This is a genomic window from Phycicoccus sonneratiae (assembly GCF_016887965.1).
GTDB classification, from domain to species: domain Bacteria; phylum Actinomycetota; class Actinomycetes; order Actinomycetales; family Dermatophilaceae; genus Phycicoccus; species Phycicoccus sonneratiae.
In genome coordinates, this window is the sequence record NZ_JAFDVD010000001.1 from 1 (window position 1) to 56,622 (window position 56,622).

The window sequence follows — 56,622 nt, forward strand, 5'->3', positions numbered from 1 at the left end:
GCCGAGGAGCACGACCGGCCCGCCGTACCCCTGCTCCCTCAGCTCGGTGGCCGCCGTGGCGCCCGCGAGACCTGCTCCGACGATGACGATCGACATGGCGCCGACGCTACGCCGGGCAGGGGCCGGCGAGGCGTCCATCAATCGACACATTCGTCGAAAGTTGGACGTCGGCTTGGGTGTGCCGGGCTTCCGGGATGTGGGCGGCGGGTCCGGTCCGTGGACGGCTCGTTACAGTGGAGGCCGACCCAGCACCACCGTCCCGGGAGAGCCACCGTGCCCATCGTCGTCCAGAAGTACGGCGGCTCCTCGCTCGCCGACGCCGAGAGCATCAAGCGCGTCGCCAAGCGCATCTCGGAGACGAAGAAGGCCGGCAACGACGTCGTCGTCGCGGTCTCGGCGATGGGCGACACCACCGACGAGCTGCTCGACCTCGCCCAGGACGTCAGCCCGATGCCGCCGCCACGCGAGCTCGACATGCTCATGACGGCCGGCGAGCGCATCTCGATGGCCCTCGTCGCGATGGCCATCACCGACCTCGGGCACAGCGCGCGCAGCTTCACCGGCAGCCAGGCCGGCGTCATCACCGACAGCGTGCACGGCAAGGCCAAGATCATCGACGTCACGCCGGGCCGCATCACCGAGGCCCTCGGCAAGGGCCACGTCGTCATCGTCGCGGGGTTCCAGGGCGTCAGCCAGGACACCAAGGAGATCACCACGCTCGGCCGCGGCGGCACCGACACCACGGCCGTCGCGCTGGCGGCCGCGCTCGGCGCCGACGTCTGCGAGATCTACACCGACGTCGACGGCGTGTTCACCGCCGACCCGCGCATCGTCCCCACCGCCCGCAAGATCGACCGGATCTCGGCCGAGGAGATGCTCGAGCTCGCGGCCTGCGGCTCCAAGGTCCTCCACCTGCGCAGCGTCGAGTACGCCCGCCGCTTCGACATCCCGATCCACGTCCGGTCGTCGTTCTCGCAGAAGATCGGCACCACCGTCACCGACCAGCCCGCCCCCGAAGGAGACCCCGTGGAAGCCCCGATCATCGCCGGCGTCGCCCACGACCGCAGCGAGGCCAAGGTCACCGTCGTCGGCGTCCCCGACCGCACCGGCATGGCCGCCAAGATCTTCGAGGCCGTCGCGGCCGCCGAGATCAACATCGACATGATCGTCCAGAACGTCAGCGCCATCGAGACCGGCCTCACCGACATCTCCTTCACGCTGCCGAAGAGCGACGGGTCCACGGCGGTGCAGGCCCTCCAGCGGATCCAGCGCGAGGTCGGCTTCAGCCAGGTGCAGTACGACGACCAGATCGGGAAGCTCAGCCTCGTCGGCGCCGGCATGCGCTCCAACCCCGGTGTCTCGGCGACGTTCTTCAGCGCCCTGGCCCAGGCCGGCGTCAACATCGAGATGATCTCCACCTCCGAGATCCGCATCTCGGTCGTCACCCGGGACGAGCTCCTCGACGACGCCGTGCGCGCGGTGCACAGCGCCTTCGGGCTCGACTCCTCCGAGGGCGAGGCCGTCGTCTACGGGGGCACCGGCCGCTGACGTGAGCTCCTCGGCCGCACTCCGCAGCGACCGGCGTCCCACCCTCGGGATCGTCGGCGCCACCGGAGCCGTCGGCAGGGTCGTGCTCCAGATCCTCCCGATGCACCGGCACGCCTGGGGCGAGGTGCGGATCGCCGCGGGTGCCGAGGACGTCGGCAGCGTCCTGCACGTCGGCGACGAGGAGGTCACGGTCGAGGCGGTCACCCCGGAGTTCTTCGACGGCGTCGACGTCGCCGTCTTCGACATCCCGCCCTCGATCGCCCGCGAGTGGGTCGAGCTCGCCGCGGCGCGCGGGGTGGTCGCCATCGACAACAGCACGGTCTTCCGCACCGAACCCGACATCCCGCTCGTCGTGCCCGAGGTCAACCCGCGTCGGGTCGAGGACCGGCCCCGCGGCATCATCGCCAACCCCGGCGCCACGGTGATGACGATGATCGACGTCCTCGCCGTGCTGCACAGCGGCTGGGAGCTCACCGGGCTCGTCGTCACGACGTTCCAGGCCGCCTCGGGCCTCGGCCGGGCGGGGATGGCGCGCCTGCACGACGAGCTCGACGTCGTCCACGGCGACCGCGAGCTCGGCACCCGGCCGGGCGACGTGCGGCGCCTCGTCGAGCACGAGCTCGGGTCGGAGTCGCCGTTCCCGGCGCCGCTGGTCCTCAACGTCGTCCCCTTCGTCGGCCACCACGCGGGGGAGGGCTGGACCTCGGAGGAGACCAAGGTCCGCGACGAGTGCCGCAAGATCCTCGACCTGCCCGACCTCCCGGTCTCGGCGACGTGCGTGCGGGTGCCGGTCGTGTCGTCGCACTCGGTGACGGTGCACGCGACGTTCGCGCGGAGGATCAAGGTGTCGGAGGCGCGCCAGGCGCTCGTCGAGGCGCCGGCGGTCGTCGTGCTCGACGACCCCGACGAGCCGGAGTTTCCGACGCCCAACGACGTCGTCGGGGCCGACCCGCGCTTCGCCGGCCGGATCCGGCAGGCACCGGACGCGCCGACGACCCTCGACCTGTTCATCTGCGGCGACAACCTCCGCAAGGGCGCGGCGCTCAACATGCTCCAGACGGCCGAGCTCGTCGCGTCCACGCTCTGAGGCTCACCCCGGCGCGGGGCACCTCCCCACGAACGCCGGGTCGCCGTGGCGGCCGGTCGCGAGGACGACCGACCAGCCCCGGGCGCGCGCCCAGGGCACGACGACCGACCGGGGGACGACGCCGTCGGTCGGCGAGGTGACGACGCAGACCCCCGGCGCCCTGCCGCTCGTGGCCGGCGGCGAGGTGGGGGCCGGGACGACCGGACGGGTGGGTGCGGCGCCGCAGACGGCCGTGAACTCCTGGAGGAACGACACCGGCCGGTCGCCGGTCGGGGCGGCGGGCCACCCGGTGAGCGCCGGGCAGGTCTCGTCCCAGAGGGCGAGCAGCGCGGGGGAGAGCTCGTCGACGTCGTAGCGCCCGAAGAGCATGTCCGACAGCTGCCCGACGAGCGCGGCGTCGCCCCGGCGGGTGCGGACCTCGTCGAGCACGCCGGGGTCGCCGTACTGCAGCTGCACCCGCGCGGCGGCGAGGTCGGCGGCAGCGAGCTCGAGCGACCGGCTCGCCGGTTGCTCGCCGACGACCGAGGCCGCCGGCTCGGGCATCCCGGCGAGCTGCTGCTCCCGGGCGGCCAGCCAGCCGCCCGCATCGGCACCGGTCGGGAACGGGCTGAGCAGGGCGATGGACGAGGGGGCCACCCCGGCGGCCTGGGCGTAGCCGAGCCGGGTCGACCCGAACGAGAAGCCGACGAAGCGCTCGACCGGGCGGCCCTCGCGGGCCAGGACCGCGTCGAGGACCGCGCCGTAGGAGGCGGGGGTCCATCCCCAGCGGCCCGACCACAGGCCGCAGGCCCGGCCGACGGCCGACGTGCGGGCCGTGGGCACCGGGCGGGTGGGGACGTCGGCCCGCAGCGCGCGGTACCAGTCGGTGACGGCACCGCGACAGGCGTCCGGGTAGGCCGCGATCACCCACGGCTCCTCGAGGAGCAGGACGTCCGAACGCCCGGTCCCGAGCCCGTCGAGGGCGTCGGTCGGCCAGCCGGAGCCGAAGAGCGAGGCACCGGGGCCGCCGGGGTCGAGGAGGGTCAGCCCGCCGTCGTGGCGCCCGGTGCCCGGGACGACGGCGTAGCGGTACGGGCGACCGCCGACCTCGACGGAGCGGCAGAGGTCGCCGTACCGGCCGGCGTCCGCGCAGGGGTCGCCCTCGACGACGACGGCCGAGGCCGCGGTCGCCGCGGAGGAGGTGGAGGAGGCCGAGGCGGCCGCCCGCACGGGCGCGGGTGCGTCGGGCGCACCGCACGCCGTGCAGGCGGCGGTGGCTGCCAGCAGCGCCAGCAGCCACCGCCTCGGTCCCGTCAGCTCCATCCCGGGTCCGCGTAGATGACGCGGATGTCGTCGCCGGAGTCCTGGTCGCAGATGGCCTCCTCGAAGCGGGCGTAGCTGTAGTCGCTGAGCAGCGCCGTCGACGCGCTCGTCCGCACGTCGACCGCCATCCCGAGGTCGGCGTACTCCGAGCGGCTGTCCCGGCAGGCACCGTCGGACCACACGTTCTTCATGAGGATGTCCGACGCGTTGGGGTCGGGCGTGAACCCCTCGCAGTTGCCCAGCGGCAGACCGGCGCTGAAGCCGAGGATGCCGATCGAGACGTTGTAGTCGTCGCAGTTGGTCCCGGACTCCTTCGGCCAGTAGTTGCGCATCTGGAGGAAGTCGCCGCGGTGCCCCACCTTGGGCCGCGAGCGGATGTCGATCGTGCCCGGGTGGTGGTCGTTGCCCCCGGACACGACCTTGCCGACCGCGGTCGCCCAGTGGCCGTAGTAGTAGATGTTCCGGTCGGTCTTGGACTCCTTGACCCGGTAGCGCTCCCACGCCGAGGTCAGCTTGTCACCGGAGACCTGCACCGTCAGCGCGCCACCGGAGTAGCTGCCGTTGACCTGGCCGGCGACGTTCTTCAGGCTGTCGCTGCCGGCCCGGAAGCCCTGGGCCGACGACGTCGAGGCCGCCTTCGGCTCGCCGACCGCCTGGATCTCGGAGCTCTGCTCGCCGTCGGCCTGCTCGACGAGCGCCGTCCGCACCTGGGTGAGGTCGATGTTCGTGCTGTACGCGACGTCGGTGTCGCGCCCGAGCGTCGCCGACGCGACCTCCGTGCCGTCCCAGAGCACCCCGGAACGGGCCTGCGACGCGAGGAAGTCCCGCTTCGCCGCGTCCGCGCGGGCCTGCCCCCGGTCGCGCCCGGCCTCCGCGACGACCTGGGCGCCGCTGAACCGCACCTGGTCGACGACCCTCGTCGTCCGGGTGGCCTCCGCCGCGGCGGGTGCCGCGTGCGCTGCCGCCGGGGCGACGAGCCCCGCGACGGCGGCCGTCACACCGACGGCCAACATGGTCCTTCTCATTGCCTACCTCCGTGATCTCTCGGTACCTCGTGGACCGCGACCCGGCGGGCGGAGGCGGTGCGGGGGCAGGGCTCGGCGGCGGCGCGGACACGGCCGGAGGCAGGACGGATCGCGCGGCCGGGTGCCGCCGGATACCCCCTGCGCCCCTGCCGGCCGAGCCGCCGGGAGCTGACCCCCCGGTCCGTCGGTTCCCCCCGATCGGTGACGCGAGCCGGACTCTATTCCTGCCGGGGGGCCGTGGCAACAGGACGTGGTGCCGGGCCGGGACGTCACGGGTCGGTGGGGGTGTGTCGGGGACTCTCGGTCGAGTCGGCATCCGACTCGACCGAGAGGAGTGCCACCACCCCCGTGGGAGGCGCGCCCCTCGGCGGGGCCGCACCCCTCGGCGGGGCCGCACCCCCCACGGGGGCGCACCCCGGCGCAGCCGACGACCCGGCCGCAGCGGGCGGCAGGTCGTGGACCGACGCCGCTCGTCCACGATGGTGACCCGCACCCCGCCGCGCGCGCCGGTGTCGGCAGAATGGGGCCGACGCCCACCCGCCTCCCCGAGGAGCGAATGCCATGACCGTCCGCACCGTCGCCATGCTCACCGCCGGAGGGCTGGCCCCGTGCCTCTCCTCCGCCGTCGGTGGGCTCATCGAGCGGTACACCGAGGTCGCGCCGGACGTCCGGATCATCGCGTACACGAGCGGGTACGCGGGGCTGCTCAAGGGCGAGTACGTCGAGGTGACGCCGGAGGTGCGCGAGCAGGCCCACCTCCTCCACCGCTTCGGCGGCAGCCCGATCGGCAACAGCCGGGTCAAGCTGACCAACGTCGCCGACTGCGTGAAGCGCGGTCTCGTGCAGGAGGGCCAGGACCCGCTGCACGTCGCGGCCGAGCAGCTGACGGCCGACGGCGTCGACGTCCTGCACACCATCGGCGGCGACGACACGAACACGACGGCCGCCGACCTCGCCGCCTACCTCCACGAGAACGACTACGAGCTGACCGTCGTCGGCCTCCCGAAGACCGTCGACAACGACATCGTCCCGATCCGTCAGTCCCTCGGCGCCTGGACGGCGGCCGAGCAGGGAAGTCGGTTCGCGCAGAACATCATCGCCGAGCACTCGTCGAACCCGCGGATGCTCGTCGTCCACGAGGTGATGGGCCGGCACTGCGGCTGGCTGACCGCCGCGACGGCCGCCGAGTACCACCGCTGGGTCGGCGAGCAGGAGTTCGTCCCGGCCATCGGCAACGACCCGCGCGCCTGGGACGTGCACGCGGTCTTCGTGCCCGAGCGGCACATCGACATCGCCGCCGAGGGCGAGCGGCTGCGCGCCGTGATGGACGAGGTCGGCTGCGTCAACATCTTCCTGTCCGAGGGGGCCGGTGTCGAGGAGGTCGTCGCCGAGCTCGAGGCCTCGGGCCAGGAGGTGCCGAAGGACCCGTTCGGCCACGTCCAGCTCGACAAGGTCAACCCCGGGGCGTGGTTCGCCAAGCAGTTCGCGCAGGTGCTCGGCGCCGAGAAGACGATGGTCCAGAAGTCGGGCTACTTCTCGCGCTCGGCGCCGGCCAACGAGCGCGACCTCGCGCTCATCAAGGAGTGCACCGACCTCGCCGTCGACGCCGCGCTGCGGGGCGAGCCGGGTGTCGTCGGGCACGACGAGGAGCGCGGTGACGAGCTGCGTCCGGTCGAGTTCCCCCGCATCCGCGGCGGCAAGGCCTTCGACCCGAGCGTGGGTTGGTTCACCGAGCTGCTGGGGTCGATCGGCCAGTCGTGACCCGGCCGCGGCGATGAGGGAGACGAGCGGGCTCGTCGACGGATGGTGGGTCGCCGTCGTCGTCTACGCGGTCCTGCTCGTCGGGCAGCGGCTCTGGCGGGCCCGGCGCTGGGTGCCGCCGGAGTGGCCGGACGCCGACTACGGGTGGAAGGTGACGCACCTGTTCTGGGTGCCCTTCCACGTCCTCGACGTCGTCTTCGGGGTGCCGCTCGTCTTCGCGGTGGTCATCGCGCTGCTCGCCATCTGAGGCGGTCCCCACCCGTCGTGCCCGACGGTCGGTGCGCCCGATGCCGCTGCGGGAGAACCCCTTCGCGATGGGTCCCGCAGCCTGACGCCGGGGACCCATCGCGAGACACGGCGCGCTGAGCGCTGTTCCGTGGGGGTGTGTACCGTCCCCTGCGACGGCCACCGACGTCCACCCTGCCGCAACCGGCCCCGGCCGTCACTAGCGCCCACCCCCGACTGCGGGGTGGTGCCTGCACCACCACCATCGAGGGGACATCGAGGTCAGCGCGGGTCGTCGAGGTCCGGCCGGAACCGACCCTCCACCACGGTGCCCTCGCCGGGCGTCGAGTGCACGGCGAGTCGCCCTCCGGCGGACTGGATCCGGTCGCGCATGCCGGTGAGGCCGTGGGCGTCCTCGTGCGCCTCGACGTCGAACCCGCGCCCGTCGTCGGTCACCCGGAACCGGAGCGACTGCTCGCCGTCGCGCGCGTCGTCCGACACCTGCACGGTGATGAGCGTGCCCTCCGAGTGCCGGTCCGCGTTCTGCATCGCCTCGAGGCAGCAGAAGTACACGGCCGCCTCGACGTCCGAGGGGTACCGGTGGTGCAGGCCGTCGACGTCGACGACGCACGCCAGGGTCGTCCGCCGGGCGGCGGCGGGCAGGGCGCCCGCGAGCCCGCGCTCGGCGAGGACGGGAGGGTAGATGCCGTGCGCGAGGTCGCGCAGCTCGCGGATCGCCGCCTCGAGCTGGTCCTGGAGGCCGTGGGCGATGTCGCGGGCCCGGGCCGGGTCGGTGTCGAGCGACCGGGTGAGCCGCCCGATGTCGACGGCGAGGCTGGTCAGCCGCTGCTGCGCGCCGTCGTGCAGGTCGCGCTCGATGGCCCGCCGGGCGTCGAGGCTCGCGACGGCCAGGCGGGTGCGCGACTCCTCGAGGTCGCGGCGGTGCCGCGCCACCCGCAGCGCCGAGTCGCGGATGCCGACGACGAGGACGGCCGCGACGACGAGGGTGAAGACCCCGACGAGGACCGCGGGCACCGGGAGGTCGGGGTGGTCGGACGCCCAGGAGTCGCGGCGTGACTCGCCGACGACGACGAGGGCCCCCGTGAGCACCACCGTCGTCGCGAGCAGGGCGGTGCGGGTGCGCAGCGGGAAGGCGTCGGTGATGATCAGTGCCGGCACGTAGAGGATGAGCAGGCCCACCGGCGTCGTGAACGGCGTGGCCCAGGCGAGCGCGAAGGCGACGAGCCAGGTGCCGCCCACGGCGAGGACGGCCGCCGGCCGCAGCCGGTCGCGGCGGGCGAGGAAGAGCGCTGTGCCGTAGGTGGATCCGGCGCAGACGAGGGCGACGATGTCGAGGACCAGCGAGCGGGAGGGTCCGGTCTGCTCGTTGAGGACGACGAGTGCCACGACGGACACCCAGATCGCGACGAGGTTGACGACGAGGTAGGTGCGCACCCGCTGGTGCATCGACCCGGTGAGCTGCGGCACCCGGAGCAGTGCCGACAGCCCACGTCGGGTCACGTCAGGGCTCCCGGCGCACGGGGATCGGGCCGCTGGCCGTGGACCGGCTGTCGCCGAGGTAGAGCAGGACGGCGGCCACCCGGCGGTGGCGGTTGTCGCCCGAGGGCAGGTCGAGCTTCGTGAAGATCGAGTTGATGTGCTTCTCGACCGCCCGCGACGTGACGTGCAGCCGGTCGGCGATGGCCGAGTTGGACGCGCCGGTGGCGATGAGCCCGAGCACCTCGCGCTCGCGCGCGGTCAGCCGGGCGACCGGCCCCTCCTCGAAGCGGAGCCGGTGGCGCATCAGCGCGTCGACGACGTGGGGGTCGATGACGCTCGCGCCCCGGCGGACGGCCGTGAGTGCGGACACCAGCTGCTCGACGTCGGCCACGCGCTCCTTGAGGAGGTAGGCCCGCCCGGTGCTGCCGCCCGCGACGAGCTCGAGGGCGCCCTCGGCGTCGGCGTGCTGGGAGAGGACGACGACCCCGAGCCCGGGGTGGGTGCGGCGGAAGCGTTCCGCGGCCCGGATGCCCTCGTCGCTGTGCGTGGGGGGCATCCGGATGTCCGCGAGCACGACGTCGGGCTGCTCGCGGTCGACCGTCGCGAGCAGCTCGTCGAGATCGGCCGCCTCCAGCACCTCCGAGACGGCCTCGTGCTCCGCGAGCAGCGCGGCGAGCCCCTGTCGGAGGAGTGCGCTGTCCTCGGCGAGAACCACCCGCATCCCTGCCACACCCGCATGGTAGGGACATCGGGCGCCGCCGCGGGGACGCATCCGGCAATCGGTGTTACACGCCACGTCGCGGACCGGCAGGATGGGTCCGATGCTCTCCGACCTCTTCCTCCTCCCCGAGGAGCGCCACAACCCGCACACCCGCGTCGACGCCGGGCACGACCCGGGCGTCGCGTGGAGCGTGGGCAACACGACGCGCGCGCTCGTCCACGGGTCCACGTACTTCGCCGAGCTCCACGCGGCGCTCGAGGCCACCGGCGCGGGCGACCTCGTGCTCTTCGCCGACTGGCGCGGTGACCCCGACCAGCAGCTCACCGACGACCCGGCGCAGACCGTCGGCGCCACGCTCGCCGCGGCCGCCCGGCGCGGCGTCGTCGTCCGCGGGCTGCTGTGGCGCTCGCACTGGCGGCGCTTCGGGTTCCACTCCGAGAAGTCGTGGGAGCTCGCGACCCTCGTCAACGACGCCGGCGGGCAGTGCCTGCGCGACATGCGGGTCGCGCCGGGCGGGTCGCACCACCAGAAGCTCGTCGTCATCCGGTACGCCGAGGACCCTGCGCGCGACGTCGCCTTCGTCGGCGGGATCGACCTCTGCCACAGCCGCCGCGACACCGAGGAGCACCGGGGCGACCCCCAGCCCATCGCGATGCCGCAGGTGTTCGGGCCGACGCCGGCGTGGCACGACGTGCAGTGCGCCGTGCAGGGCCCCGCGGTGCACGACCTCGAGACGACCTTCCGCGAGCGCTGGGACGACACGACGCCGCTGACGAGCAACCCCGGCCGGTTCGCCTCGAGCCTGCTCCAGGGCGAGGACCTCGACCCGGAGCCGTTGCCCGGGCAGCTGCCCCCGCCGCCGCCGACCGACGAGGGACGCGAGGCGGTGCAGGTGCTGCGCACCTACCCCTCCCTGCTCGCCCAGGGCTTCGACTTCGCGCCGGACGGCGAGCGCAGCGTCGCGCGCGCCAACGACAAGGCGGTCCGGTCCGCCCGCCGGCTGGTCTACCTCGAGGACCAGTACCTGTGGTCCGAGGAGGTCGGCCGGCACTTCGGCGAGGCGCTGCGCAAGAACCCCGACCTGCACCTCATCGCGGTGATCCCGGTGGTCCCGGACGTCGACGGGTCGGTGTCGCTGCCCCCGCAGCTCTACGGGCGCAGGCTCGCGATGGACCTGCTGCTCGAGGCCGGCGGCGACCGGGTCGCGCTCTACGGGCTGACGAGCGAGACCGGCTACCCCGTCTACGTGCACTCCAAGGTCTGCATCATCGACGACGCGTGGGCGAGCATCGGGTCGGACAACTTCAACCGCCGCTCGTGGACCAACGACTCCGAGGTGTCGATCGGGGTGCAGGACACCGCCGCTGCCGAGGCGGGGACGCCGGTGCCGCGTGACGCCTTCGCCCCCCGGCTGCGGCGGCTCCTTGTGGCCGAGCACACCGGCGTGGACCCCGAGGACGTGCCCGACGACCCGATGGGCGTCTGGGACCTCATGGCGCGCACCGCCGAGGTGCTCGACGCCTGGTACGGCGACGCGGGCCCCTCGCGCGGCCGGGTGCACGTCCCGAGGCCCAAGGCGCCGATGCGCGGCACGGCCGTCCGGTGGCGTCGCCGGGGTCGCCCCGCCGAGGGTGCCGCGGGGGGCTACCGGCCGCCCGGTCGGCTGCGCCGGATCGGTCCTCCGGAGCTCACCCGGGGGCAGCTCCTCTGGGCTCCCCGGCTCTACGACGTCTTCGACCCGAACGGGACCCTCGGGGTCGTCAACGGCCTCTCCTCCGACTGACGGTTCGCTGACCTGCAGGTTTTCTCGGCACGAACCCTTCCCATCCGTGCACCCGGGGGTTACGGTGTGCCGACCGTCCGGGTCTGCAGGGGCCCCGGGCACCCGGCCCTCCCCTGCCGTCCCGCCCGGGGGAGGAGGGTCTCGTGGGGTCCGTCGTCGAACGCGTCCGCACCGCACCTCCCCGCGCCGCTCCGCTGCCCCGGCCGGCCCTGGTGGCCGTCGATGAGCGCACCGGGCTCCGCGAGCGGCTGCCCACCGACGCCGCCCGCGACGCGCTCCACCTCGTGCCGCTGCTCGCGCTGACCGCGGTCGTCCACCTCGTCGGGATGTCCGGGGCGCCGCGCCGCGGCGAGGTGGAGGGTGACCTCGTCGGCGCCGCGTGGGCCGCCCTGTACCCCGCGACCGACCCGACCGGCGCCGTGGGCCGCGCGGCCTCCTCGGTCCCGCGCCTCGCGCTGACGGCCTGGTTCGGGGCGACCGGCGCCCTCGACCGCGCACCCCACGCGGTCGCCGCGGGCCGCGAGCTCGTCGTGGTCGCCGCGCTCGCCACCGCGGCCCTCGTGTGGCTGCTCGCCCGCCGGCTGCGGCTGCCGCGCTGGGCGGCGACGGGCGCGGTCCTCCTCGTCACGTTCGCCCCCACGGCCCTCGAGCTCCAGCGCACGCTCTCGGCGGCCGTCCTCGCGACCCCGTGGCTCCTCGCCGCGTTCGTGCTCGTCACCGTGCGTCGTCGGGCTCCGGCCGCCCTCGCCGGTGCCGCGCTCTGCGTCGTGGTCGCCGGGCTCACCGAGCCCGCGACGCTGCTCGCCCTCCCGGGCTTCGCGCTCCACCTCTGGCGGCGCCGGGAGCCCGACGGGCGAGCGGTCGCCGACGCGGTGGGCATCCTCGTCCTCGCGGCAGGAGCCGCGGCGGTCCTCGCCCCCGTCACCGGCGTGCCCGTCGTGCGGTTCGGGGGCGTCGACCCGGTGGCCGACCCCCGGCCGGTCGTCCTCGCCGTCGTCGCCCTCGCGGCGCTCGCGGCACCGGCCCTGAGGCGTCTGCGGCCGCTCGGGCTGAGCGCCCTCGTCCTGCTCGCCGCCGTGCTCGTCGGGCCGGCCGACGTCTCCGGGGCGGCGTCGGTCGTGCTCGTCCCCGTGGCGGCCCTCACCGTCGCCGGCGTGGCCGACGGCTGGCTGCGCTACCGCCCGACCCGCCTCGGCCGGCTGCGGGTCGGCCGCGCCGGAGGGCTCGTGTTCGTCGGGGTCGCCGCGGTCGTCGTCGGGTCCCTCGCACCGGCCACGCTGACCGGCCTGCGAACCCTGGCCTCGGGCGACGCCGACCGGCCGCTCGCCGACGCGACCGGCTGGGTGGCACGGGGCGTCCCCGCCGACGCCACGCTGCTCACCGGTTCGGCCGCCCGGGTCGAGCTGCTGCGCCAGGGGCGCGAGGCCGCCCGCGTGCCGCTCCTGCGGGCGTCGTCGGTGCCCACCGACGGCCGCACGTGGTGGCTGCTCGCGACCCCGGCCGCCCGCGACGGCGCCGCGGCGAGGGGTGTGGTCGACGACGCGCGCCGGCGCGGCACGGTCGTCGCCGCCTTCGGGTCCGGGGCGGAACGGGTCGAGGTGCTGCGGGTCGGCGACGCCGAGCCCGCACCGACGCCGGACGCCGACGACCCCGCGGGAGCGGGCGCGGAGGCCTCGCTGCTCCTGCAGAACCCCGCGGTCACCGTCACCCCGCAGAGCCGCGCCGCCCTCGAGACCGGCGACGTCGACCCGCGCCTGCTCACCCTCCTCGCGGTCGTCGCCTCGCGGCACGCGATCACCGTCGACGCCTTCCCCGAGTCGACCTCGGGACAGGCCGCCGACCAGGTGCGCCGGGCGGTGCGGCTCTCCGTCGTCGACGGTGAGCCGGCGACCGTCGCCTCGGCCGCGGCGGCCGACGTCGTCGCCGTCGTCGACGCGCAGGGTGCGGCCTACCGCGCCTACACCGTCTGGTTCCCGGCGGTCGGTGACGTGCCCGCGTCCCTCGTCGTGTCCGTCCCCGAGGAGGCCTCGTGACCCGCACCCACCACCCCGCCGCCGTGTCGCGCGGCCGGTCCGCCCGCCCCGCCCCGCCCCGGAGGTCCCCGATGACACCGACCCGTCCCCCTGCCCGTCCGGCCGCCCGCCCGACCCTCGTGGCGCTGCTCCTCGCCGCGCTCGCCCTCGCGGCGGGGGTGGCCCAGGCGCTGCCCGCCCAGGCGGCCCGGCACGCCCCGGCCGCCGTCGGGACCGCGTGGGTGCGGGCCGCCCACCTCGTGCCCGGGGTCGGCACGATGACCATCCGCCTCGTCCCGTTCGCCGGGACCTCGGTCGCCGACGCCCCGTCCGGCAACGTGCCCGAGGCGCAGGCCGACGGCGCCACGCGGGTCCTCGAGCCGGCGGTCGGCTACGGCGGCATCGGCGAGTACCGGCAGGTCCCTGCCGGTCTCTACGCCGTCACCGTGCGCCCCGTCGGGTCCGGCACCGACACCCCGCCGGTCCTCGCCGGGACCTTCCTCGCGCAGCCCGACCGCGCCATCACCCTCGCGGCCCTCGCGCACACTCCCACGCCGCGCATCGACGTCCTCGTCGACAACCTCGACCGGCCCGGTGCGGGGCTCGGCCACGTCCGCGTCGTCCCGGCGGTCCCGGACGCGACGACCACGACGGTCGTCGCCTCGGGCGGCGGCCCGACCCTGGCCGATGCCGTGGCCTTCGGCACCCCGACCCGCTACGCCGCCGTGCCGACCGGTCGATGGACGCTGACGGTGAGCACCACCGGCGGAGCGGAGGCCGACCGACCCACCGAGGCACCGGTCGACGTCGCCAGCGGTGGCGTGTACTCGGTCTTCGTCCTCGCCGACGGCAAGGGCGGGGTCACGGTCAAGCCGGTCGTCGACGCGCTCGGCCTCGGGTCGGCGCCGGCGAAGGGCGTGCAGACCGGCGGCGGGGGAGCCGCGGTGACGCCGGCCGACCCGGCGCTCACCGGGGGCCTCGGGCTGGCCGGTGCCGGCGCGCTCGTGCTCGCCGGCCTCGCCCTCCGACGGCGACCCATCCGGATGGCGGGTCGGTGACGAACCCCCGATGACCGGTCGCGTCTCCAACAGCGCAGGGGCGTGACGCCGCCCGGCACCGCAGCCGGACGCTGCCCATCCTCGATCGCAGGGGCCGTCCATGCACCGACGCTCGACCCTTCACGTCCTCCTGACCGTCCTGCTCCTCGGCACGCTCGGCGTCTTCGGCGCCTCCACCGCGACCGCCGAGCCGCCCGAGCCCACACCGTCCCCGGTGCTCCCCACGCAGGGGGGCCTGGTCCTCGACCCGCTCGACGGTGGGTCGCCGGCCGTCACCCGTCCGCCGTCGCAGACCGGTGTGCCGTCACCCGTGCTCGACGTGGCCGGCGGGCCGCAGCCGACGAGCCCGCTCGGCTGGACGGTGCTCGCCCTGCTCGTCCTCGTCTCCGCCGCCCTCACCGCGGTCGCCTTCACGACGCTCAGCTGGATGCTCCACGCCTGGCGCACCCCGGAGCACCTGCTGGCCACCCGGTTCGGGGCCCGCTCCTCCGAGGAGCGAGCGCTGCGCTTCAGCCTGCTCGTCCCCGCCCGGCACGAGGAGGAGGTCCTCGGCGACACCCTCGACGCGCTGAGCGCGCTGCACCACCCGGACGTCGAGGTCGTCGCCATCGTCGGGGACGACGACCCCGGCACCGCGGCCGTGGCCCACGCGGCGGCGGATCGCCACCCGGGCCGGGTCCGCGTCGTCGTCGACGACAGCGTGCCCAAGAACAAGCCCAAGGCGCTCAACACCGCCCTCCGGCAGGTGACCGGCGACGTCGTCGGGGTCTTCGACGCCGAGGACGAGGTGCACCCCGACCTGCTCGCGCACATCGCCGGGCGGTTCCACGACACCGACGCCGACATCGTCCAGGGTGGGGTGCAGCTGATGAACGTGCACACGACCTGGTGGTCGATGCGCAACTGCCTCGAGTACTACTTCTGGTTCCGCAGCCGGCTGCACTTCCACGCCGGGCAGCGGTTCATCCCCCTCGGCGGGAACACGGTCTTCGTCCGCACCGATCTCCTCCGCGAGGCCGGAGGCTGGGACCCCGAGTGCCTCGCCGAGGACTGCGAGATCGGGGTGCGCCTCTCGGTCGAGGAGGCCCGGGTGGCCGTCGCCTACGACCCCGAGCTCGTCACCCGCGAGGAGACGCCCGGCAGCCTGTGCTCGCTCGTCAAGCAGCGCACCCGCTGGAACCAGGGGTTCCTCCAGGTGCTCGGCAAGGGGGTGTGGCGCGACCTGCCCACCCGCCGTCAGCGGCTGCTCGCCCGCTACACGCTGTCGATGCCCTTCCTCCAGGCCTTCACGGGCCTGATGATCCCGGTCTCGCTCGTCGTCGCGCTGAGTGCGAGGGTGCCGACCTGGGTCAGCCTGCTCACCTTCCTCCCGCTCGTGCCGACGCTCGTGACCCTCGCGGTCGAGGCCGCGGGCCTGCACGAGTTCGGCCGGGTCTACGACGTGCGGGTCCGGTGGCGCGACTACGTGGTCCTCGTCCTCGGCACCTTCCCCTACCAGGTGGTGCTCGCCGGGGCCGCGGTCCGCGCGGTCTGGCGCGAGCGGCGCGGCCAGCGCGGCTGGGAGAAGACCGAGCACGCCAACCTCCACCGCGTGACACCCTCGCCCGCCGGCCCCGCGCCGGCCAGCGAGCTGGCCGCGAGGAGCACCTCGTGAGCGCCCCGACCACGACCCGTCCGCCGGCCCCGCCGAGCCTCGACCGTCACGCGGACGCGGACGCCGGAGGAGGCCGCAGCCTGCGAGACCTGCTGCGACACACCCTGTCCCGGCGCCTCGACCGCCGTGGCGGCGCCGTCGTCCTGCTGCCGCTCCTGCTGCTCGTCGCCGTCGTCCACCGCGTCGGGATGTACTCGGCTCCGCAGCGCATCGACGACGAGGGGACCTACGTCGCCCAGGCCTGGGCCGTGTTCCACCTCGGGGAGCTGACCCACTACACGTACTGGTACGACCACCCGCCGCTCGGATGGCTCCAGATCGCCGGGTGGACCGAGCTGACCGGTGGGTTCGACCGGGCGCCGAACGCCGTCGGTGCGGGCCGCGAGCTGATGCTCGTCCTCGCCGTCGTGAGCGCCGCGCTGCTCTGGCTGCTCGCCCGCCGGCTGGGCCTCCCGCGCTGGGGTGCCGGGGTGGCCGTGGCGCTCTTCGGCCTCTCCCCGCTCGCCGTCCAGTTCCACCGCACCGTCTACCTCGACAACGTCGCGACGCCGTGGGTCCTCGGGGCCCTCGTCCTCGCGCTGGACCCGCGTCGCCGGCTCGCCGCGTTCGCCGGGTCGGCGGTCTGCCTCGGCGTGGCGTCCCTCTCCAAGGAGACCTCGCTGCTCGTCCTGCCGTTGCTCGGCTGGCTGCTCTGGACCCGCGCCGGCACCGGCACCCGCCGGTACACGGTGGCGGTGTCGGCGACCCTCTTCGCCCTGCTGGGCGGCTTCTACGCGCTCTTCGCCCTGCTCAAGGGTGAGGTGGTGCCGGGTGCGGACCGCACCAGCCTGCTCGGCGGGATGCTCTACCAGGTGGGCGGCCGCGAGAGCAGCGGCAGCATCTTCGACCCCGAGTCGCTGGGTCACCGCACGGTGTCGATCTGGCTGCAGCTCGACACGGTCGGCCCCGTCCTCGCGGTGCTCGCGACCCTCGTCGCGCTCCTCTCGCGCCGGCTGCGCCCGTTCGCGCTGACGATGCTGCTCCTGCTGCTCGTCCTCGTCCGGCCGGGCTACCTGCCGGTGCCCTTCGTCGTCGTCCTCGTCCCCTTCGGCGCCCTCATGGTCGCCGGCGCGGCGACCCTCCTCTGGCGGCGGCGTCCGTCCCGCCTGGTGGGCCGCCCGGTGCACCGCGCGGGGGGTGTCGCCCTCGTGGCCGCCGCTGCCCTCGCGGTGGGCGTCGCGGCCCCGGGCTGGGCCGGCCAGCTGCGCGGCCTCCTCATCGCCCCCCTGGACCAGCCGATGACCGACGCCACGGCGTGGATCGCGCGCAACGTGCCGGTGGGGGACCGCATCCTCACCGACGACGCGCTGTGGGTCGACCTCGTCGAGCAGGGGCGTGACCGGGGCGACGTCGTCTGGTTCTACAAGCCGGACACCGACCCCGACGTCCCGCGGGGCGCCGACGCCTACCGCTGGGTCGTCTCGACCGACTCGGTCCGCAGCGACCCCCGCTCGTTCCCGACCCTCGCGGCGGCCCTCGAGCGCGGGATCCCCGCGGCGACCTTCGGCACCGGCGAGCGGCGTGTCGACGTGCTGCGGGTCGGGCCGGAGGGCACCGACGGGGCCGGCGCCGAGGAGCGTCGCGCGGCCGCTGCGGCCGCCGGACAGCAGCTCGTCGCCAACCCGGCGGTGCGCACCGAGCCCGCCGCGCGGGACGCGCTGCTCTCCGGACGGGTCGACCCCCGTCTGCTCGCCCTCCTCGCCTCGAGCGCCGCACGGTACTCGGTGACCCTCGACGACCTGCCCCAGCCGCCCGAGGAGGAGGCCGCCGGGGCACCCCGCCGCACGGTGCGCATCACCGCCGTCGACGGCCGGCCCGCCGTCCCGGACGGCCCGGCCGCGGCGCTCGCGGCGGCCACCAAGAAGGAGCGGGCGTCCTTCGCCGCGCAGGTCCGCTTCCTGCCGGCAGCCGGCGGCACGCCGCCGACCCTGACCCTCACGTACCCGATGGAGGACCGATGAAGACGTTGACGACCACGACGACCACGCACGACCGTCCGACGACCCGGAGCACCCGGAGGACCCCGGCCGTGGCCGGGCTGCGAGTCCTCGCCGTCCTCACGGCGGCGCTCGCCCTCGGCCTCGGGGCGCTCGTCCCCGCCACGGCGGCGGCGCCGGGTTCGACCCCACCCGCGGCCGACGGGATGGCGACCGCCTGGGTGCGGGCCGCCCACCTCGTGCCCGGCATGGGCACGGCGCAGATCAGCCTCGTGCCCTTCGCCGGCAGCGCCTCGGGCGACGTCACCAAGCCCGGCGTCCCGGCCGCCCCGCTGAGCGACGGAGCGCGCGTCGTCGCGCCGGCCGCCGGGTACGGCACCGCCGGTGACTACGCCCAGGTGCCGCAGGGCCTCTACACGGTGCAGGTGCGTGCGGCCGGTGCGCCGGCGACGAGCGCCCCGATGATCACGGGCACCCTCGACGCGCAGGCCGACCAGGCGTACACGCTCGCCGCGCTCGGCTCGAAGGACGCCCCGCGCATCCAGACCTACTCCGACGACCTGCGGCCGCCGAAGGCCGGCACCGCCAGCGTGCGGCTCCTGGCGGCCGCCACGCGGGCCTCCGCGGTCACGGTGACCGCACGCTCCGGCCCGGTCGTGGCCCGTGACGCGGAGTTCGGCCGGCCGACCGGCTACGCGGCCGTTCCCGACGGTCCGTGGACCCTCGACGTCGCGACGACGACGACCAGCGGGGGCGAGGCGATGCGGGGCGCGAGCACCACCGGCAAGGTCGAGCTGCGCAGCGGCGGGGTCTACACCCTGCTCGTCCTCGACGGCGCCTCGAGTGGCGTCAAGCTCCTGCCGCTCGTCGACGCGCAGGGGGTGCCGACCGCCCCCCGCGAGGGCGTCCAGACCGGTGGGGGCGGTGCCGCGCGGGCCCCGCGCCAGGGCGTGGACGCAGGGCTGGCGCTCGCCGGGCTCGGCGGGCTCGTCCTCCTCGGTGTGGGCCTGCACCGGCGGGTCGCGCTCCGTCCCCTCACCCGGGGCCGCCGGTGAGGGAGCACCCCCGCCGGGCCGTGGCGCTCGTGTCCGCGCTCGCGGTCGCCTGCGCCGCGGTCCTCGCGTGGGTCGTGACGGGTCCCGACGACGCCGCGCGGGGGCCCCGTGCGGCGTCCTCGCCGGCTCCGTCCGGGACGGGGCTCCCGGCGGGTCCCGACCTCACCGCGCGGTTCGTCGACGCCTACGTGGACCCCGACGGGCGGGTGGTGCGCCGCGACCAGGGCGGTGACACGGTGAGCGAGGGGCAGGCGTACGCGATGCTCCTCGCCGTCGCCGACCGCGACGAGGCCACCTTCGACCGGGTGTGGGACTGGACCGAGCGCGAGCTCGTGCGTCCGGACGGGTTGCTGTCGTGGACTTGGCGGGACGGGGCCGTCGTCGACGCGAACTCCGCGGCCGACGCCGACGTCGACGCGGCCCACGCCCTCGTCGTGGCGGGCGACGCGTTCGAGCGCCCCGACCTGCGCGCCGCGGGCGGCCGGCTGGCCACCGCGATCCTCGACCACGAGACCCGGACCACCCCGCTCGGCCGGGTGCTGGTCGGCGGTCAGTGGGCCGACGCGCCGCCCTACCGCGTCAACCCGAGCTACGCGTCACCCGCGGCCTACGAGGTGATCGGCCGGGCCACCGGCGACCGGCGCTGGACCGAGCTGGCCGACGGCGACCGCGCCGTGCTCGGGGCCCTCCTCGACGAGGCACCGCTGCCCCCGGACTGGGCCCAGGTGACCGAGGACGGACGGGTCGAGGCGATGCCCCCGTCGGGGGGCGGGTCCGTGGGCTACGGGCTGGACGCCCAGCGCGTCGCGCTGCGGTACGCCGCGTCGTGCGAGCCGGCCGACCGTGGTGTCGTCCGGCGCCTCGGGGCGGCCGTGCGCACCGACCGGGACGACGTGCGCGGGGTGTACGACCTCGGGGGGACCCCGACCGTCGCCTGGCAGCACCCGCTCGCGCTGACGTCGGCGGCCGCCGTGTCCGGCGTCGACGGCGACGCGCGCGCCGGCAGCGCCCTGCTCGCCGACGCCGCCACCCTCGACGAGCGCTCGAGCACCTACTACGGTGCGGCGTGGGTCGCCCTCGGGGAGCAGCTGCTCACCGACCCGAGGCGCCTGGGCGTCGACTGCGAGGGGGTGGCCTCATGAGTCCCGGACGAGCCGACGGCTCCTCGGCGACGCGTCGCCGGCCGCCGTGGACGCCCCGCACCGTCCTCGCCGGCCTCGGGGCCGCGGCGGTCCTCGCCGGGCTGTCCGTCGCCGGCTGGGCGGCCGCCCACCCCGAGCCCGCACGGCTGCCCCCTCCGGCGGCGGCCCGGACCCCGTCCGCGACCCCGACGCCGTCGGACTCGCTGGCGCCGCTGCCCTCGGCCCCGGACGTGCCCGACTCCGAGGTCGTGCACGACGCCGGCCCCAACGACGCGTCCATCCCGGTGCCGGTCACCGGCGTCCAGGCGCCGGCGGGCGACCGCCCGGTCGAGCTGCGCATCCCGGCCATCGGCGTGCGGACCCGCCTGGTCGACCTCGGCATCGCGAAGGACGGGACGATGCAGGTGCCGTCCGACTTCGGCGTCGCCGGGTGGCTCACCGCGGCGCCCGCCCCGGGGCAGCGCGGCCCGGCGGTCATCGCCGGGCACGTCGACTCGCACCGCGGGCCGGCCGTCTTCTACCGGCTGCGCGAGCTCGTCGCGGGTGACGAGGTGCAGGTCGTGCAGCGGGACGGGGACGTCGTCACCTTCACCGTGCGCTCGTCCCTCCACTTCGCCAAGGACCGCTTCCCGACCGACCGCGTCTACGGTCCGGCCCCGGGACCGGTGCTGCGGCTCATCACGTGCAGCGGCGAGATCGACCCGGTGAGCGGCCACTACGTCGACAACACCGTCGTCTTCGCCTCCTGAGACGTCGCGGCGATTCGGCCCGCCCGGGGGCGTGGTGGATGATGGGTGGCCGAGCCCACGGCCCCCGACGAAGGAACCCCGCGTGCCCCCTGCCGCCCCCGCCACGGACTTCCGCCCGGTCATCCTCGGCGGAGACATCACGGCCTACACGCTCGTGCGCACCTTCCACGAGGCGTACGGCGTGCGCCCGCTCGTCGTCAACATGACCGACGGCGGCCCCATCGCGCTCTCGACCCTCTGCGACCACGAGTACGTCGCCGGGTTCGAGGACCCCGACACCTTCGTCGCGGCCCTGGAGCGGGTCGGGCGCGAGAACGGCGGCGAGGGCCGGCCGCCGCTGCTGCTCGTCGCGGCCGGCGACTGGTACGTGCGGATGATCATCGAGCACAAGGACCGGCTCGGCGCCTGGTTCACCATCCCGTACATCGACCTCGACCTGCTCGACCGCATCGTCCGCAAGGACGTCTTCTACGGGATCCTCGACGAGGTCGGGGTGCCGCACCCGGCCACCGTCGTCGTCGACTGCTCGGGCGAGCACGGCGAGGAAGCCGGCCTGCCGTGGGACTTCCCGGTCGTCGCCAAGCCCGCCGACAGCGCGCTGTACCACTACGCCTCGTTCGAGGGGAAGAAGAAGGTCTACGTCTGCGACACCGCCGACGAGCTCGCCGACACCCTGCGCCGGGTGCGCGCCAGCAGCTACGACGGCAACTTCCTCCTCCAGGACTTCGTCCCCGGCGACGACACGAACATGCGCGTCCTCACCTGCTACTCCGACCGCGAGGGGAAGGTCCGCTTCGGCTCGGTCGGGCACGTCCTCCTCGAGGAGCACCACCCGCTGGCCATCGGCAACCCGTGCGTCATCATCACGACCGAGATCGACGAGGTCGTCGAGCAGGCGAGGCGCTTCCTCGAGCACATCGGCTACGTCGGCTTCTCGAACTTCGACCTCAAGTACGACCGCCGCGACGGCACGTACAAGTTCTTCGAGATCAACGTCCGGCTCGGCCGGTCGAACTTCTACGTGACGGCCGGCGGGAACAACGTCTCCGAGTGGTACGTCCGCGACTGGGTGCGCCACGAGCCGATGGAGGGACTGCACATCGCGCGCGGCGAGCACCTCTTCGCGTTCGTGCCGAAGTACGTCGTCAAGCACTACGTCCTCGACGAGGCGTTGCGCGACAAGGCGATCGGGCTGATGAAGGCCGGCCGGGCGAGCGACCCCAACGTCTACGCCCCGGACCTCACGCTCAAGCGGCGGGCGTACAACGCGGCGTACCACCTCAACCAGGTCCGCAAGTTCCGCGAGCACTTCACGGACCGCCGATGACGGGGGCCGACGTCGCTCCCGAGGTCCCGGTGCACGGGATGCCCGGCGGCGTGCTCGGGGGGCTGGGGCCGGCGGCGACCGTGCACTTCCTGCGCCGGGTCGTCGAGCTCACCGACGCCTCCCGCGACCAGGACCACGTCGACCTGCTCGTCTGGCAGACCGGCTCGACCCCCGACCGCAGCGGCTTCCTGCGCGGCGACAACGAGAGCCCGGAGCCCGCGCTCGTCGCGGCGGCGCAGGCCCTCGAGCGGGCCGGCGCGACGTTCGTCGCCATCCCGTGCAACACCGCGATCGTCTGGGTCGAGCAGATGCGCGCCGCCGTCGGCATCGAGGTCCTCGACACCGTCGACGAGACGGTCGCGGCGGCCCGCGAGGCGGTGCCCGGGCTGACCCGGCTCGGGCTGCTCGCCACCGACGGCACGCTCTCGACCGGCACCTACGCGGCGGCGGCCGAACGGGCGGGGATCGAGCTCGTCGTGCCCGACCCCGACGTGCAGCGCGAGACGATGTCGGTCATCTACGACGGCGTGAAGGCCGGGAACCCGGTGCCGCGCGACCGGTTCGACGCCCTCGTCGAGCACCTGCGGGGGAGGGGCGCCGAGGCCGTGGCGCTCGGCTGCACCGAGCTGTCGGTGCTGCGCGGCGAGCTGGGGGTCGAGGACCCCACGGTCGTCGACTCGCTCGACGCCGTGGCCGTCGCGACCATCCGCCGCGCCGGCGGCCGCCTCCGCCCGTGACCCGACGGGTCAGCAGTCGGTGTCGAGCATCCCCGTCAGGGCGGTCTTCTCGGCGCTGTCGACCTCGAGGTCGTACTGGTCCTTGACCTCGATCCACGAGCGGGCGTACTCGCAGCGCCAGCCGCTCGCCGGGGGCTGCCACTCGGCGGGGTCCTGGTCGGACTTGCTGCGGTTGCTCGAGGCGGAGACGGCGATGAGCTGGGGGATGGACAGGTCGTTGGCGAAGACCTCGCGCTTCGCATCGGTCCACAGGTTCGCGCCCGACCCCCAGGCCTCGGCGAGCGGGACGACGTGGTCGATGTCGAGGTCGCTGGAGTTCGTGAACGTCGTGTCGTCGTAGACGCTGCGCCAGGTGCCGCCCGTGGCGTGGCACGTCGAGTCGGTGGTGACGCCGGAGCCGTCGCGCTCGAGGACGGTCTCGCGCGTGTCGCAGCTGCCGCTGATGGTGATCCAGTGCTTGAACTCGGTGCGGTCGTAGCCGACGTTGTCCTCGTAGCCGACGTGCAGGCCGGCGAGCATCGTGCGGGAGTCGGCGACCGAGGGCGGGGCCGGCGGGAGGGCCTGCGCGGCGGAGGCGACGGCGGGCGCACCGGCGAGGGCGAGGCCGAGGGCGACGGCGGTACGGCGCAGGGCGGTGCGGGCGCGGCGGGTCGGGCGGGCGGACGGCGGCGGCGTGGAGGTGGTCACGGGCGTCGAGCCTGCCCCCGCTCCGGTCGGGACAGGGCCAAGTGCGGGTGAACAGCCCGTTCGGATCGGGTCAACCCCGACCCAAGAAGGTCAGCGGCGGCTCTCTCTCGGCCCGTTTCCCCGACTTCGTGGGGCAGCAGCTGCCGACACGCCGCCGCGACCGGCGATTCGGCGGACTGTGGCCCACAAGGTCGGGGAGGGAGGCGGTTCAGCGGGCGAGCTCGCGCAGCCGGGCGGCGACGGCCTCGGGCCGTGTGTCGGTGACCCAGCCGCCGACCCCGCTCTCGGACCCTGCGAGGTACTTGAGCTTCCCCGGACCCCGCAGCACCGACATCACCTGGAGCAGCAGACGTGAGACGTCGCGCCCGGTGCGGGTCGGCGCCTGGTGCCACGCGGCGATGTACGGCAGCCGCACGCTCGCCCCGTCGTCACCGACGAAGTACCCGTCGAGGAGTCGGAGCAGCTCGAGGTAGACGTGCGCCAGCTCGTCGCGCTCGGCGTCGTCGAGCGCCACGAGGTCGGGCACGTCGCGGTGCGGCGCGAGGTGCACCTCGACCGGCCAGCGCGCCGCGTACGGCACGTAGGCGGTCCAGTGCTCACCGGTGAGGACGACGCGCGAGCCGTCGGCCTGCTCGGCCGCCAGCAGGTCGGCCCCGAGCAGCCGGCCGGTCCGCGCGTGGTGCTCGGTCGCGCGGGCGAGCATCTCGGCCGTGCGCGCCGGCACGTACGGGTACCCGTAGACCTGCCCGTGCGGGTGGTGCAGGGTCACCCCGATCTCCTGGCCGCGGTTCTCGAAGCAGAAGACGTGCGCGACGTCGGGGTCGGCCCCGAGCTCGGCGGTGCGGTCGGCCCAGACGTCGACGACGGTGCGCACCCGGTGCGGGCTCAGCGCCGCGAAGGTCGACTCGTGGTCGCTCGTGAAGCAGACGACCTCGGTGCGCCCGAGCGCCGGAGCGTGGAGGTAGCCCTCCGGAGCCGACACGTCGTCGACGGCCACCGGTGCGTAGGACGGGAACCGGTTCTCGAAGACGACGACGTCGTAGTCGGCGTCGGGCACCTCGGACGGCACGCTCCCGCGCCCCGTGGGGCACAGCGGGCACTCGTCGCGCGGGGGGAGGAAGGTGCGGTGCATCCGGTGGCCCGCGACCGCCACCCAGTCGCCGGTCAGCGCGTCGTGCCGGATGTGGCCGGCCGCCGCCCGCGGCCCGAGCTCGCGGGAGTCGACGGCGGTCCGGGCCGGGGCCTCGGCCGTGTCGTCGAAGTAGATGATCTGCCGGCCGTCCGCGAGGCGTGAGACGGTGCGCCGGACGTCGTGGGTGACGGTCATCCGGCCGCCTCGGACCGCGGGCTGCGACCGCGCCCGGGGGCCGCGAGGACGAGCTGCTCGACCTGCTCCTCGAGCACCTGCCGCGCGCGGGCGCCGATGCCGGAGTCGGTGATGAGGGTGTCGACGGCGTGGAGGTCGAGGAAGCTCGAGAGGCCGACGATCCCCATCTTCGAGTGGTCGGCGAGCACGCAGACCGACCGGCTCGAGCGCACGAGCGCCCGGTTGGTCTCGGCCTCGACGAGGTTGGGGGTCGTCAGGCCCGCGGAGCGGTCGATGCCGTGCGCGCCGAGGAAGAGCCGGTCGACGTGCAGCCCCTGGAGCGCCGAGACCGCGACCGGCCCGACGAGGGCGTCCGAGGGGGTGCGCACCCCGCCCGTGAGGACGACGACGTGCCCCGCGGCCTGGGCCTCGTGCAGCAGCTGGGCGACCGGCACCGAATTCGTCACGACGGTGAGGTGCGGGACGTCGCGCACCGCCCGCGCGAGCTCGTAGGTGGTCGTCCCCGCGGAGATGCCGATCGTCGCGCCGGGCTGCACGAGCCGCGCCGCCTCCTGGGCGATGGCCTGCTTCTCGGCCGTCATGAGCGTCGACTTGGCGGTGAACCCGGGCTCGTCGGTGGCCCGGGGGGAGATCGCGACGGCGCCGCCGTGCACGCGCTCGAGGAGCCCCTCGCCGTCGAGCCGCTCGATGTCGCGGCGCACGGTCATGTCCGAGACGCCGAGCTGGTCGACGAGCTCGGAGACCCGGGCCGCCCCGTGCTCCTCGACGATGGCGAGGATCGCCGCCCGGCGCTGGTTCGCGAGCATCTCAGGCCTCCCGGATGACGGCCGCGGTGCGCGCGGCGACGGTGGTGGACGGCCCGACGTCGGTGCCGGAGACCAGGTCGTGCCCGGTCGTGTCGAGCGTGGCGTCGGCGTCGGTGTGGTTGAGGACGAACAGCCACGAGCCGTCGGCCGAGCGCCTGCGGACGACCTCGACGCCCGGCGGGACGGCGGCGGCCGCCGCGACCCCGGCGTCCTCGACCACCCGCTCGAGGAGGGTACCGAGCGTGGCGTCGTCGGGCAGCGTCCCGAGGTACCACGCCGCGCCCTCGCCGACCGCGCGGCGGGTGACGGCGGGCCGGCCGGCCAGCGGGCCGTCACCGTACGTGTGCAGCACCTCGGCTTCGCCGGCGCGGGCGTCCTCGGACCACACCGTGCCGTGCCCGCCGCCGTCGAGGGCGACGCGCTCGCCGACCCGCAGCGGGAAGAGCTCCTCGACGCGCACGCCGAGCAGGTCGCGGAAGGCGCCGGGGTAGCCACCGAGGCGCACGTGGTCGTCGGGGTCGGCGATGCCCGAGAAGTAGGTGACGACGACCTGTGCCCCGGCCTCGGCGGCGGCGGCGACGGCGGCGGCGGCCTCGTCGGACACGAGGTAGAGCGTGGGGACGACGACGACCCGGTACCGCGCGAGGTCGGCGTCCGGGTGGACGACGTCGCAGGTGACGCCCCGGTCGCGCAGCAGGCGGTGCACCGTGTGCGCGGCCGCGGGGTAGTCGATCGCCGTCGACGGCATGCACGGCCCGGCGACGGCCCACTGGGCCTCGTGGTCGAAGAGCACCGCGACGTCGGCCTCGACGCGGGACCCGACGACCTCGCCGAGGCGGCCGGCGACCGCACCGAGCGCGCAGACCTCGCGGAAGCGGTCGCTGTCCTCGCCGGCGTGGGGGACCAGGGCCGAGTGGAACTTCTCGGAGCCCGCCCGCGACTGCCGCCACTGGAAGAACCCGAGCGTGTCGGCGCCGCGGGCCACGTGGGTGAGGGAGTCGAGGAGGGTGTCGCCCGGGCGCTTGGCCGGGTTGACCGGCTGCCAGTTGACCGCGCTCGTCGAGTGCTCCATGAGCATCCACGGGGCGCCGCCGGCCAGGCCGCGGGTGAGGTCGCCGTGGAAGGACAGCTCGGCGCGGGGGTGCTCGAGGGCGTCGACGACGTAGTGGTCGGTGCTCACGACGTCGAGGTGCGGCGCCCAGTCGCTGTAGTCGAGCAGCCGGAAGGTGCTCAGGGTCATGAAGTTCGTCGTCACCGGCACCCCGGCCGAGTGCCTGCGGATGACCTCCTTCTCGGCGAGGAAGAAGTCGAGGAGGGTGTCGGACCCGAAGCGCGAGTAGTCGAGGACGTGGGTGGGGTTGTTGAAGGTCGTCGAGAGCCGGGGCGGGAGGACCTCGTCCCACTCGGCGTAGCGCTGGCTCCAGAAGGCGGTGTCCCACGCCTCGTTGAGCGCGTCCGTCGTCGTGTACCGGTGCTCGAGCCAGCGCCGGAAGGCGGCCGCGCAGGTGTCGCAGTAGCAGGGCAGGTTGTGGCAGGCGTACTCGTTGGAGACGTGCCACATCGCCAGCGCCGGGTGGTCGTGGTAGCGGGCGGCCATCCGGTCGGTGAGGGAGAGGGCGAGGTCGCGGTACAGCGGCGAGCTGGGGCACCAGGCCTGCCGGCTGCCCGGCCAGAGCGTGTGTCCCTCGCGGTCGACCGGGAGGATCTCAGGGTAGGCGGCGCTCAGCCACGGGGGCGGGGTGGCCGTGGCCGTCGCGAGGTCGACGGCGATGCCGTGGCGGTGCATGAGGTCCATGACCTCGTCGAGCCAGCCGAACTCGTACTCGCCCTTGGTCGGCTCCAGCCAGGACCACGAGAACACCCCGAGGGTGACGAACGAGACGCCGGCCTCGGCCATGAGGCGGACGTCGTCGGCCCACACCTCGCGCGGCCACTGCTCGGGGTTGTAGTCCCCACCGAAGGCGACGCGGTCGTCGGGCCATGGACGCATGCCGGACAGTCTGTTGCCGGAAACCGACATGTGTCAACAGATACGAACATCGATGTCCGACCGCCGCTGACAGCCTCGATGTGGGTGAGTCACGCCGTGGGACACCGAATCGTGACCGACAACCGTCGACAGACCCCTTGACAGCACTCGGCCGGACTGGACACACTCGGCCGCATCGGATGTTCGTTTCTGATCGAAGTTGTCGGAAGCGCCCCACGTCAAAGGAGACACCCATGGCCCGCCCCGCTCCGCGCGAGAGCCACCTCGCCGGCACCCTCCCCGCGTCCGTCGGCGGCTTCGGCCGCCGGTCCCTCCTGCGCGGTGCGCTCGGCGTCGGCGCCCTCGGTGCCGCCGGGATGCTCACCGCCTGCGGCGACGACGGGGGCTCCGGCTCCGGCGCCTCGGCCAAGGCCGGCAACGTCAAGTTCGGCATCAACGAGGCCAAGGGCTCCGGGCCGGCCAACGAGCGCCTCCAGGCCATGGCCGACGCGTACGCGAAGAAGGCCGGCGTCACGGTCTCGGTCAACGCCGTCGACCACAACACCTTCCAGGAGAGCATCACCACCTACCTCCAGGGCAGCCCGGACGACGTGTTCACGTGGTTCGCCGGCTACCGGATGGCGCAGTTCGCCGAGGGCGGCCAGATCGCCGACGTCAGCGACGTGTGGCCCCTCGACGGCATCGGGGACGCCTTCAAGAAGGCCTCGACGGCGGCCGACGGCAAGCAGTACTTCGTGCCGGTCAGCTACTACCCGTGGGCGGTCTTCCACCGGAAGTCGGTCTTCGAGAAGAACGGCTGGACCCAGCCGACGACGATGGACGAGCTGACCGAGCTGATGAAGGAGATGCAGGGCAAGAAGATGACGCCCTTCGCCTTCGCGGCCAAGGACGCCTGGGCGCCGATGGGCACCTTCGACATCCTCAACATGCGGCTCAACGGCTTCGACTTCCACATGGCCCTCACCAAGGGCGAGAAGACCTGGGACAGCCCCGAGGTCAGGAACGTCTTCTCCACGTGGAAGACCCTCCTGCCCTACCACCAGGAGAACTCGCTGGGCCGCACCTGGCAGGAGGCCGCGACCTCGATGGCCAAGGGCGAGTGCGGGATGTACCTCCTCGGCACCTTCGTCGTCGACGGCGTGCCGACCGAGGCGCAGGAGGACCTCGACTTCTTCACCTTCCCGGCGCTCGACCAGACCATCGGCGCCGACGCCCTCGACGCCCCGATCGACGGGTTCTGCGTCGCCTCCGGCGCACAGGACGAGGAGGCCGGCAAGGCCTTCATCACGTGGCTCGCCAGCGCCGAGGCGGCCGACGCCGCGAACAACAGCGCGTCCGCGCCGTTCATCGCCGCCAACTCGGCCGCGAGCACCGCGAAATACGGCGAGCTGCAGAAGAAGTCGGTCGAGGTCGTCCAGAACGCGAAGTCCATCGCGCAGTTCCTCGACCGCGACACCAACGCCGACCTGGCGAACACCGTGATCACGGCCTCGCTCCAGGAGTTCATCAAGAAGCCGGACTCGATCGACTCGATCACGACCTCCATCCAGCAGCAGGCCAAGTCCATCCTCGGCTGAGGCCGGGACCGGGAGCCACCCATGTCAGCGACGACGTCCGTCCGACGAGCACGACGATCCAGAGCCCGCGTCGAGAAGCGCCGCGGGCCACGGGACCGGCTGGTCATCGGGTTGATGATCGGCATCCCCACCGTGCTGGTGGTCTGGCTGGTCTGGCTCCCGGCCCTCGGCTCGGTCCTGCTGTCCTTCACGAAGTGGAACGGCTTCAAGTTCAGCGCGATCCAGTGGGTCGGCACGCAGAACTACGTCGACATCGCGACGATCTACCCGCCCTTCTGGCCGGCCATCCGGCACAACCTCATCTGGCTGTTCTTCCTCTTCGTGCTCCCGACCGTGCTCGGCATCGTCCTCGCCGTGGTCCTCGACCGGGAGATGTGGGGGAGCCGGTTCTACCAGACGGCGTTCTACCTGCCGGTGGTGCTCTCGCTGGCTCTCGTCGGCTTCATCTGGCAGCTCTTCTACTCGACCGACCAGGGGCTCATCAACGAGGTGTTCGGCTCGAAGGTCGACTGGTACGGCGACCCGGACGTCAACCTGTGGGCGGTGCTCGTCGCGACCGCGTGGCGGCACACCGGCTACATCATGCTCATCTACCTGGCCGGCCTGAAGGGCATCGACGCGTCGCTGCGCGAGGCCGCCGCGGTCGACGGCGCCAGCGAGGTGAAGACGTTCTTCCACGTCATCTTCCCCGTGATGCGCCCGATCAACATGATCGTCCTCGTCATCGTCGTCATCGAGTCGCTGCGCGCCTTCGACCTCGTCTGGATCGTCAACAAGGGACGCAACGGCCTCGAGCTGATCTCGGCCCTGGTGTCGCAGAACGTCATCGGTGAGGCGACGCGGTACGGCTTCGGCTCGGCCCTCGCCGTGATCATGATGGTCATCTCGTCGGTGTTCATCGCGATCTATCTCCGCATCGTCTTCCGGGAGGAGCGCCGATGACCACCGCGACCGCACCCACCGCCGTCCCCACGACGACGAAGAACCCGCTGAGCGCTACCGGGGGAGGGGTCATCAACCGCCGCCGCGGTCGCATCGCGACGGTCATCATGGCCGTGCTCGCGGTCGTCTGGCTCTTCCCGCTCCTCTGGGCGCTGTACAACTCGTTCCGCGAGTACTCGTACACCCAGACCAACGGCTATCTGTCCTTCGGCGGGTGGACCCTCGACAACTACAAGGACGCCTGGGACCGCGGCAACTTCGGTCTGCACCTGAAGAACTCGCTGCTCATCACCATCCCGGCCGTGGTGCTGACGCTGTTCCTGTCCTCGCTGGTGGCGTTCGTCCTGGCCCGCTTCTCGTACCGGTTCAACCTCACCCTGCTCGGTGTCTTCCTGGCGGCGAACCTGCTGCCGCCCCAGGCGCTGCTCATCCCGGTGTTCAAGATGTTCCGGGAGATCCCGCTGCCGACGTTCATGAGCGAGAGCGGCACGATGCTCAACAGCTTCTGGGCGCTCATCCTCGTGAACACCGCCTTCCAGCTGGGGTTCTGCACCTTCGTGCTCAGCAACTACATGAAGACGTTGCCGCACGAGATCTACGAGTCGGCCGAGCTCGACGGCGCGAGCGTGTGGCGCCAGTACTGGCAGCTGACGATGCCGCTGGTGCGTCCGGCGCTGGCCGCCCTCGCCACGCTCCAGGTCACGTGGATCTACAACGAGTTCTTCTGGGCGACCGTGCTCATCTCCCGCGGCGACAAGTACCCGGTGACGAGTGCGCTGAACAACCTTCGCGGACAGTTCTTCTCGGACACCAACCTCGTGGCGGCCGGCTCGATCATCGTGGCGCTGCCCGTGCTCGTCGTCTTCTTCGCCCTCCAGAAGCAGTTCGTCTCCGGCCTGACCCTGGGGTCGACCAAGGGATGACCACCTCGACCACCGTCCTGCGCGGCGGCGGTGCCGCCGTGGTCCTGCACCACGGCGGCACCGCACTGCCCGCCGTCCTCCACTGGGGTCGCGAGCTCACCGACGCCGAAGCCGCAGACCTCGTCGCCGTCGGTCCGGGTCCGGTGCCCCACAACGCCCTCGACGCACCGTGGGACCTGTCGGTGCTCCCGACGTCGGCGGACGGCTGGCTCGGGACCCCCGGTCTCGCGGCCCATCGCGGTGGTGGTCACGCCGCGCCCCGCTGGACCGCGACGCTCGAACAGGCCGGGGCGACGGCCCGTGTCCGGGCCGTGGCCGAGGAGCTCGACGCGGTCGCCGAGCTGACCTACGCCCTCGACGAGCACGGCGTCCTCACGGTCTCCTCGAGCCTCACCTCGACGGCCGACGAGGGCACGGCGCCCCTCGACCTCGCCGCGCTGCGCACCCTGCTCCCGCTGCCGACCTGCGCCGACGAGGTGCTCGACCTGTCCGGGCGGTGGCTGCGCGAGCGGACGCCGCAGCGGCGCCCCCTAGCCGACGGCACGCTCGTGCGCACCGGCCGCCGCGGGCGCACCGGTCACGACGCGACGCTCCTGCTGACGGCCGGCACCGCGGGCTTCGGCTTCCGCCACGGCGAGGTGTGGTCGGTGCACGTCGCGTGGAGCGGCAACCACGAGCACCTCGTCGAGCGGCTGCCCGAGGGCGCGGGGGCGCACGCGGCCGTCATCGGCGGTGGCGAGGCCCTCGCGCCGGGGGAGGTGCGGCTCGGTCCGGGGGAGTCGTACGCGGCACCCGACCTCGTCGCGGTCTGGTCGGCCGAGGGGCTCGACGGCACGACCCGGCGGCTGGTCCGCCACCAGCGGGCCGGCTACGACGCGCGCACCGCCCGGCCGCGCCCGCTCGTCCTCAACACCTGGGAGGCGGTCTACTTCTCCTCCGACCTCGGGCAGCTGACCCGGCTCGCGGACACCGCCGCGGCCGTCGGCGTCGAGCGCTTCGTCCTCGACGACGGCTGGTTCGGCGGGCGCCGCGACGACACCCGTGGCCTCGGCGACTGGCGGGTGTCGGACGAGGTCTGGCCCGGCGGCCTGGGACCGCTCGTCGAGCACGTGCGCGGCCTCGGGATGGAGTTCGGCCTGTGGTTCGAGCCCGAGATGGTCAACCTCGACTCCGACCTCGCGAGAGACCACCCCGGCTGGGTGCTCGGGCCGGTCGCGGGCCCGACGCCGCCGTCGCGGCACCAGCACGTCCTCGACCTCACGAACCCCGAGGCCTTCGCCCACGTCCTCGAGGCGATGAGCGCACTCGTGGCCGAGCACGGCATCGCGTTCGTCAAGTGGGACCACAACCGCGACCTCCACGAGGCCGTGCGCTCCGACACCGCCGGGACCGACCGGCCGGCGGTGCACAGCCAGACCCTCGCGGCGTACCGGCTCATGGACGAGCTGCGCCACCGCCACCCGGACCTCGAGATCGAGTCCTGCTCCAGCGGCGGTGCGCGCGTCGACCTCGGGGTCCTCGCCCGCACCGACCGGGTGTGGACCTCGGACTGCAACGACGCCCTCGAACGGGTGGCGATCCAGCGCTGGACCGGCCTGCTCGTCGGCCCGGAGCGGATGGGCACGCACATCGGGCCGCCGCGTGCGCACTCCACGCACCGCGACCTCGACCTGTCCTTCCGGATGCTCGTGGCGCTCGGCGGGCACGCCGGCCTCGAGTGGGACCTCACCACGTGCTCGCCCGAGGACCTCGACGCCCTGCGCGCGTGGGCCGCCCTCTACAAGGAGCTCCGGCCGCTGCTGCACCACGGCGACGTCGTGCGCTCGGACCACCCGGACCCCGCCCTGGTCGTCGGTGGGGTCGTGGCACCCGACCGCTCCGAGGCGGTTCTCACCGTCGCCCAGGTCGCGTCCACCCGCGGCGTGACGCCGGGGCGCCTGCCGCTGCCGGGCCTGGACCCGGACGCACGCTACCTCGTGCGGGTGCGCCCCGAGGCCGGCCTGCCCGAGGTCGTGCAGACCTCTGCCGCACCGTGGTTCGACCGGGCACTCGACGAGGGGGTCGAGTTCGCCGCCCGTGTCCTGGGCGAGGTCGGGCTGCCGCTGCCGGTGCTGGCGCCGGCGCAGGGCTTCCTCCTCCACCTCACCCGCTGCTGACGAGGGGCGGTTGGGCGGGGCGTCGGCGGGTAAGTGCACCACGGACCGACGACCGAGGAGGACGACCGTGGCTGCGGAGGACGTGCTGCTCGACGCGCTCGTCGACCAGCACGCCCGCATCCGTGACCTCGCGCGCGCCGCCGTCGCGGCCCCGCCCGCCGCCCGGGCCGACGCCTGCGCGCGCCTGGCCAGGTACGTAGCGGTGCACGCGGCCGCCGAGCGGGTGGCCCTGAACCCACCGGGTCACGACACGGCCGGTGCGGCCCGGGCCGAGGCCGCGCTCGTCGCGACGATCGAGCGGCTCGACGACCTGGGCGCCCATCGGGGGTCCTCCACGGTCCAGCTCGGCCTGCTCGCCGACGTCCTCGTCAGGCACACCCGCGCCGGGGAGGACGAGGCCGTGCCGCGCTTCGTCGCCGCCCGCGACGACTTCGACCTCCGGTGGGCGGCAACCGCGCTCGACGCCGTCGAGGACCTCGTGGCCGAGACCGGGCCCACCGCCGAGGTGCCCGACGCGGCCGGCGTCCGGCACCAGCTGCGGGCCGCCCGCGAGGCGGTCCTCCGCCGGGTGCGCCACCGCTGAGCCGCCGGCGTTTCGGCGGGCCCCCGTGCGGGTACCACGGCCTCGCCGTCCCGCACCCGGCCGGACGCCCCGGACCCGGAGGTGCACATGCCCACGATCGGACGCCACCACCCTCGACGAGCACCCGGCTCCCCGACGACCGGGAGGCGTCGATGAGCCCGGCCCGGCTGAGCGACATCGGCGCCGCGTCGTGCCGCTCGTGCGGGCTGCTCGTCGGCACGCTGCGCGCGGAGCTCTCCTACAGCCCCGGGGTCGTGCCGGCGGTGCACTGGACGGAGGCGGGACGGCAGTGCCGCTGCCCGAGCACGCGCCTGCCGCGGCCGTCCGCCCTCCCCGCGGCCGTCCGGGTGCGGCTGCGCGACCTCGGGGCGGCGGCCGCCGAGGCCAAGCCGTGGGAGCAGCTCGCGGCCCGGCCGCCGCTGCACCTTCTCGTCTGACCCGGTCGCGGCGTCCGCGGCGCTTCCGGGCCCGGGCGGCAGCGGTTAGCGTGGGGCGATGAGCCTGCTGCGCACCGACCGGTCGTGGCGCGAGGACGTGCGGTCGCGGGTCCCGGTCCGCTACCTGCCGCAGACCACGCCGGACCACCTCCGGGGCACGTGGCGCGAGGCCCGTCCGGCCCGCATCGACCGCTCCGTCGCCGATGCCCTGGGCCGCCCGACGGGCGGGTGGCTCGTGGCCGGAGCGTCGACCGAGGTCCCCCGGGCCCGCTCGCTCGTCCGCACCGTCGCCGGGCGCGAGGTCGTCCTCTGGCGCGACGCCGACGGCGCACTGCTCGCCGGCCCGGGGGTCTGCCCGCACCTCGGGGCGCGGCTCGACGGCTGCGACGTCGTCGACGGCACCGTCCTCTGCCGCTGGCACGGGATGCCCCTCGGGCGCGACACCACCCCGCCGTGGAACACCCTCGCCGCGCACGACGACGGCGTCCTCGTGTGGGTCCGCGTCGGGCCGGTCGAGGACGGGGTCGACCCCTTCCCGCGCCCCGTGCTGGGGCAGCGTCCCGACGGCCCGGGCATCGCCTCGGTGGTGTCGCTCGTCTCCTCGTGCGAGCCCCGCGACATCGTCGCCAACCGGCTCGACCCGTGGCACGGCGCGTGGCTGCACCCGTACGCCTTCAGCGACCTGCGCGTCGACGACGACGCGTCGACCGACGACCGGCTCGTCCTCGACGTCGCGTACCGGCTCGGCCGCACCTTCGCGGTCCCGGTGCGGGCCGAGTTCACCTGCCCCGACTCGCACACGGTGCTCATGACGATCGTCGACGGCGAGGGGACGGGCAGCGTGGTCGAGACGCACGCGACCCCGCTCACCGCACCGGGGACGCACCCGGCCCGCACCGTGATGACCGAGGCCGTCGTCGCGACCTCCGACCGGGTCGGCTTCCGCCTCGCCCGGCGGCTGTCGAGGGCCGTGCAGGTCGGGATGCGCGCCTCGCAGCGGCAGCTGTGGGCCGACGACCTGGAGTACGCCGCGCGCCGCTACGAGCTCCGGCGGCGGGACGCGCACCGCGGGGAGGGTGCGTGAGGCCCGAGCTCGAGCCCGGCCGGGTGGCCGTGGTCACGGGCGGGGCACGCGGCATCGGGCTGGCCGTCGTCGAGGCGGTCGCGGCGCGCGGGGTCGGGGTGCTCTGCGTCGACCACCCGTCCGCGGACCCGGGCGCCGTCGAGCAGGCCTGCGCCGCAGCCGGGGTGCCGTTCGCGTTCGCCGCCGCCGACGTCCGCGACCGCGACGCGGTGCACGCGGCCGTCGCGCGGGCCGCCGATCTCGGGCCGGTGGCCTACGCGGTGAACTGCGCGGGTGTCGACGGCCTGCTCGGGGCCGCGGCGATGCCGGCCGAGGAGTGGCGGCGGGTGGTCGAGGTCGACCTCGACGGCGTGATGTTCGCCTGCCAGGCCGAGCACGACCTCATGGCCGGGCGGGGTGGCTCGATCGTCAACATCGCCTCGATGTCCGGGCACGTCGTCAACCGGGGCGTCACGCACGCGGCGTACTCGGCGGCCAAGGCGGGGGTCATCCACCTCGGGCGGGCGCTCGCCGTCGAGTGGGCGCCGTCCGGCATCCGGGTCAACTCGGTGAGCCCGGGCTACACGATGACCGCGATGACCCGCACCAACGCCCCGGAGGTCAACGCGGCCTTCGCCGAGCAGACGCCGATGGGCCGGCTGGCCGAGGTCGAGGAGGTCGCCGAGCCGGTCGTCTTCCTCCTCGGGTCGCGGGCCTCGTTCGTCACCGGTACCGACCTGCTCGTCGACGGCGGCTTCACGGCCTGGTGACGCCGTCGCTCAGCGGCGGCGCAGCCCGCGGGCGGCGCGCAGCCCGCGGCGCGCGAGCCCCGGGGCGCGGCCGAGCCGCGAGGTCAGCGGCACCGACCACACGCCGTGACCGGGGCGTCCCCACCCGGTCAGCAGGGCGTCGGCGGCGAGCCACCCGGTCGTCGCGGCGCGCTCCATGAGGGCGACGGGCAGGTCGCAGCGGACGGTGTCGCCGGCGAGGACGACGCGGGGGTCCGGGGTGGCGACGCCGGGCCTGGAGGCCCAGGGCTCGGTGCCGACGAGCACGCAGTCCTCGCGGACGAGCCACTCCTCGTGCACCGCCCGCAGCCGCTCGGTCTCGGGGTAGACCGCGTGGAGGGCGTCGAGCAGCGCGGCGCGCAGGCGCTCCTCCTCCGACCCGGGAGGCACGGCGTAGGCGTGCAGCTCGACGACCGAGCCGCCGTGTGCCGCAGCCCAGCTCGTCGCGTGGTCCTCGAAGCGCTCGAGCACCGACACGTTGTCGAGCGGGCCGTACCCGCTCGTCCCGAGGAAGGGCGGTCGGTCGGGTCGCACCGGACCGTCGAGCCAGAGCCGCCACACCGCGAACGGCGGCGCCGAGCGGACGGCGGCGACGGCGTCCCGCCACCGGGCGCCCTCGGCGGTCGCGCCCCCGAGCCCGGGGGAGGTCGCGACGAGCCGGCGCAAGCCGACCGGGTCGAGGGCGAGGACGACGGCGTCGGCCGGGGTGCCCACGACCCCGCCGCCGCTCCGGTCACGATGGCGCACGAGGAGGCCGCCGACCTCGGCGTCCTCGACCGCGTCGACCTCGCGCCCGACCCGCGTCTCCACGCCCAGCGAGTGCAGGTGGGCGCCGAGCGGCGCCCACAGCGTGCCGTCGGCCTCGTCGACGGGGACGTCGAAGAGCAGCCCCTCGGCGGACCCGACGAAGTAGAGGTGGAACATCGCGAGGAGCTCGGCTCCCGAGAAGTCGTGGGGGTCGGCGAAGAAGCTGCGCGCGAAGACCTCGAGCGCGAGGTGGCGGGCGCCCTCGGGGAAGCGCAGCCGGTCGAGGACCTCCGCGGCGCTCACGCCGTCGAGCGTCGAGAAGGTGCGGGGGAAGTCGACGTCGAGCAGCCCGAGCGCCTGCTCGACGTCGACGCCGCGCAGGCCGGCGAGGTCGAAGCTGGGGCTGCGGGCGACGAAGGCCGCGAGGTTCCAGGGCGGGGTCCGGGGGATGCCGGCGAACGAGTCGGACCCACCGCCCGACCGCACGAGCGGGTAGTCCTCGAGCGGGCGGAGCCGGTCGAGGGTGGGGTCGGTGCGGCGCAGCACCGCGCGCAGGTTGTAGTACTGCCGGAAGAAGGCGTGGAAGCCGCGCCCCATGTGCGCCGTGCCGCCGTCCGGCAGGACCACCGGCCACGACGACACCCGCCCGCCGAGCCGTTCGTCGCGTTCGAGGAGGGTCACCCGCACCCCGCGCTCGGCGAGGCCGAGCGCGGCGGTCATCCCGGCGATGCCGCCGCCGACGACGACGACGCGCGGGTCGGCCGGTGGGTCGGGGTCGGCGGCCGGTGCCGGGGGCGGGTGGAAGACGGCCCGGGGGTCGAGCCCGGGTCGCCAGCGCGCTCGGCGGGCGGTCACGACGGGGCGTGCCCGACGACGGTGTGGACGACGCCGTCCTGCCACCCCGGGTAGGAGCGGTGGCGCACGTCGACGAGGCCGGCGGCCTGGAGCCGGTGGCAGATGGTCGCGACCGAGTCGAAGTCGCGCACGCTCGTGTAGAGGTACCGGTGCAGGGGGACGTCGGAGCGCTTGACCACGGCCAGCGGGATGATCACGGTGTGGCACACCGCGGCCCAGATGGCCCGGGCCCGCAGGCTGCCGGCCACGGAGTAGTCGTGGACGACGAAGGCGCCCTCCGGCCGCAGCACGCGGGCGACCTCGCGCACGACCGCGTCGCGATCCGGCACGTTGCGCAGCAGGTACGCGCCGAGGACCCCGTCGACCGAGCCGTCCGGCAGGCCGCGCAGGTGGGCGAGGGCGTCGTCGACGACGAAGCGGACGCCGGCGGGCCACGGCTTGCGGTGCGCCTCCTGCACCATCCCGGCCGAGGCGTCGACCCCGGTGAGGTCGAGGTCCCCGCCCCCGGCCGCCGCCCACGCGTCGAGCACCGCACGCGTCGACGCGCCCGATCCGCAGCCGAGGTCGAGGAGGACGGGGGTGGGGCCGGCGGACCGGGGCAGCCCGGCGACGAGGGCGTCGGCCGCGGTGCGCAGCTGGTCGTGGTACCCGGGGGAGAGGGCGACCATCGCGTCGTAGGTCGGCGCCGCCCGGTCGAAGGCGTCGGCGAGCACCCAGTCGCGTCCGGTCATCGGGTCCGTCCCTCCTCGTGCCGACCGCGCCGCACCCAGAGCAGGAGGGTCAGGGTCACCATGCTGAACCCGAAGAGGAAGTCCTCGACGGGGATGTCCCACGGCCAGCGCACGCCGAGGGTCTGGGCGTCGTCGTACAGGACGATCGGTGCCGAGAGCTTCGTGAGCCAGCCGTCGACGAGCACCTGGAACGCGAAGACGATGGCCATCGCCGCCCAGTACTGCGCGGTGCGGAAGATGCCTGTGCGGAGCCAGAACCGTTCCGCGGCAACGGTGGCGAGCACGGAGAGGACGGCGAGCGCGGTGTACTCAGGCATCGCCGCGCCTCCTCCGCCAGAGCCCGAGGACGGTGCCGACCGCCTCGTACGTGAGCAGCCCGCAGAGCGGCACGACGACGAAGAACACGAGCTCCTCGAGCGGGACGTCGAGGGGCAGCAGGACACCCGTCGTGTACTGCGCGCTGTACGTCCAGTGCCCGCGGACGATGCCGAGGACGTCCCACGCCACGAAGACGACGACGACCGGCAGCAGCGCGACGAGGAGGCGGACCGGCCTGCGGTAGACCCGGGCCCGCATCGCCCACTCGAGCGGCAGCGTCACGAGGAGGCACCCGGCCATGAGCAGCAGGTACTGGTACCGGTCGTCCACGGGCCTCAGCCGGTCCCCGCCACGTCGCCCAGGCGGGCGGCCGGTGGCAGTGCGTCGAGGGGAGCGGCGGGCCACGAGTGCGGGTCGGACCCGAGCGCCGCCAGCAGGGGCACCTGCTCGGTGCACCAGGGCGAGACGGTGCGGCGGCCGGCGAGCACGTCGGCGGAGAACTCGGCCCACGGCACCCAGGTCGCGTCGTCGACCTCGTCGGGGTCGGGGAGCAGGTCGGCGGCCGACGCGCGGGCGACGAGGACGGGACACACCTCGTGCTCGACGAGGTGGCCCATCGCGGCGCGGTACCGGAACCCCGGCAGGACGACGCGCAGGTCCTCGAGGGCGACGCCGAGCTCGTCGCGGGCCCTGCGCCGGACGGCGTCCTCGAGGGGTTCGCCGGGGCCGGGGTGGCCGCACACGGTGTTCGTCACGACGCCGGGGAAGCTCGGTTTGCTCGCCGCCCGGGTCGTGACGAGCAGCCGGCCGGCGTCGTCGACGACGTAGCAGGAGAAGGCGAGGTGCAACGGTGTCGCGTCGTGGTGGACCGCCGACTTCGGGGCGGTGCCGGTGGGGCGGCCGGCATCGTCGACGAGGACGACGTCGTCGTCGGCGACCCAGCCGAGGTCGGGGACCTCGGCGGCGCGGTCGCGGGCGACGAGGCGCAGCGGGTCGCGGGCGGTGACCACCCGCGCGGCGAGGGCGGCCTTGGCCGGGGTGGGGACCCGGACCCGCTCGGCGAACACGTCGTACCCGGCGGCCTCGATGCGCTCGAGGATGCGCGCGTAGAGGACGCGGGCGGTCGCGACGCAGCGGCGGGAGGCGCCGGGCAGCGCGGCCAGGCCCTCGTCGGCCTCGCGGTAGAGGCGGCGGTTGCGGGCCACCTCGAAGGCCATGAGGGCCCGCCACTCCGGGGTCGCGGTGCGGGCCCACGGGTCGGCGCCGAAGCGGCGCAGGTCCTCCTGCGGGAGGTAGACCCGCCCGCGGTCGAGGTCCTCGCCGACGTCGCGCAGGAAGTTCGTCAGCTGGAAGGCCAGCCCGAGGGCGCGCGCCGGCTCGCGGGCCTCGCTCGTCGGGTGCAGCACGGGGAGCATCATCTCGCCGATGACCGCGGCGCTGCCGTCCATGTACCCGAGGAGGTCCTCCCAGGTCTCGTAACCGCGCCGGGTGAGGTCGGTGCGCATCGCGCCGAAGAAGCGGTCGAAGCACTCCGGCGGGATGCGCCGCTCGCGCACGGTCGTGGCGACGGCGGCGAGCACCGGGTCGGGCGAGCCGCCGGCCGCCACCGCCTCGTGGAAGGCGGCCTCGAAGGCGTCGAGGGCGGCGGCCGTGGACGGGCCGGGCTCGGGGCCGGCGAGGTCGACGATGTCGTCGGCGAGCCGGGCGAGGGTGTAGACGGCGAAGACGTGTCGGCGCTCCTCGCGCGGCAGCAGCCGGGCGCCCCAGTAGTAGGTGGTGCCGTGCTCGCGGGTGACCTCCGCGCACCGCGCGTAGCCGGCGGCGACGTGCGGGTCGAGGGTACTCACCGGACGGCCCCGACCTGCCGGCGCGGCCGCGGTGCAGCCCGACCGGCGTACTGCTGCACCCGTTCCGCGGCGAGCCGGCCGCTGACGAGGACCATCGGGATGCCGACGCCGGGGGTCGTGCCGGAGCCGGCGAAGACGAGCCCCGGCACCCGCCGGTCGACGTTCGCCGGTCGGAACGGCCCGGACTGGCCGAAGGTGTGGGCCAGCGCGAACGGCGTGCCGCGGTGCATGCCCTGTGACTCCCAGTCGGCAGGGGTGACGAGCCGCTCCTCGACGACGTCGGTGGGGTAGCCCTCGCGGCCGAGGAAGGCGTGGAGCCGCTCCCGCATCGGACCGGCCTCGCGCGACCAGTCGACACCGGACCCGGTGTGCGGCACCGGTTCGAGGACGTACAGCGTCGAGCAGCCGTCCGGGGCCATCGCGGGCTCGGAGGTGGTGGGCACGGTGACGAGGCGCGACGGGTCGGGCATCAGCTCGCCGCGGTCGACGAGGGCCTCGAAGGCGCTGTCCCACGCCCGCCCGAAGTGGATGTTGTGGTGGCGCACCCGCTCGTCCGGTCGCCCGCGGACCCCGACGTGCCAGACGACGGCCGACGGCGAGTACCGGCCCCGGCGCACCGTGCGGGGGGCGGGGACGCCGGGCAGCAACCGGTCGTAGGCGACGGGCAGGTCGAGGGTGCAGACGACGGCGTCGGCGGCGAGGCGCGCCCCGTCGGCGGTGGCGACGCCGGCCACCGCGCCGTCACCGCGGCGCAGGACCTCGGTGACCTCCACGCCGAGGTGCACCGGCACCCCCGCGTCCCGGAGCGCGGTGGCCATCGCCGACGGCACCGCGTGCATCCCGCCCTCGGGGTGGAAGACGCCGCGGACGGTGTCCATGTAGGTGATGACGGCGAAGAGCGCCCGGGCCTGCGCCGGGGCGACGCCGGCGTAGAGGGCCTGGAAGCCGAAGACGCGGTGCAGGCGCTCGTCCTCGAAGAACGACGCGAGGGTCGGGCCGAGGGCGCGCAGGCCGCCGAGGCGGAGCAGGCGCAGGGCGGTGACCGGGGAGCGGACGAGGTCGAGCGGGGTGTCGGTGTTGCGGTCGATGAAGGTGTCGAACTCGGTGTCGTGCAACGCTTCCAGCCACCCGACGAAGTGGTCGAAGGCCGCGGCGTCACGCTCGCCGGACACTCGCCGGACCTCCTCGCGCAGGTCGGACAGCGCGGCCCGGACGTGCAGCTCGGAGCCGTCGGCGTAGACCGCCCGGTACCCGGGGTCGAGGCGATGCATCGGGACGAGCCGCTCGGGGTCGCCGCCGACCGCCCGGATGGGGGCGTGGAGCAGCTCGGGCATCGTCATGACGACCGGCCCGGTGTCGAAGCGGAAGCCGCCGAGGCGCAGCGTGCCGGCCCGACCGCCGACGTCGTCCTCGCGCTCGAGGACGGTGACGTCGTGGCCGGCGGCCGTCAGGTGGCAGGCCGCGGCGAGCCCGGAGAGCCCCGCGCCGACGACGACGACCCTCACACCGACCGCCAGGCGACGGCCTCGGCGAGCCCGGCGAGGGCCTCCCGCGCCGAGGGGTCGAGGCCGAGGTCGTCGAGGGCGGCGTGCGAGCGGTCGACGAGGTCGGCCAGCTCGTCCTCGGCCCGCCGGCGCACCCCGGCCGCCTCCATCGCGTCACGCAGCGCCGCGACGGCGCCGTCGTCGACGCGCCCGGCGTCGCAGGCCTCGAGCAGCGGGCGGTCGGCGGCGGGGAGCATCTCCTCGGCCCACACGAGCAGGACCGTCGGCTTGCCGGCGAGGAGGTCGTCGCCGGCCGGCTTGCCCGTGACGTGCGGGTCGCCCCAGACGCCGAGGACGTCGTCGCGCAGGGCGAAGGCGTCACCGACGAGGTCGCCCCACGCGCCGAGCCGGGTGACGAGGTCGGTGTCGGCGCCGGCGACCAGGGCGCCGAGCTGGAGCGGCCGGGTGATGGTGTACCGACCGCTCTTGAGCCGCGCGATGCGGCGTGAGGTCTCGAGGTCGCGGCCGCGGCCGGCCGTGTGCGTGACGTCGAGGAGCTGACCCTCGACGAGCTCGGTGGCCATCACCCGCCAGGCCCGCGCCACCCGCGCCTCGCCGCGGGAGGCGAGCAGGGTCGCCTCGCTGAGGGCGAGGTCGGCGACGAGCACCGCGACGCTGTCGCCGTAGAGGTCGGCGTCGCCGAGGCCGCCGTGCGCCCGGTGGCGGGCGGCCGTCACGACGTGGAGGGTGGGTCGGCCGCGCCGCTCGGCGGAGCGGTCCATGACGTCGTCCTGGACGAGGGCGAAGAGCTGGAGGAGCTCGAGGGCCGCGGCGACCTCGACGAGCGCGGGGCGCGTGGCGTGGTCGCCGCCGGCGAGGCTCCAGCCCCAGCGGGCGAAGAGCGGGCGCAGCCGCTTGCCGTGGTGGCGCACCCGCTCGGCGAGCTCGCCGACGAGGTCGACGGCCAGCGGGCGTCCGGGTCCGGAGGAGGGGTCGCCGACCTCGAGGAGGATGCCGCGGAGCTGGCCGATGACGTCCTCGAGCAGGGCGTCGACCTCGTCGAGGAGGGGGCGGGCATCCGGGTCGTCGCGCAGCACCGCGAGGCTCACGGTGCTGGGCTCGGTGCTCGTCACGGTCCTGCCTCGTCCTGCTCGCGGGTCGCACGGGGTCCCGCACGATTCAACCAGTGAGGGATCTGCCCATCGAGCGCCGGGCAGAAACATTCGACAGGCCGGGCTGGGCCGGTCGCGCGGTCGGCCCGCCCGGCGGCCCTCGACACCGTCTGGATCGGCGCTGTCGGTGGCGAGCGGACGACGTGAGGGGCTCGGCGCCTCGGGAGTCGAGGGGCCGCGTCGCCCGATGAGCGCGATCTGCGGCACGAACGGAAGGTGCTCGGTCGGGGCCGGCACCCGGCGAAACCGGTGCCACCACCCCGGTTTCCCCGACCGCCAAGGATCTTGCGCGGGGTCGCGGCAACTGCAGCGTCATCGCGCAACGTCCCTGGCATCACGGTCAGGACGCGGAAGTCGGCGGGTGACGGGGAGACAACCGCGTCACCCGCCGGTTTCCGCGTCACCAGCGTGACCACGCGGAGTCCGGCGCCCATGGTCGGTCAGGGCCATCGTCACGTCCAGGGTGCTCGGCGACCCGTCCCGGCCGCCACCACGTCGAGCGCGATCCGGGCCACGGCCGCCGCGCCACCCTGGCGCAGCGACGGCGCGTGCTGGCGCACCCACAGCTGCACCTCGGACCCGGCGACCTCACCGCGGCGAGCGGCCTCGACCGCCACCGACACCCGCGCCGCCGACCCCAGGGCCACGACCTCGTCCAGCACGCCGAGCAGCTCGGCGAGCTTGCCCCCCGAGGCCGCCGCCAGCACCTCGCCGAACCCGGCCAGCGCCTCCCGCGCGGACTTGACACAGGAGCGGCGCTCCGCGAGTTCGGTTCTCCCCGTTGCCATACCGTCATTCTCGCGGCCACCACCGACAACCCGGGCTCGTGGCGCCGAGCCCTGTGGACAGCCCGCCGCAGCGCTGCATCTGGGGACGAACGACCCGGCCACGCCCGCCCCCGGATGGCTAGGGTGGAGCGATGGCTCGCACCCGCCCCCAGCCGGCCTGGCTGGCGAACTCGGTCCTCTACCAGATCTACCCGCAGACCTTCGCGGACTCGAACGGTGACGGCATCGGCGACCTCGCCGGGGCGCAGCAGCACCTCGACCACCTCGCGTGGCTCGGGGTCGACGCGGTGTGGTTCAGCCCCCTCTTCGCCTCGCCGTTCGCCGACGCCGGCTACGACGTCGCCGACTACCTGAGCGTGGCCCCCCGCTACGGCACGAACGACGACCTCGCCGCCTTCGTCGACGCCGCCCGCAGCCGCGGCATCCGCGTGCTCCTCGACCTCGTCGCCGGCCACACGAGCGACCAGCACCCGTGGTTCCGCGAGTGGGCCGACGACCCCTCCGACCACCGGTACATCGGCAACGAGCGCGTCGGTCGGCCCGCGGGCATCTGGTGCCCGGTCCCCGGCCGGCGCGGTGGCTACTACCAGCTGAACTTCTACCCCTGCCAGCCGGCGCTGAACTTCGGCTACGCCCGCCCCGACCCCGCCGAGCCGTGGCGCGACGCCGTCGACGCCGAGGGCCCGCGCGCCAACCGCCGGGCGCTGCGCGACGTCATGACGCACTGGTTCGACCTCGGCATCAGCGGCTTCCGGGTCGACATGGCCGGCTCGCTCGTCAAGGACGACCCCGGCCTCGTCGAGACCGGCCGGCTCTGGACCGAGATGCGCGACTGGCTCGACACCGAGCACCCGGACAAGGCCCTGCTCTCCGAGTGGGGCGACCCCGCCGTCGCGGTGCCGGCCGGCTTCCACGCCGACTTCTTCCTCCAGTTCAACAAGCCGGCGCTAAGGTCGTTGTGGCACACCGGGATCGGCACCCACGACCCGAGCTGGACCGAGAGCGGGCGCTACTTCTTCGACGCCGAGGGCAGTGGCGGCATCGACACCTTCCTCCGCGAGTGGCGCGAGGCGACCGCGGCCATCGGGGTCGACGGCGGCCACATCGCCCTGCCGTCGGCGAACCACGACTACGCCCGGCTCGTCAGCGGCCCCCGCACGGCGGCGCAGGCCCGGGCCGCCTTCGCCTTCATCGCCACCTGGCCGACCCTGCCGACGATCTACTACGGCGACGAGATCGGGATGCGCTACGTCGAGGACCTCCCCGACACCGAGGGGAGCATCCTCTCGCCGACCAACAACCGCACCGGGTCGCGCACCCCGATGCAGTGGGAGCCCGGCCCGGGCGCCGGCTTCTCGACCGCGCCCGAGGAGGACTTCTACCTCCCGCTCGACCCCTCGCCCGACCGCCCCGACGTCGCCACCCAGCGCGCCGACGAGGGGTCGCTCCTGCACCTCGTCCGGCGCCTGCTCGCGCTGCGCCACGCGACGCCGGCCCTCCAGCCCGGAGGCAGCCTCGAGGTGCTCACCGAGGACTACCCGTTCGCCTTCGTCCGCGGCGGCACGCACCTCGTCGTCGTCAACCCGCGCCGCGAGCCCGCCGCCACCGACCTGCCCGCGGGCTGGGACGACGCGCGCCCGCTCGCGGTCGAGGGCGTCACGCTCGGAGCCGGGCGGGCGGAGGCCGCGGGCTTCTCGTTCGGCGTCTTCGAGCGCGCCTGAGGCCCCGGCGATGGACCGCGCCGACGAGAACCCCGTCCGCCAGCTGCGCGTCGTCGTCGAGGCCGACGACTACGACGAGGCCGTCCGCTTCTTCCGCGACGTCCTCGGGATGCCGGAGCTCGCCGCGTTCGCCGAGGGCGGGGACGACCGGGTCGCCATCCTCGACGCCGGCCGGGCCACCCTCGAGCTCGCGAGCCCGGCGCACAAGCGGATGATCGACCGGGTCGAGGCCGACGGGGCGGTCAGCCCGTCGGTCCGGCTGGCCTTCGAGGTCGACGACTCCGAGGCCACGACCGACCGGCTCGAGGCGGCCGGCGCACGGGTCGTGGCCCGTCCGGTCCTCACGCCGTGGCGCTCGCTCAACGCCCGGCTCGACGTGCCCGCCGGCCTGCAGGTCACGCTCTTCCAGGAGACCGAGACCACCGCCGAGCGGGCGGCGCGCGAGGGCTTCGCCACCGAGGAGGGCCGGGACCCCGGCGAGCCCTGAGGCCGCCCGGCCGCCCGCGCCCTCCGGCCGCGCCCGGCCGCGCGCGGTGCGTCAGACCCGGTCGATGGTGAAGGCCACGACGAACCCGAGGGTCGCGATGAGCCCGGCCCAGAGGTGCGTGCGCTCGAAGGCCTCCGGGATCATCGTGTCGGCGACCATCGCGAGGATGGCGCCCGCCGCGACGGCGGTGATCGCCGCCACCGTCCCGTCCGAGGCCCCCTGGAGCAGCAGGCACCCGAGCAGCCCGGCGAGCCCGCTCGCCACCGCGATGGCGGTCCACACCCCGAACACGTAGCGGGCGCTGCGGCCGGCGGCCTTCATGCCCGCCGCGCTCGAGAGGCCCTCCGGCAGGTTCGACACCGCGATCGCCGCGAGCACCGGGACGCCGACCCCGCCGCCGCCGAGGAGGGTCAGGCCGAGGACCACGGACTCGGGGACGCCGTCGAGCAGCGCCCCGACGGCGATCGCCGCGCCGCTCCCGCCCTGCTCGTCCTCGCGCGGCTGCTGGTCGCCCGACCGCTTCCGGTGCCGGGCGCCGCGCCGGGCGAGCGCGAGGTTGGCGAGGAAGTACGCGACCGCGCCGCCGACGAAGCCGGCCACGGTCGGGACGAGCCCGCCGGTGCGCTCCGCCTCGTCGACGAGGTCGAAGGCGAGGGCGGAGATGAGGACCCCCGCCCCGAAGGCCATGATCCCGGCGACCACCGGCTGCGGGACGCGGACGAACCACGCGAGCAGGGCCCCGACGACGAGCGTCCCGCCGGCGAGCAGGCCGTAGAGCCCCGCCTCGACCCAGACCGGCACGGGCTCCTCCTCCTCGTCGACGCCGTCCGCCGGGCGGCGGCCGGACCCGGGTGCACGTACCCCGGACGTGACCCGCGCACCCCTGCAACCGCCTCCGGGTGCACGTCGCGCCAAGACATCGTCTGGCTTTGGTCAAGAGATGGCAATGCGAGACCTCGTCCGTCGCGACCGGGGTGACACTCGTCGTGGAGGTTGCGTCGGCACGGGCGGGGCGATCACCATCGCCCCGCTCGTCTCCTGAGGAGCCTCTCGCCATGCCGCCCTCGATCACGCTGACGCGACCCCGCCCGGTCGCTCGGACCGCGTCCCGTCCCGCCGTGCCGGCCCCCCGGCCGCTCACGCCGGCCGGGTCCCGCACCCCCACCCCGGCACCCGGTCCGGTCGTCCCCGTGTCCACGCCGCTCGCCCCCCGCCTCGCCGGCTGCACGACGTCGGCGGAGTGGGTCATGGCCCGCCGCACCGCGATCGGCGCGAGCTTCGAGGTGGCGGACGAGATCCGCCGGGTCGGCGTGGCCGCCTGGCTCAACACCCAGTTCCGCCCGGACACCATCGCCGAGCCCTTCGTCGCGACCGCCCGCGCGAAGTACCCGGCGATCTGGGCGACGACCCCGGAGGAGGACGCGAAGGCGGGCTACGCCGGCATCTCCGAGGGACACATGGCCGAGCAGCTGATGCGCGTGCACGTGCTCCGTCCCGTGTACACGAAGCGCCACCTCCAGACCTCCCTCGCCGACTTCTGGCTCGACTACTTCTCGCTGCCGTACGCCGAGAACAAGATGACCGGCAGCGCCCGCCAGCTCGACGCCCTCGCCCGAACGATGGCCTTCCGCACCTTCTCCGACGTGCTCGTCGCCTTCATCTTCAGCACGGGGATGCTCACCTACCTCGACCAGCTCGGCAGCACCAAGGTGCACCCGAACGAGAACCTCGCCCGCGAGGTGATGGAGCTGTACTCCGTCGGGGTCGGTCACTACACCGAGGCCGACGTCAAGGCCGCCTCGAAGCTCTTCTCCGGCATCTGGGGCGGCACCCGTCCCGACGGCTCGGTGAAGATCGGCGTCCACGAGACCGACCACTGGTTCGGCGCGGTGACCATCCGCGGCCGCCGCTACGCCAACACCCCGTGGAACGGCGGCACGACGAGCGCCCCGGCCGACATCGTCCGCTTCGTCCGCGACCTCGCGAACGACCCCGTGACCCGCGCCAACGTCTGCACCCGGCTGGCCCGCCGCTTCGTCAGCGACACCCCGCCGGCCGCGATGGTCTCCGCGATGCAGTCGGCCTGGGTCTCCTCGGGCGGCAGCGTCGAGAAGGTGCTCCGCGCGATGTTCACCCACCCCACCTGGCTGGGCACCGCGGGCCGCAAGTGGCGCCGCCCGGCCGAGACGTGGGCCGCCGTCGCCGCCACCGCCGGCGTGCAGTGGACCCACACCCGCCCCGCGGCCAACCTCACCGAGCTCCCGGCCCCGACCACGTACGACGCGATCCGCACGGCCGGCCAGCCGGTGCGCGACTGGCCGACCCCCCAGGGGATGCCCGACCGCGACGCGCACTGGATGGGCACGGCCTCGGTGCTCGGCGGCCTCAACGCCGCCGACGCCGTCCTCGGCAACGAGGACCCGCACCTGACCTGCCCCGGTCGGTTCGCCACCCGCCTCGGGGTCACGGCCTCGATGACCTACGCCCAGGCCGCGGTCCGCATCCTCGAGCGGGTCACCGGCTACCGGGTGCCCGCCTCGCACGCCCTCGTCGGTGTGCTCGTGGCGCGCCTGAACGGCGGGAAGGCCCCGGCCCGTGCGGACGTCCCGATGGGGACGACCGACGGCGTCGACCGGGCCGTCCACGCCGCCATGACCAGCCCCCTGATGTTCCTGCGCTGACCGGAGAGCCGCGATGACCGACCACACCTACCTGCTCGACGACGACATCCTCCCGATCCACCACCACTCCGACGACCGGAAGGACGCGATCGCCGTCCCGGCCCCGGACGGGACCCTCACCGTGCACACCGGTGCGGGCGCCAAGGACGCGGCGTCCCGGCACGCCACGGCCCCCGTCGCCGACCTCGGGACCGCGCTCGCCGACGCCGGGATCGCCGGCGGCTGCTCCGAGGGCCGGCGCGCGCTGTCCCGGCGCACCGCGCTGCGCGGTGCCCTCGCCGCGACCGGGGCGATGCTCGCGCCCTCGGTCCTCCCGCGCTACGCGCTGAGCAGCGCGCACGCGGCCTCGCGCGGCACGGTCGTCATCGTCTTCATGCGTGGCGGCGCCGACGGGCTCTCGCTGCTCGCGCCGCTCGGCGACCCCTGGTACGGCAGGCGCCGGCCGGGGATCGCCCTCGGCGACAAGCAGGTCAAGCCGCTGACGTCGATGTTCGGGCTGAACGCCGAGGCGGCCCCCCTCGTCAAGTACTGGGACAGCGGGCAGCTGGCCTTCGTCCACGCGACGGGCAACCGCGCGCCGACCCGGTCGCACTTCGAGAAGCAGATGCTCTGCGAGACCGGCGCCGCGACGGCCTCGGTGCGCAGCGGGTGGCTCGGGCGCCACCTGAGCACCGCCGGTGCCGGCGACTCCGCCTTCCGCGCCTTCACGATGGGCGGCGCCAGCGCGTACGCCCTCGCGAGCGACGTCCCGACCCCGGCGATGGCCTCGCTCGGGTCCTTCACGCTCGGGTCGGCGGACGCCGCCGCGGCCGACATCAGCGCCGACGTGCGGGCCATGTGGGGCACCGCCGGCGGGCCGGCCCAGGACGCCGTGACGCGCACGCTCGACGCCGCCCGGCAGGCCACGCTCATGGCCACCGAGGCCGGGCCCCCCAGCACCAGCGGCTACGGCACGAGCGCCTTCGGCACGGCCATGGCCGAGGTGGCCCGCGTGCTGCGCTCCGGCGTGACCCCCGAGGTCGTCTGCGTCGACTCCTACGGCTGGGACACGCACGTCAACATGAAGATGGGCGACGGCCGGGTCATCCCGTACGTGCTGCGCGACTTCACCGCCACCCTCGACGCCTTCGTCACCGAGATCGGGGCCGACGCGATGAGCCGCACGACGGTCGTCGCGATGACCGAGTTCGGGCGCACCGCCGACCAGAACTCCTCGGGCGGCACCGACCACGGCTTCGGCTCGACGATGATCGCCCTCGGCGCCGGCGTGCGCGGCGGGAAGGTCCACGGGGCCCACCCGGGCCTGGCCGCGAGCGACCTCGACGGCGGTGCCCTCGCCATCGCCACCGACTACCGGGACGCGCTCGCCGAGCTCGTCACGCACCGGCTCGGCAACGGCAGCCACCTCTCGACGATCTTCCCGGGCTACACCCCGACCCCGCTCGGCGTCTTCACGGCCGCCTGAGGGCCCGCGCGACCTGACCCGGCCCCGCGGCGGCCGGGTCAGGACCGCGGCGCCAGGCCCCTGACGAGGGCGGCCAGCCCGACCTCGAACTCGTGCTCCGGACCGAGGGCGGCGACGGCCGCGGCCAGCTCGGCGAGGTGCTCGGCGCCCGGCACCACGTCGGGTTCGGCCACCTCGATGGCGTTGCCTCCGGGCGCCGACTGCTGCTCGAGGGTCGCGCCGATCGTGTACCGGGACACCGCGATGAAGGCGAGCACGGCGTCCGGCCCGGAGAAGCCCTCGGACTCGAGGAAGGCCACCTGAGCGACCGCGTTCGCGACGTTCGGTGCCCGTGACCCGCTGGACGCGACGAGCCGGGCACCGTCGCGCACCGAGAGCATCGCGCGGTGCAGGCTGCGCGCGTTGCGGGTCAGGAAGTCCGCCCAGGTGTCGCCCGGAACCGGCAGGCGCTCGGTGTGCGAGCGGTCGAGGACCGTGGCCGCCACGGCGTCGAGCAGGTCGGCCATGTCGCGGAAGTGGTGGTAGAGCGCGGGCTGGCGCACCCCGAGGCGCCGGGCGACGGCGTGGCCCGACAGCCCGTCCAGGCCCCGTTCCTCGAGGGTCGCCAGGGCCGCGTCGACGACGGCGGCCCGGTCGAGGCGGGCGCGCGGTCCGGGGGGCACGGGTCGCACCCTACCCGGGCGGTCCTTATCAGTGATAAGGTCGCGGCCGTCCGAGTGCACACCGACCGCTGGAGGCCGCCATGACCGACGACGACACCTGGAGCGGGACGGTCGTCCGCCGCTCGCGCGGCCTGCTCGACGGGTCGAACCTCTACCGCCGCGTGACGGTCCGGCTCGAGGACGGGAGCACCCGGCGCGTGCGGGTCGCCCGCGACCTCTGGGCCGGGCTCGAGGTCGGCGACCGGGTCGAGCAGCTGGCCGGCGGCGGCCTGCGGCGCGGCTGAGCGTCGCGCCCGCCCAGGAGGGGGCCCGGCGGCTGCTCGTCGTCCGCCGGGCCGGCGGGTCCACCGCCCCCCGGGCCCCCGTGCGACCCCGGACGGGGTGAGGATGGGGGAATGGTCTCCGGAGTGATCCGCACGCCGCGCGCGGAGCGGTACGTCAAGCAGCTGGCCGGGCACTGGCGCGAGAAGGCGGAGGTCACGGTCGACGCCGACGGCGCCACGCACTTCGCCATGGGGAGCGGCGCCTCGGCGACGCTGCGCCCGCAGCCCGACGTGCTCGTCGTCGAGTCGAGCACGGCCGAGTTCGGCGAGGTCGTCCAACGCCACCTCGAGCGGTTCGGGATGCGCGAGGGTCTGGCCCTCGAGTGGGAACCCGAGGGGCAGTGACCGAGTGACCACGGGGGAGCGGGGCCCGGTGAGCGACGGCGGGTCCGGGGACCGGCTCGCCCGGGTCGCCGCGGCGCGCGAGCCGGAGGTGTCGGCACCGCGCGCCGACGGGTCGTGGACGCCGTGGACCCCCATCTGGGTGGTCCGCGTCGACGGCGTCGCCCACGCCCGCACCTGGCGCGCCCGCACCACCGGCTGGTACGGCCGGGCGGTCCGCTCCGGGCGGGCCTGGCTGCGGGTCCCCGGTGTCGAGGTCGAGGTGGTCGTGCGGCGCGTCGACGACCCCGCGCTCGAGGACCGGGTCAGCGAGGTCTACCGGGCGAAGTACGGCGGCGGGGCGTCGTCGATGGTCACCGCCGAGGCCACCGCCACGACCCTCGCGCTGCACCCGGTGGACGGGTCGCCCACCTGACCGCCGGTGGACGCGACTTGGCCCCGCTCGGCCCCGGGCGCGACGATGGGTCGATGACCACCGACGTCGGCTCCGCCGCGTGACCACGCTCCTCGGGCTCGACCTCACCGGCCGCCGCGTGCTCGTCGCCGGTGCCGGTTCCGTCGGCACCCGCCGCGCGCGCCGGCTGTTCGAGGGTGGCGCGCACGTCGTCGTCGTCGACCCGTCACCCTCGGACGACGCCCGGCGGATGGCCGTCCACGGCGACGTCGAGCTCGCCGAGCGCGGGGTCGAGGAGGGCGATCTCGACGGCGCCTGGCTCGTCGTCGCCGCGACCGACGACGCCGCGCTCAACGCGCGGGTCGCCGACTGGGCGAAGACCCGCCGCACCTGGTGCGTCAACGCCTCGGACGCCACGGCCGGCACGGCGCGGATGGCCGCGTCCAGCCGGCACGGCGACCTCACCCTCGGCGTCGTCTCGACCGGCGACCCCGACCCCCGGCGCGCGGCTGGGGTGCGCGACGCGCTCGCCGCGCTCGTCGGGGCCGGGGAGGTCGACCTGCGCCGGCGCCGAGGTGGGCGCGGCCGGGTCGTCCTCGTCGGGAGCGGGCCGGGTGACCCCGGGCTCGTCCCCGTGGCCGGGCTCGAGGCGCTCGCCACCGCCGACGTCGTCGTCACCGACCGGCTCGGCGCCACCGGCCTGCTCGACCGGCTGCCCGAGGACGTCGAGATCGTCAACGTCGGCAAGAGCCCGACGAACCACCCGGTGCCCCAGGCCGAGATCAACCGCCTCCTCGTCGACCGGGCGAGCCGGGGGCTCACCGTCGTCCGGTTCAAGGGCGGCGACCCCTACGTCTTCGGTCGTGGCGGCGAGGAGGTGCACGCCTGCCGCGCGGCGGGGCTCGACGTCCAGGTCGTGCCCGGCATCACCTCGGCCTTCAGCGTCCCGGCGCTGGCCGGCATCCCCGTCACGCAGCGGGGCGTCGCGACGTCGGTGCACGTCACCTCGGGGCACGTCGGGGCCGACCCGGCCACCCTCGCCGCGCTCGCCGCCGGGGCGACGGTCGTCCTCCTCATGGCCGTCTCCTCGCTCGGCGACATCTGCGCGGCGGCCGTCGAGGTCGGGGTCGACCCGGACCTGCCGGTGGCGGTCGTCGAGCAGGGGTCCACCGCGCGCCAGCGGGTGACCCGGGCGACGGTCGGGACGGCGGCCGAGGTGGCGGCGCGGGCCGGGGTGCGTCCGCCCGCGATCGTCGTCATCGGGCGGGTCGCCGGCGAGGGGTTCCTCGACGACCCGGTCTGCGCGACCCCCGAGCCCCCCGACGCCTGAGCCCACCCCGGGCGGCCCGGGCGGCGTCAGTCCTCGTGGTCGTGCCGCGCCCGGCGCACGGTTTCCGGGTCCTCGACGAAGCGCGGCCACGCCGCGCGGTCGAGGCCGAGGGAGGCGCGGAGGTAGGCGACGACCGCGTCGGCGACCAGGGCGACCCGGTCGGGGTCGGTGTCGGTCGTCTCGGCGACCGCCTCCCCGGCGATGCCGCCGAGGGTGTGCTCGCCGCCGGCGACCACGAGGAGGTCCTTGGGGGCGGGGCTCAGCTCGTACGCGTCGAGGAACCAGTCGGGTCCGCGGGTGGACATCCGCGAGCGGTCCTCGGCCCCGGCGACGACGAGGGCCGGCGCGGTCATCGATCCGTAGTCCGGGCGCATGAACGGGAGGTGCTCCTCGGCGAACGGGGTCAGGGAGTCCCCGGTACCGGTGGCGGCGATGAGCACTCCGGCCCGGACGTCCGGCCGGGAGAGGTCCTCCCCGGCGACGCCCTCGGCGGAGAGGACGCGCGCTCCGAGCAGCGTGCCGACGGTCTGGGCTCCCCACGAGTGACCGACGAGCGCCACCCGGGTCCGGTCGGCGCGCCCGGCCAGCCCGGCCGTCTCGAGGACGGGACCCAGGTGGTCGAGGACGGCGTGCAGGTCGGCGACCCGCACCCGCCAGATCGTCCCGAACCTCGGGTCCCCGAAACCGATGCCGACACGCCGGGAGTCGAGGTGGGTCGGCTGGACGACGACGAACCCCGCAGCCGCCCAGCGGTCGACGAGTGGCTCGTAGGCGTCCATCGACCACGCGTTGCCGTGGGAGAAGACGATGACCGGCAGGTCGGTGCCGTCCACCGGGGCCGTGACCTTGACCTCGAGGGGGGCGTCACGGCCGTCGGACGGGACCGTGACGGGCTTGACGGCGGTGATCAGGGGCTGGGTGGTCATGAGGCTCCTCGGGGTCGGTGAGCTGAATCGGAACAGTGTTCCGATCATAACGGAGCAGCGTTCCGCTTCATTCCCCGAGGGGTCGGCCCTCGTCCGGCTGGGCGAGCGCGGCGTCGAGCAGGGGCAGGGTCGCGTCCGGCCGCTCGACGTGGGGCAGGTGCCCTGCCATCTCGACGACGTGCAGCTCGCCGTGGGCGAAGGCCTCGGCGTAGGCGCGACCGTAGGCGGGCGAGACGATGCCGTCGTCGGCCCCCCAGACGAGGGTGGCGGGGACGCGGACCCGGCCGAGCCGCCGGGCGAGCCGCGAGTCGTGCATGTACGGGTCCCCGGCGAGCACCCGCAGGGTCGCGAGGTTGCCGGCCAGGCGGGCGCGCTCGTCGTCGGAGAGGGTGGCCGGGTCGACGAGGAAGCGGTCGCCGTCGGAGAAGGTGTGCTCGGCGACGCCCCGGGCGTCGAGGGCGAAGAAGTCCGTGACGGGTTCGCCCGGGACCTCGATGCCGACCGCGTCGAGCAGGACGAGGGCGCGGATGCGGTGGGCGCCGTCGCGGACCGCCATCTCGGACGCGATCCAGCCGCCGACCGAGGAGCCGACGACCGTGACGTCCCGGAGGTCGAGGTCCTCGAGCAGGTGGGTGTAGCAGAGGGCCAGGTCGTCGATCGAGTCGAACCAGTCCGGACGGGACGTGCCCTCGAAGCCCGGGTGGGTCGGGGTCAGCACGTGGTGGGTCGGGGTGAGGTGTGCCGCCAGGCCGGCGACGGTGGGAGCGCCGCCGCCCCCGTGCAGCAGGAGCACGGTCGGTCCGGAGCCGGCCTCCGTGAGGCGCAGGGTGAGGTCGGGTCGCAGGGGCAGGTCCCGGGTGGTCGGGTCGGTGGTGGTCATGTCGTGCCTCTCGGTGGTGTGGGTGGTGGTGCGGAGGGTGGGTGTGGTGCGGGGGTCAGGCGGGTCGGGGGCGGCGCAGCAGGGGCAGGCAGGCGATGGCCAGTGCCAGCAGCAGCACCGCTTCCGCCGACGCGGCGTGGTGCACGGCCGCCGAGGTCGCGACACCGCCGACGAGGAAGGTCCCGGCGACCGGGGGTCCGGCGGCCGCTCCGACCTGTCGCAGCGCGTTGCTCATCCCCCCGGCGGCCGGGGCCAGCCCTCGCGGCGCCGACCCGACGGCGATGGCCGGTGAGGTCGCCATGACGAGTCCGCAGCCGGCGCCGAGGACGACGAGCCGCAGGGCCACCGGGGCGAGGGCGGTGCCGTCGAGGCCGGCCAGGCCGGCGGCGCCGGCCGCCGCCAGGGCGAGCCCCCCGACGACGAGGGCGCCGGGTCGGACATGGGCCGCCCAGCGGGCGCCGACGAACCCCGCGGCGGCGTTGGCGGCGAAGAACACGAAGAGGCGGACGGCGATCCCGAGGGGGGTCTCGCCGCGGGCGTCGAAGAACAGTCCGAGGAGCACGACGACCGCGACGGTGACGAGGAGGACGCCGGCGGCCGAGAGGGACGCCAGGTCGAAGCGTGCCGACCGGAGCAGCGGCAGGGCGAGGACGCGTCCCCCGCCTCCGGTGGCCGGCGCCGGCGGTGCGTTGCGCAGCCCCGCGACGAGGAGCACCGCGGCGACGGCCACCGGCAGGGCGACGAGGGACCAGGCGCCGACGGGCCGGACGGCCGCGACGAGGAACGGTCCGCTGCCCAGGCCGACGACCGTGGCGGCCGACCACGCCGCGATCCGCCGCGACCGTGCCGCGTCGTCGGCCGGCAGCTGGGCGAGCGCGACGAGCGAGCCGGTCATCGCCAGTCCGGCGCCGACGCCGGCGACCGCCTGCCCGGCCCACACCCCCGGGAGGGCGGTGCCGGTGCGCGACTGCCCCAGGAGGAGGACGACGGCACCGGTGGCGGTAGCCACGAGCCCCCAGCGGGTCACGCGCGTGGCGCCGTGCCGGGCGGCCAGGGCGCCCGCGGGGAGCACGGTCGCGGCGACGGCGACGGCGAAGGCGTCGGAGACCCATGACAGCCCGGCCCCGGCCGCCCCCGTGCTGCGCGCCACCTCCGCCAGGGCTCCGTTGACGGCCGAGAAGGGCCAGTAGGCCACGAGCATGGTCAGGCAGAGGACGGCGGCCGGGGTCCGGGGCCCGGCGGGACGGGGCTCTGGTGCGGGGGCGGCGGGGGGAGGGGTCGAGGTCATGCACCGACAGTAAGTCAACATGTTGATATAAGCAAGTGTAGATAGGATCGAAGCATGACGGACGACGTGCAGCGGCTGGCCCAGACGATCAAGCGCGCGCAGTGGCGGGACCACCGTGCCCTCGAGGCCGCGCTTGCGTCGGTCGGGACGACGTTGGTGCAGTGGGACGCCCTGCGGGCCATCGCCGCCCGGCCCGGGGCCTCGGGTCACGAGCTGGCGGAGGCGACCTTCATGAGTGAC

52 protein-coding genes (1 of these 52 only partly in view) are annotated in these 56,622 nt (G+C 74.9%); 31 read left to right on the forward strand and 21 right to left on the reverse strand.

What is annotated here, in order from left to right; genetic code table 11:
* Positions 1 to 273: 273 nt before the first annotated feature.
* Positions 274 to 1,548, forward strand: a complete 1,275-nt coding sequence (locus JQN70_RS00005; protein WP_204129267.1) for an aspartate kinase — start codon at positions 274 to 276, stop codon at positions 1,546 to 1,548.
* 1 nt (position 1,549) lies between these two features.
* A complete protein-coding gene (locus JQN70_RS00010; protein ID WP_204129268.1) occupies positions 1,550 to 2,635 on the forward strand; it encodes an aspartate-semialdehyde dehydrogenase in 1,086 nt (361 codons plus the stop codon).
* Between the two features lie 3 nt (positions 2,636 to 2,638).
* Here JQN70_RS00010 and JQN70_RS00015 read toward each other — a convergent pair whose 3' ends face one another.
* Both JQN70_RS00015 and JQN70_RS00020 read right to left on the reverse strand, forming a co-directional pair.
* Entirely contained in the window at positions 2,639 to 3,937 is a 1,299-nt protein-coding gene (locus JQN70_RS00015; RefSeq protein WP_204129269.1) for a hypothetical protein, read from the reverse strand.
* Positions 3,928 to 4,950: a hypothetical protein gene (locus tag JQN70_RS00020; protein WP_204129270.1), complete on the reverse strand. Its 1,023-nt coding sequence runs from the start codon at positions 4,948 to 4,950 to the stop codon at positions 3,928 to 3,930. Before JQN70_RS00020 ends, JQN70_RS00015 begins: the two co-directional genes overlap by 10 nt.
* A gap of 573 nt (positions 4,951 to 5,523) precedes the next feature.
* Here JQN70_RS00020 and JQN70_RS00025 point away from each other — a divergent pair.
* Both JQN70_RS00025 and JQN70_RS00030 read left to right on the forward strand, forming a co-directional pair.
* Positions 5,524 to 6,723: a pyrophosphate--fructose-6-phosphate 1-phosphotransferase gene (locus JQN70_RS00025; RefSeq protein ID WP_204129271.1), complete on the forward strand. Its 1,200-nt coding sequence runs from the start codon at positions 5,524 to 5,526 to the stop codon at positions 6,721 to 6,723.
* A 13-nt stretch (positions 6,724 to 6,736) separates the two neighbouring features.
* Positions 6,737 to 6,970, forward strand: coding sequence for a hypothetical protein (locus tag JQN70_RS00030; RefSeq protein WP_204129272.1), 234 nt, complete (start codon positions 6,737 to 6,739; stop codon positions 6,968 to 6,970).
* Positions 6,971 to 7,230: 260 nt separating this feature from the next.
* Here JQN70_RS00030 and JQN70_RS00035 read toward each other — a convergent pair whose 3' ends face one another.
* Entirely contained in the window at positions 7,231 to 8,469 is a 1,239-nt protein-coding gene (locus tag JQN70_RS00035; RefSeq protein WP_204129273.1) for a sensor histidine kinase, read from the reverse strand.
* Between the two features lies 1 nt (position 8,470).
* Positions 8,471 to 9,169: a response regulator transcription factor gene (locus JQN70_RS00040; RefSeq protein WP_204129385.1), complete on the reverse strand. Its 699-nt coding sequence runs from the start codon at positions 9,167 to 9,169 to the stop codon at positions 8,471 to 8,473.
* A gap of 100 nt (positions 9,170 to 9,269) precedes the next feature.
* Here JQN70_RS00040 and JQN70_RS00045 point away from each other — a divergent pair, with 100 nt between their 5' ends.
* The 10 genes from JQN70_RS00045 to cuyB all read left to right on the forward strand — a co-directional run bounded on the left by JQN70_RS00045 (position 9,270) and on the right by cuyB (position 22,662).
* Positions 9,270 to 10,952 carry a phospholipase D family protein gene (locus JQN70_RS00045; protein ID WP_204129274.1) on the forward strand — a complete coding sequence of 561 codons (1,683 nt, stop codon included), beginning with the start codon at positions 9,270 to 9,272 and terminating at the stop codon, positions 10,950 to 10,952.
* A gap of 143 nt (positions 10,953 to 11,095) precedes the next feature.
* Positions 11,096 to 12,985 carry a hypothetical protein gene (locus JQN70_RS00050; protein ID WP_204129275.1) on the forward strand — a complete coding sequence of 630 codons (1,890 nt, stop codon included), beginning with the start codon at positions 11,096 to 11,098 and terminating at the stop codon, positions 12,983 to 12,985.
* A 71-nt stretch (positions 12,986 to 13,056) separates the two neighbouring features.
* Entirely contained in the window at positions 13,057 to 14,022 is a 966-nt protein-coding gene (locus tag JQN70_RS00055) for a DUF4397 domain-containing protein (RefSeq protein WP_204129276.1), read from the forward strand.
* 100 nt (positions 14,023 to 14,122) lie between these two features.
* Complete coding sequence (locus JQN70_RS00060; protein WP_239110343.1) at positions 14,123 to 15,676, forward strand: glycosyltransferase family 2 protein; 1,554 nt, start codon at positions 14,123 to 14,125, stop codon at positions 15,674 to 15,676.
* Positions 15,673 to 17,676 (forward strand): DUF2079 domain-containing protein, encoded by a 2,004-nt coding sequence (locus JQN70_RS00065; protein ID WP_204129277.1) that lies wholly within the window; start codon positions 15,673 to 15,675, stop codon positions 17,674 to 17,676. The genes JQN70_RS00060 and JQN70_RS00065 overlap by 4 nt, the downstream gene beginning before the upstream one ends.
* A gap of 68 nt (positions 17,677 to 17,744) precedes the next feature.
* Positions 17,745 to 18,707: a DUF4397 domain-containing protein gene (locus JQN70_RS00070; RefSeq protein ID WP_204129278.1), complete on the forward strand. Its 963-nt coding sequence runs from the start codon at positions 17,745 to 17,747 to the stop codon at positions 18,705 to 18,707.
* Positions 18,704 to 19,849, forward strand: coding sequence for a glycosyl hydrolase family 8 (locus tag JQN70_RS00075; RefSeq protein ID WP_204129279.1), 1,146 nt, complete (start codon positions 18,704 to 18,706; stop codon positions 19,847 to 19,849). Before JQN70_RS00070 ends, JQN70_RS00075 begins: the two co-directional genes overlap by 4 nt.
* Positions 19,846 to 20,598 (forward strand): class F sortase, encoded by a 753-nt coding sequence (locus JQN70_RS00080; RefSeq protein WP_204129280.1) that lies wholly within the window; start codon positions 19,846 to 19,848, stop codon positions 20,596 to 20,598. The genes JQN70_RS00075 and JQN70_RS00080 overlap by 4 nt, the downstream gene beginning before the upstream one ends.
* Before the next feature lie 82 nt (positions 20,599 to 20,680).
* Positions 20,681 to 21,925 carry a carboxylate--amine ligase gene (locus tag JQN70_RS00085; protein WP_204129281.1) on the forward strand — a complete coding sequence of 415 codons (1,245 nt, stop codon included), beginning with the start codon at positions 20,681 to 20,683 and terminating at the stop codon, positions 21,923 to 21,925.
* The gene (gene cuyB / locus JQN70_RS00090; RefSeq protein WP_239110344.1) at positions 21,922 to 22,662 is read left to right on the forward strand and encodes a cysteate racemase; all 741 of its coding nucleotides are present in this window, start codon (positions 21,922 to 21,924) and stop codon (positions 22,660 to 22,662) included. Before JQN70_RS00085 ends, cuyB begins: the two co-directional genes overlap by 4 nt.
* Positions 22,663 to 22,671: 9 nt before the next feature.
* Here the strand turns inward: cuyB and JQN70_RS00095 are convergent, their stop codons facing one another.
* The 4 genes from JQN70_RS00095 to JQN70_RS00110 all read right to left on the reverse strand — a co-directional run bounded on the left by JQN70_RS00095 (position 22,672) and on the right by JQN70_RS00110 (position 27,472).
* Entirely contained in the window at positions 22,672 to 23,349 is a 678-nt protein-coding gene (locus JQN70_RS00095) for an HNH endonuclease family protein (protein WP_204129282.1), read from the reverse strand.
* Between the two features lie 208 nt (positions 23,350 to 23,557).
* Positions 23,558 to 24,676, reverse strand: a complete 1,119-nt coding sequence (galT, locus tag JQN70_RS00100) for a galactose-1-phosphate uridylyltransferase (protein ID WP_204129283.1) — start codon at positions 24,674 to 24,676, stop codon at positions 23,558 to 23,560.
* Positions 24,673 to 25,482, reverse strand: a complete 810-nt coding sequence (locus JQN70_RS00105; protein ID WP_204129284.1) for a DeoR/GlpR family DNA-binding transcription regulator — start codon at positions 25,480 to 25,482, stop codon at positions 24,673 to 24,675. Before JQN70_RS00105 ends, galT begins: the two co-directional genes overlap by 4 nt.
* A gap of 1 nt (position 25,483) precedes the next feature.
* Positions 25,484 to 27,472: a beta-galactosidase gene (locus JQN70_RS00110; protein ID WP_204129285.1), complete on the reverse strand. Its 1,989-nt coding sequence runs from the start codon at positions 27,470 to 27,472 to the stop codon at positions 25,484 to 25,486.
* A 233-nt stretch (positions 27,473 to 27,705) separates the two neighbouring features.
* Here JQN70_RS00110 and JQN70_RS00115 point away from each other — a divergent pair, with 233 nt between their 5' ends.
* The 8 genes from JQN70_RS00115 to JQN70_RS00150 all read left to right on the forward strand — a co-directional run bounded on the left by JQN70_RS00115 (position 27,706) and on the right by JQN70_RS00150 (position 35,923).
* Positions 27,706 to 29,049, forward strand: a complete 1,344-nt coding sequence (locus JQN70_RS00115) for an ABC transporter substrate-binding protein (RefSeq protein ID WP_204129286.1) — start codon at positions 27,706 to 27,708, stop codon at positions 29,047 to 29,049.
* A gap of 114 nt (positions 29,050 to 29,163) precedes the next feature.
* Positions 29,164 to 29,991, forward strand: coding sequence for a carbohydrate ABC transporter permease (locus tag JQN70_RS00120; protein ID WP_239110345.1), 828 nt, complete (start codon positions 29,164 to 29,166; stop codon positions 29,989 to 29,991).
* Positions 29,988 to 30,914, forward strand: a complete 927-nt coding sequence (locus tag JQN70_RS00125; RefSeq protein WP_204129288.1) for a carbohydrate ABC transporter permease — start codon at positions 29,988 to 29,990, stop codon at positions 30,912 to 30,914. Before JQN70_RS00120 ends, JQN70_RS00125 begins: the two co-directional genes overlap by 4 nt.
* Positions 30,911 to 33,070 (forward strand): alpha-galactosidase, encoded by a 2,160-nt coding sequence (locus JQN70_RS00130; RefSeq protein ID WP_204129289.1) that lies wholly within the window; start codon positions 30,911 to 30,913, stop codon positions 33,068 to 33,070. The genes JQN70_RS00125 and JQN70_RS00130 overlap by 4 nt, the downstream gene beginning before the upstream one ends.
* 67 nt (positions 33,071 to 33,137) lie before the next feature.
* On the forward strand, positions 33,138 to 33,653 hold the full coding sequence (locus JQN70_RS00135; protein WP_204129290.1) for a hemerythrin domain-containing protein: 516 nt from the start codon (positions 33,138 to 33,140) through the stop codon (positions 33,651 to 33,653).
* Positions 33,654 to 33,805: 152 nt separating this feature from the next.
* On the forward strand, positions 33,806 to 34,090 hold the full coding sequence (locus JQN70_RS00140) for a hypothetical protein (protein WP_204129291.1): 285 nt from the start codon (positions 33,806 to 33,808) through the stop codon (positions 34,088 to 34,090).
* 58 nt (positions 34,091 to 34,148) lie between these two features.
* Entirely contained in the window at positions 34,149 to 35,174 is a 1,026-nt protein-coding gene (locus JQN70_RS00145) for a DUF5914 domain-containing protein (protein WP_204129292.1), read from the forward strand.
* Positions 35,171 to 35,923, forward strand: coding sequence for an SDR family oxidoreductase (locus tag JQN70_RS00150; protein ID WP_204129293.1), 753 nt, complete (start codon positions 35,171 to 35,173; stop codon positions 35,921 to 35,923). Before JQN70_RS00145 ends, JQN70_RS00150 begins: the two co-directional genes overlap by 4 nt.
* A gap of 9 nt (positions 35,924 to 35,932) precedes the next feature.
* Here the strand turns inward: JQN70_RS00150 and JQN70_RS00155 are convergent, their stop codons facing one another.
* The 8 genes from JQN70_RS00155 to JQN70_RS00195 form a co-directional block, all read right to left on the reverse strand.
* A complete protein-coding gene (locus JQN70_RS00155; RefSeq protein WP_307835726.1) occupies positions 35,933 to 37,543 on the reverse strand; it encodes an FAD-dependent oxidoreductase in 1,611 nt (536 codons plus the stop codon).
* Positions 37,540 to 38,274 carry a class I SAM-dependent methyltransferase gene (locus JQN70_RS00160; RefSeq protein WP_204129295.1) on the reverse strand — a complete coding sequence of 245 codons (735 nt, stop codon included), beginning with the start codon at positions 38,272 to 38,274 and terminating at the stop codon, positions 37,540 to 37,542. The genes JQN70_RS00155 and JQN70_RS00160 overlap by 4 nt, the downstream gene beginning before the upstream one ends.
* Complete coding sequence (locus JQN70_RS00165) at positions 38,271 to 38,591, reverse strand: lycopene cyclase domain-containing protein (protein ID WP_204129296.1); 321 nt, start codon at positions 38,589 to 38,591, stop codon at positions 38,271 to 38,273. Before JQN70_RS00165 ends, JQN70_RS00160 begins: the two co-directional genes overlap by 4 nt.
* On the reverse strand, positions 38,584 to 38,922 hold the full coding sequence (locus tag JQN70_RS00170; protein WP_204129297.1) for a lycopene cyclase domain-containing protein: 339 nt from the start codon (positions 38,920 to 38,922) through the stop codon (positions 38,584 to 38,586). Before JQN70_RS00170 ends, JQN70_RS00165 begins: the two co-directional genes overlap by 8 nt.
* Before the next feature lie 5 nt (positions 38,923 to 38,927).
* The gene (idi, locus tag JQN70_RS20710) at positions 38,928 to 40,439 is read right to left on the reverse strand and encodes an isopentenyl-diphosphate Delta-isomerase (RefSeq protein WP_307835727.1); all 1,512 of its coding nucleotides are present in this window, start codon (positions 40,437 to 40,439) and stop codon (positions 38,928 to 38,930) included.
* On the reverse strand, positions 40,436 to 41,944 hold the full coding sequence (gene crtI, locus JQN70_RS00185; protein ID WP_204129298.1) for a phytoene desaturase family protein: 1,509 nt from the start codon (positions 41,942 to 41,944) through the stop codon (positions 40,436 to 40,438). The genes idi and crtI overlap by 4 nt, the downstream gene beginning before the upstream one ends.
* Positions 41,941 to 43,056 (reverse strand): polyprenyl synthetase family protein, encoded by a 1,116-nt coding sequence (locus tag JQN70_RS00190; RefSeq protein WP_204129299.1) that lies wholly within the window; start codon positions 43,054 to 43,056, stop codon positions 41,941 to 41,943. Before JQN70_RS00190 ends, crtI begins: the two co-directional genes overlap by 4 nt.
* A gap of 491 nt (positions 43,057 to 43,547) precedes the next feature.
* On the reverse strand, positions 43,548 to 43,883 hold the full coding sequence (locus JQN70_RS00195) for a hypothetical protein (RefSeq protein ID WP_204129300.1): 336 nt from the start codon (positions 43,881 to 43,883) through the stop codon (positions 43,548 to 43,550).
* 131 nt (positions 43,884 to 44,014) lie between these two features.
* Between JQN70_RS00195 and JQN70_RS00200 the strand changes: the two genes are divergently transcribed.
* Both JQN70_RS00200 and JQN70_RS00205 read left to right on the forward strand, forming a co-directional pair.
* The gene (locus JQN70_RS00200; RefSeq protein ID WP_204129301.1) at positions 44,015 to 45,604 is read left to right on the forward strand and encodes an alpha-amylase family glycosyl hydrolase; all 1,590 of its coding nucleotides are present in this window, start codon (positions 44,015 to 44,017) and stop codon (positions 45,602 to 45,604) included.
* Between the two features lie 10 nt (positions 45,605 to 45,614).
* Entirely contained in the window at positions 45,615 to 46,091 is a 477-nt protein-coding gene (locus JQN70_RS00205) for a VOC family protein (protein ID WP_204129302.1), read from the forward strand.
* A 51-nt stretch (positions 46,092 to 46,142) separates the two neighbouring features.
* Here the strand turns inward: JQN70_RS00205 and JQN70_RS00210 are convergent, their stop codons facing one another.
* A complete protein-coding gene (locus JQN70_RS00210) occupies positions 46,143 to 46,892 on the reverse strand; it encodes a ZIP family metal transporter (protein ID WP_204129303.1) in 750 nt (249 codons plus the stop codon).
* Between the two features lie 389 nt (positions 46,893 to 47,281).
* Here JQN70_RS00210 and JQN70_RS00215 point away from each other — a divergent pair, with 389 nt between their 5' ends.
* A complete protein-coding gene (locus JQN70_RS00215; RefSeq protein ID WP_204129304.1) occupies positions 47,282 to 48,772 on the forward strand; it encodes a DUF1800 family protein in 1,491 nt (496 codons plus the stop codon).
* 13 nt (positions 48,773 to 48,785) lie between these two features.
* Positions 48,786 to 50,237 carry a DUF1501 domain-containing protein gene (locus tag JQN70_RS00220; protein WP_204129305.1) on the forward strand — a complete coding sequence of 484 codons (1,452 nt, stop codon included), beginning with the start codon at positions 48,786 to 48,788 and terminating at the stop codon, positions 50,235 to 50,237.
* 38 nt (positions 50,238 to 50,275) lie between these two features.
* On the opposite strand, the gene JQN70_RS00225 is transcribed toward JQN70_RS00220, so the two are convergent.
* Positions 50,276 to 50,899 carry a TetR/AcrR family transcriptional regulator C-terminal domain-containing protein gene (locus tag JQN70_RS00225; protein WP_204129306.1) on the reverse strand — a complete coding sequence of 208 codons (624 nt, stop codon included), beginning with the start codon at positions 50,897 to 50,899 and terminating at the stop codon, positions 50,276 to 50,278.
* An 80-nt stretch (positions 50,900 to 50,979) separates the two neighbouring features.
* Here JQN70_RS00225 and JQN70_RS00230 point away from each other — a divergent pair, with 80 nt between their 5' ends.
* From JQN70_RS00230 to cobA, 4 genes are all read left to right on the forward strand, one after another.
* Positions 50,980 to 51,183, forward strand: coding sequence for a DUF7489 domain-containing protein (locus JQN70_RS00230; protein WP_204129307.1), 204 nt, complete (start codon positions 50,980 to 50,982; stop codon positions 51,181 to 51,183).
* 111 nt (positions 51,184 to 51,294) lie between these two features.
* Positions 51,295 to 51,567 (forward strand): DUF2218 domain-containing protein, encoded by a 273-nt coding sequence (locus tag JQN70_RS00235; protein ID WP_204129308.1) that lies wholly within the window; start codon positions 51,295 to 51,297, stop codon positions 51,565 to 51,567.
* 28 nt (positions 51,568 to 51,595) lie between these two features.
* Positions 51,596 to 51,979: a DUF2255 family protein gene (locus tag JQN70_RS00240; protein WP_204129309.1), complete on the forward strand. Its 384-nt coding sequence runs from the start codon at positions 51,596 to 51,598 to the stop codon at positions 51,977 to 51,979.
* Positions 51,980 to 52,058: 79 nt separating this feature from the next.
* Positions 52,059 to 53,288, forward strand: coding sequence for a uroporphyrinogen-III C-methyltransferase (gene cobA / locus JQN70_RS00245; protein ID WP_204129310.1), 1,230 nt, complete (start codon positions 52,059 to 52,061; stop codon positions 53,286 to 53,288).
* A gap of 26 nt (positions 53,289 to 53,314) precedes the next feature.
* Here the strand turns inward: cobA and JQN70_RS00250 are convergent, their stop codons facing one another.
* The 3 genes from JQN70_RS00250 to JQN70_RS00260 all read right to left on the reverse strand — a co-directional run bounded on the left by JQN70_RS00250 (position 53,315) and on the right by JQN70_RS00260 (position 56,382).
* Positions 53,315 to 54,214, reverse strand: a complete 900-nt coding sequence (locus tag JQN70_RS00250) for an alpha/beta hydrolase family protein (protein ID WP_204129311.1) — start codon at positions 54,212 to 54,214, stop codon at positions 53,315 to 53,317.
* Between the two features lie 67 nt (positions 54,215 to 54,281).
* Positions 54,282 to 55,094, reverse strand: coding sequence for an alpha/beta fold hydrolase (locus JQN70_RS00255; protein ID WP_204129312.1), 813 nt, complete (start codon positions 55,092 to 55,094; stop codon positions 54,282 to 54,284).
* Positions 55,095 to 55,149: 55 nt separating this feature from the next.
* The gene (locus JQN70_RS00260) at positions 55,150 to 56,382 is read right to left on the reverse strand and encodes an MFS transporter (protein WP_204129313.1); all 1,233 of its coding nucleotides are present in this window, start codon (positions 56,380 to 56,382) and stop codon (positions 55,150 to 55,152) included.
* 54 nt (positions 56,383 to 56,436) lie between these two features.
* On the opposite strand from JQN70_RS00260, the gene JQN70_RS00265 reads away from it, so the two are divergent.
* A protein-coding gene (locus JQN70_RS00265; RefSeq protein WP_204129314.1) for a MarR family winged helix-turn-helix transcriptional regulator crosses the window boundary here: on the forward strand, positions 56,437 to 56,622 show its beginning. Its footprint extends 222 nt past the window's final position; 186 of the gene's 408 nt are visible here — the first part of the coding sequence; it begins with the start codon at positions 56,437 to 56,439; the stop codon falls past the right edge of the window.

Excerpts from the sequence above, each read along its gene's own strand:
- JQN70_RS00235 (WP_204129308.1), top strand. The coding sequence starts at position 51,295 with ATGGTCTCCGGAGTGATCCGCACGCCGCGCGCGGAGCGGTACGTCAAG.
- JQN70_RS00020 (WP_204129270.1), bottom strand. The coding sequence starts at position 4,950 with ATGTTGGCCGTCGGTGTGACGGCCGCCGTCGCGGGGCTCGTCGCCCCG.
- galT (WP_204129283.1), bottom strand. The coding sequence starts at position 24,676 with ATGACCGTCACCCACGACGTCCGGCGCACCGTCTCACGCCTCGCGGAC.
- JQN70_RS00025 (WP_204129271.1), top strand. The coding sequence starts at position 5,524 with ATGACCGTCCGCACCGTCGCCATGCTCACCGCCGGAGGGCTGGCCCCG.
- JQN70_RS00015 (WP_204129269.1), bottom strand. The coding sequence starts at position 3,937 with ATGGAGCTGACGGGACCGAGGCGGTGGCTGCTGGCGCTGCTGGCAGCC.
- JQN70_RS00255 (WP_204129312.1), bottom strand. The coding sequence starts at position 55,094 with ATGACCACCACCGACCCGACCACCCGGGACCTGCCCCTGCGACCCGAC.
- JQN70_RS00110 (WP_204129285.1), bottom strand. The coding sequence starts at position 27,472 with ATGCGTCCATGGCCCGACGACCGCGTCGCCTTCGGTGGGGACTACAAC.
- JQN70_RS00115 (WP_204129286.1), top strand. The coding sequence starts at position 27,706 with ATGGCCCGCCCCGCTCCGCGCGAGAGCCACCTCGCCGGCACCCTCCCC.
- JQN70_RS00145 (WP_204129292.1), top strand. The coding sequence starts at position 34,149 with ATGAGCCTGCTGCGCACCGACCGGTCGTGGCGCGAGGACGTGCGGTCG.
- JQN70_RS00140 (WP_204129291.1), top strand. The coding sequence starts at position 33,806 with ATGAGCCCGGCCCGGCTGAGCGACATCGGCGCCGCGTCGTGCCGCTCG.
- JQN70_RS00080 (WP_204129280.1), top strand. The coding sequence starts at position 19,846 with ATGAGTCCCGGACGAGCCGACGGCTCCTCGGCGACGCGTCGCCGGCCG.
- JQN70_RS00030 (WP_204129272.1), top strand. The coding sequence starts at position 6,737 with ATGAGGGAGACGAGCGGGCTCGTCGACGGATGGTGGGTCGCCGTCGTC.
- JQN70_RS00200 (WP_204129301.1), top strand. The coding sequence starts at position 44,015 with ATGGCTCGCACCCGCCCCCAGCCGGCCTGGCTGGCGAACTCGGTCCTC.
- JQN70_RS00125 (WP_204129288.1), top strand. The coding sequence starts at position 29,988 with ATGACCACCGCGACCGCACCCACCGCCGTCCCCACGACGACGAAGAAC.
- JQN70_RS00230 (WP_204129307.1), top strand. The coding sequence starts at position 50,980 with ATGACCGACGACGACACCTGGAGCGGGACGGTCGTCCGCCGCTCGCGC.
- JQN70_RS00055 (WP_204129276.1), top strand. The coding sequence starts at position 13,057 with ATGACACCGACCCGTCCCCCTGCCCGTCCGGCCGCCCGCCCGACCCTC.
- JQN70_RS00165 (WP_204129296.1), bottom strand. The coding sequence starts at position 38,591 with ATGCCTGAGTACACCGCGCTCGCCGTCCTCTCCGTGCTCGCCACCGTT.
- JQN70_RS00105 (WP_204129284.1), bottom strand. The coding sequence starts at position 25,482 with ATGCTCGCGAACCAGCGCCGGGCGGCGATCCTCGCCATCGTCGAGGAG.
- JQN70_RS00250 (WP_204129311.1), bottom strand. The coding sequence starts at position 54,214 with ATGACCACCCAGCCCCTGATCACCGCCGTCAAGCCCGTCACGGTCCCG.
- JQN70_RS00130 (WP_204129289.1), top strand. The coding sequence starts at position 30,911 with ATGACCACCTCGACCACCGTCCTGCGCGGCGGCGGTGCCGCCGTGGTC.
- JQN70_RS00205 (WP_204129302.1), top strand. The coding sequence starts at position 45,615 with ATGGACCGCGCCGACGAGAACCCCGTCCGCCAGCTGCGCGTCGTCGTC.
- JQN70_RS00045 (WP_204129274.1), top strand. The coding sequence starts at position 9,270 with ATGCTCTCCGACCTCTTCCTCCTCCCCGAGGAGCGCCACAACCCGCAC.
- JQN70_RS00040 (WP_204129385.1), bottom strand. The coding sequence starts at position 9,169 with ATGCGGGTGGTTCTCGCCGAGGACAGCGCACTCCTCCGACAGGGGCTC.
- JQN70_RS00120 (WP_239110345.1), top strand. The coding sequence starts at position 29,164 with ATGATCGGCATCCCCACCGTGCTGGTGGTCTGGCTGGTCTGGCTCCCG.
- JQN70_RS00220 (WP_204129305.1), top strand. The coding sequence starts at position 48,786 with ATGACCGACCACACCTACCTGCTCGACGACGACATCCTCCCGATCCAC.
- JQN70_RS00160 (WP_204129295.1), bottom strand. The coding sequence starts at position 38,274 with ATGACCGGACGCGACTGGGTGCTCGCCGACGCCTTCGACCGGGCGGCG.
- JQN70_RS00260 (WP_204129313.1), bottom strand. The coding sequence starts at position 56,382 with ATGACCTCGACCCCTCCCCCCGCCGCCCCCGCACCAGAGCCCCGTCCC.
- JQN70_RS00060 (WP_239110343.1), top strand. The coding sequence starts at position 14,123 with ATGCACCGACGCTCGACCCTTCACGTCCTCCTGACCGTCCTGCTCCTC.
- cuyB (WP_239110344.1), top strand. The coding sequence starts at position 21,922 with ATGACGGGGGCCGACGTCGCTCCCGAGGTCCCGGTGCACGGGATGCCC.
- JQN70_RS00195 (WP_204129300.1), bottom strand. The coding sequence starts at position 43,883 with ATGGCAACGGGGAGAACCGAACTCGCGGAGCGCCGCTCCTGTGTCAAG.